Origin of the sequence: Streptomyces sp. NPDC093109, assembly GCF_040701725.1 — a bacterium.
In the GTDB taxonomy this organism is placed as follows: Bacteria; Actinomycetota; Actinomycetes; order Streptomycetales; family Streptomycetaceae; genus Streptomyces.
Genome location: NZ_JBFBEZ010000010.1, coordinates 121,841 through 177,992 on the forward strand (window position 1 = coordinate 121,841; position 56,152 = coordinate 177,992).

Consider the following 56,152-nt stretch of genomic DNA (forward strand, 5'->3'; position numbering starts at 1 on the left):
CCTCCTGGCGGGCGGCCCGGCCGCGTTCGGCCCGGTCGGCGGGAGTGGTCATCCGCACCCCTCTCGCCGGATCGGCCGGCCGGGGCACGGCCGGTCAGGACAGCGTCCCGCCGCGGCGGCGGCGCCGCCCGGTGTGACGTCCGTTCGAGTGATTTCCGCGGACCCGGCGGTTGCGGAAGGAGCACCGGGATCCGTGTGTTCTCGCGATCGCGAGTGCATTCCTGGAACAGGGCGTGTCGGCGGGCCGCGCGTGGCATGCTCGACAGGCGCTCTCACCGGTGCCGGCACCGTGCGTTCACAGGGCGATTCGGGGAGGTCGGATGGAGCATGGCCGAGAGGCGGCGGACGTGTCACCGGTACGGCCGGACGGCCCCGCGACCCGTGCCGCCGACGACCGGGCCGCCGCGGACGGCGACCGGTTCCGTACGGACCCCGACGACGACCCCGCCCCCGCCCGTACCGACGCCGAACAGGCCCGCGCCGCCCAGGACCGCAGGGCGCGGCGCCGGGAACGGCTGCTCGCGACCGCGACCGAGCTGTTCACCACGCGCGGCTACCCGGCCACCTCCATCGAGCGGATCTGCGGGACGGCGCATGTCCCCGTCCACGCGTTCTACGAGGAGTTCGAGGGCCGCGAGGCGCTGCTGATCGCCCTGCACAACGACGTGGCCCGGGCGGGAATGGAAGCCACGCTGACCGTGCTCAGCGATCCCCGGCTGGAGTCCGCCGGCACCCGCGAGCGCATCACCGAGCTGGGCCGCGCCTACGCGGCCGCCGTCACCGGTGAGACCGCGGCCACCAGGATGGCGTTCGTCGAGGTCGTCGGCGCCGGCCGCGCGGTCGAGGAACAGCGGTTGCTCTGGCGCGGTCTGTGGAGCGGCTTCCTGACCGCGGAGGCCGAGCGGGCCGTGGCGCGCGGCGAGGCCCCGCCGCGTGACTACGGGCTCGCGATGGTCGGCCTCATCGGCGCCGTCAACGAGCTGGTGGCGCACTGGACGCGGAACAGCGCCTCGCTCTCGCGGGAACTGCTGGCGGACGAACTCGTCCACCACACGCTCGCCACCCTCGGCATCGCCGCGGACGACACCACCGCGGCCGGCCACCCCTCGGACGAAGGGAACTGACGCGATGGCCGGACTCTGGCACCAGGTCCTGCGCACCATGTCCCAGCCCGGGGCCTCCCCGGACGACGATCTGCTCGCCCGCGCCGCGGCGGACATCGCGCTGCGCGACCACCCCCACCCGCCGGCCGACGCCGAGACGGTCCTGGCGATCGCGCGCGCCGAATTCGCCGCCGTACTCAGCCTCGGCCAGGCCCAGGCGGCCCTCGATCTGGCCCGGGGACGGACGGAACCGGAGGCCGGGGCGCCCGCCTGAGCGGGACGGCGGCAGGAGCCGCCCCTCGGGGCGGTTAGCCTGAGGACACGATGAACCGTTTGACGACGCCCTGGGGCGACTTCGCCCTCACCCGATTTCCCGAGCATCCCCGCGAGACGCTGCGCGCGTGGGACGCCGCCGACGACTACCTGCTGGGACACCTCGGCGGATCCGACACGGAGCCCACGGACCTGTCCGGCTCCGTGGTCGTCGTGGGGGACCGGTGGGGCGCCCTCACCACGGCGCTGGCCGCCCGCCGGCTCGACCTGGTCGACGCGGGCCCGCTCACGCAGATCACCGACTCGTACCTGACCCAGCAGGCCACCCGCGCCAACCTCAGGCGCGCGGGCATCGCCCCGGACACCGTACGGCTGCACTCCGCGCGGGACACCCCGCCGGTCCGCACCGACGTGCTGATCGTCCGGATCCCCAAGAGCCTCGCGCTGCTGGCGGACCAGCTGCACCGGCTGGCCCCGGGCATCCACCCGGGGACCGTGGTCCTGGCCACGGGACGCGTCACCGAGATCCACACCTCCACCCTGAAGCTCTTCGAGCAGATCCTCGGCCCGACCACGACCTCCCTCGCCGTCCGCAAGGCCCGGCTGATCTTCTGCTCGCCCGCGCCCGGCCGGGTACGGACCCCCAGCCCGTGGCCGCACAGCTACGCGCTGCCCGACGGGATCGGCGCCGTCTCGGGCCGTACCGTCGTCAACCACGCGGGCATCTTCTGTGCCGAACGGCTCGACATCGGCACCCGCTTCCTGCTGCGCCATCTGCCGCACCGCCACGGTCCCGAGCACGTCATCGACCTCGGTTGCGGCAACGGTGTGGTCGGCACGGCGGCGGCGCTGGACAATCCGGCCGCCCGGGTGACCTTCATCGACGAGTCGTTCTCGGCGGTCGCCTCGGCCGAGGCGACCTTCCGCAAGAACGTCGACGCGGGCACGGCCGCCGAGTTCCTCCTCGGCGACACCCTCAACGGCATCCCGGCGGGCACGGCCGACCTCATCCTGAACAACCCGCCGTTCCACACCCACCAGTCGACGACGGACGCCACGGCCTGGCGTATGTTCACCGGCTCCCGCGCGGCGCTGCGCACCGGCGGCGAACTGTGGGTCGTCGGCAACCGGCACCTCGGCTACCACGTCAAGCTCCGCCGCCTCTTCGGCAACTGCGAGACCGTCACGAGCGACCCGAAGTTCGTCATCCTGCGGTCCGTCAAGGGCTGACGGCCCCCGCGGGGACGTCAGCCCGGGTCAGTCCGCGTCCGTCGCCAGCGCGACCTCCGTGGACTTGATCAGCGCGTGTACGGCCGTGCCGGGCGCCAGATCGAGCGCCCCGGCGGCCTCCAGGGTGATGGCGGACGTGATCTCCTGGCCGCCGGTCAGCCGCACCTTGACGACGGCCATGACCTCGCCGGGGGTGACGGAGATGACCGTGCCCGGGAGCTGGTTGCGGATGCTCAGTCTCATACGAGTACCCCTCGGAGCCTGGTGCCGGCGGGGCGGGGAAGAGTCGCTTTCGCCCCGGTCTGTACGCGCACTGTAGCCGTACGGGGACGCGGGGGCCCTGGCGAACCGGGCCGTCCGGCCGTGCCGCCGGCCGTGGTCGTACCGGCTCTCAACTGCGCTCAAACATCCCTGTGCGGATTGTAAATGCGAGCGAACGCGGCCTATGTTGTCGCATATGCAGTCCTACACCATCGGTCAGGCGGCCCGGCTCCTCGGCGTGAGTCCCGACACCGCGCGCCGATGGGCCGACGCCGGCCGGGTCGAGACCCATCGCGACGAGAGCGGCCGCCGGCTCATCGACGGCCGCGCGCTCGCGGCCTTCTCCGTCGAGGTCGGACAGAGCGCCGCCGCGGGTGAGGAGGACGCCGCGTTCACCTCGGCCCGCAACGCGTTCCCCGGCATCGTCACCGCCGTCACGCTCGGCGATGTCGCGGCCCAGGTGGAGATCCAGGCGGGAGCGCACCGGCTGGTCTCCCTGCTCACTCGGGAAGCCGTCGAGGAACTGGGGCTGGAGGTCGGCATGCGCGCCACCGCCCGGGTGAAGGCGACCAGCGTGTTCGTCGACCGGAGTTGACCCGCCCCGGCCCGACCGGGCCCCCGGCTCCCGAGCCGCCCGCCGCCCCGCGCCGTCGCAGGCGCGCCGCTCCGTCGTCGTCACCACTCGTCCGTGCGCCCTCCCGCGCCCGTACCGCCAAGGAGTCCTCCGCCATGCCTTCCGTCCTCGTCCCCACCGCCCGCCGCCGGGCCGCCGCCGCGATCGTCACCGCCGCCCTGCTCGTACCGCTGTCCGCCTGCGGCGGCAGCGACAGCAAGGACTCCGGCGCCGAGTCCGGCGCCTCGGCGACCGGTGTGCCCAAGGCGAACCTCACCGTGCTGGCCGCCGCGTCGCTGACCGATGTCTTCAAGACGGCGGGCGCCGCCTACGAGAAGGAGCACCCGGGCACGAAGGTGACGTTCTCCTTCGCCGGCTCCCAGGAACTGGCCGCCCAGGTCAAGCAGGGCGCCCCGGCCGACGCCCTGGTCACCGCCGACACCAAGACCATGGACGGCCTCACGTCCGACACCGGCACCCCCGAGATCATCGCCAAGAACCGGCTCGTGATCGCCACCGGCGAGGGCAACCCCGACAGGATCACCGGCCTCAAGGACCTCGCCGACACCAAGCTGAAGGTCGTCCTGGCGGCGCCCGAGGTGCCGGTCGGCCGCTACAGCCGGCAGGTGCTGGACGCGCAGAAGATCACGGTGAAGCCGGTCTCCGAGGAGCCGAACGTCCGCGCCGTGCTCAGCAAGGTCGAACTGGGCGAGGCCGACGCGGGCATCGTCTACAAGACCGACGCCGCCGGCGCGGCCGACAAGGTCGACGCCGTCGAGATCCCGGACGCGCAGAACGCCATCGCCGACTACCCGGCCGCCACCCTCAAGACGTCCAAGCACGCCGCGGCGGCCGCCGCGTTCGTGGCCTGGCTCAGCGGCCCCGAGGCGCAGAAGATCCTCCTGGCGGCCGGCTTCCAGAAGCCGTAACCCCCGCCGGCGACGGGCACCGGGTACGGGCACCGCGTACGGACGCGACCGCTGTCCGGCGGGCCCCACCGTGCCGCCCGGCGGGCCCGGCCCGGCCCCGTACCGTCCGCCCCGAGCCCAGGAACCCCGATGACACGCCTCCGCACCCGCACCGGCAGGCCCGGTACCCCCGTCGCCCTGGCGCTCCCCGCACTGCTCGCGATCGCGTTTCTGCTGCTGCCGCTGATCGGCATCCTCGTCCGCACCCCGTGGGGCGACCTCGGCACGCATCTCACCAGCCCCGAGGTGCTCCAGGCGCTCAGGCTCTCGCTGCTCGTCTCCTTCTGGGCGCTCGGCCTGTCGCTGCTGCTCGGGGTGCCGCTGGCGTGGCTGCTGGCCCGGGTGCCGTTCCCCGGCAAGACGCTCGTCCGCACCCTGGTGCTGCTGCCGATGGTGCTGCCGCCCACCGTCGGCGGCGTCGCCCTGCTGCTCGGCTTCGGCCGCCGGGGGCTGCTCGGGCCCTGGCTGGAGGGCACCTTCGGCATCACCCTGCCGTTCCACACCTCCGGCGCGGTGATCGCCGCGACATTCGTCGCGATGCCGTTCCTCATCATCAGCCTCGAAGGCGCCCTGGCCGGGCTGCGGCCCGCCTACGAGGAGACGGCCGCCTCCCTGGGCGCCTCCCCGGTACGGGTGTTCCGCACCGTCACCCTCCCCATGGTCGCCCCGGGGCTCGCCGCGGGCGCCGCCCTGACCTGGGCGCGGGCGCTCGGCGAGTTCGGTGCCACGATCACCTTCGCGGGCAACCTCCCTGGCACCACCCAGACGCTGCCGCTCCAGGTCTATCTGCTGCTCCAGGACTCACCGGAGGCGGCGACCTCCGTATCACTGCTGCTCCTCGCCATCGCCATGGGCGTGCTGATCGCGCTGCGCGGGCGCTGGACCGGCGGGAGCGCCGACCGCCGGGCGGACCGCGGCCCGCTGCCGGAGGACTCCGTGACGCCGGACGTGCCTTCCGCGCCGGACGTGCCTTCCGTTTCCGACGTAACGCCCGCGCCACCGGACCCCGACGCGCGCTGGGCGCTGCACGCCGAGGTCACCGGCTTCAACCGGCTCACCCTGGACGCCGAACCCGGCACCACCATCGCCGTCGTCGGCCCCAACGGCGCCGGAAAGACCACCCTGTTGCGCGCCCTCCTCGGGCTGACCCCCCGCGCGCACGCCGCGCTCCGCCTCGGCGACCTCGACGTCACCGCGCTGCCGCCGCACCGCCGCCGCGTCGCCTGGGTCCCGCAGAACGGCGCCCTCTTCCCGCATCTCAGCGCGCTCGCCAACACGGCGTACGGACTGCGCGCGCACGGTGTGCCGCGTGCCGAGGCCCGCCGCGCCGCTCAGGAGTGGCTCGACCGGCTGGGCGTCGGCCATCTCGCCCACCGCAGGCCGCACCAGGTCTCCGGCGGCCAGGCGCAGCGCGTCGCACTGGCCCGCGCGCTCGCCGCCCGGCCCCGGCTGCTGCTCCTGGACGAGCCGCTCGCGGCCCTCGACCAGACCACCCGCGCCCAGGTACGGCACACCCTGCGCGGCCACCTCGACCGCTTCGGCGGGGTCTGCCTGATCGTCACCCACGACCCGGTGGAGGCCGTGTCGCTGGCCGACCGCGTCCTCGTGCTCGACGAGGGACGTGTCCTCCAGGACGCCCCGCCCGCCGAGGTCACCCGCGGGCCGCGCTCGCCGTGGGTGGCCAGGATGCTCGGCCGCAACGCCTGGGCCGGTACCTCGGGGCCCGACGGTTTCGTGCTCACCGGGGGCGGCCGGCTGGTCGTCGCCGAGCCACCGGCCGAGGGCACGGCCGCGCTCGCGATCATCAGGCCCGAGGCCGTCTCCGTACACCGGGAACGGCCCGGCGGCAGTCCCCGCAACGTCTGGCCGGGCACCGTACGGGAGATCACCGCCCTCGGCAGCCGGCTGCGCGTCCTGATCACCTCGGACGAGACCCCCGACCTGGTCGCCGAGATCACCCCCGAGGCCGCCGCCGAACTCCGGCTCGCCGAGGGCGTACCCGTCTGGACCGGGGTCAAGGCCACCGAGATCACCCTCGTCGCCCTCTGACCGTTCGGCGGGCCCCCGGCGGCCGACCGGGTGGGCGGACGGCCGTCCGACGCGCGCTGGCCGGCGCGGGCGCCCACTCCTGCTCGGTGACCATCACCTGACGTACCGTCAACCGGGGTCCGTGCGGCCCGAGCGGGGTCGCCACGCCCCGCCCCGTCCGCGACACTATTGTCGTGTACACACTTCCACACCAGGCACCACAGGGCCTTCCCGGCGGCCACATGATCGTCTGTGGCGACGACACCCTCGCCCACCGGCTGGCGGGCGAGTTGCGGGACGTGTACGGCGAACGGGTCACCCTGGTCGTCCCGCCCGTCCGTGTCTCCCGGCTGCCGCCCGCCCCCGCCGCGGGACTCGGCCGGGCCACCGCCTTCTTCGGCCGGATGTCCGCGGCCATGGCCCGTACGGCGGCGACGCTCCCCGACCCGGCCGGGGGCGGCACCGGGCCGGGGAACGGGGACGGCACCACGAGAGCGGCGGTCCCGCGCCTCCTGGAGACCGCCGAACTCGGCGAGGACATCCTCGTGGAGGCCGGAGTGGCGGAGGCCGAGGCGCTCGCCCTCGTCCATGACGACGACGAACTGAACATCCGGGCCGCGCTCGCGGCCCGCCGTCTCAACCCCCAGCTGCGCCTGGTCATCCGCCTCTACAACCGCAAGCTCGGCCAGCACCTGGAGGCGCTCCTCGACCAGGCCGCGGCCGTCGCCGTACCCGGTCTGGACCCCGCGGCGCTCGACGCCACCACCACCGTCCTGTCGGACGCCGACACCGCCGCCCCCGCGCTGGCCGCCACCGCGGTCGCCGGCACCAGCAAGGTGATCAGGGCCGACGGCCTGCTGCTGCGCGCCGTGGAGCGCAATCCGCCCGGACCCGGCGAGGTGGCGGACCCCGGACTGTGCACCCTCGCCCTGCTCTCGGCCACCACCAACGACCCGGCGGGCAGCGAGGGTTCGGACAGCAGCGGCCGGGAGGGCCCTGAGCTGCTCCCCGACGACGTGAGCGCCGCCACCGCCACCGGCCGGGGGACAGTCGTCCTGGAGGCCGTGTCCCACGCGGGCCCCGACCTGCCGCCCCGCCGCCTCGCGGGCCGCGGCGCGCCCCTGTCGTCCCTGTTCTCCCGGCGGCTGCGCTGGTCCTTCGCGGGGATCGTCGGCGCGGTCGTCGTACTCGCCCTCACCTCCTGGCTGGTGACCGACTCCCGGCTGATCGGCGCCACCTACCTCACCCTGCTCGACCTCTTCGCCATCGGCGACCCCGCCGTCGGCGAACCGGCGGACCGGCAGATCCTCCAACTCCTCTCCATGGTCACCGGACTTCTGCTGCTGCCCGTCGTCCTCGCCGCCGTACTGGAGGCCCTCGGCACCTTCCGCTCGGCCTCCGCGCTGCGCCGGCCGCCGCGCGGGATCTCCGGCCATGTGGTGCTGCTCGGCCTCGGCAAGATCGGCACCCGGGTGCTGGTGCGCCTGCGCGAGCTGGAGATCCCCGTGGTGTGCGTGGAGGAGGACCCCGAGGCCCGGGGCGTCGCCCTCGCCCGGAGCCTGCGCGTACCGACGGTCCTGGGCGATGTCACCCAGGAAGGCGTGCTGGAAGCGGCCAAGATCGAGCGCGCACACGCCCTGCTCGCCCTCACCAGCGTCGACACGACCAATCTGGAGGCCGCCCTCTACGCCCGCTCCGTCGCCCCCGGCCTCCGCGTGGCGCTGCGGCTGTACGACGACGACTTCGCCACCGCCGTCTACCGCACGCTGCGCGCCGCCCACCCCGGGGCGCTCACCCGCAGCCGCAGCGTCTCCACGCTCGCCGCGCCCGCCTTCGCCGTCGCCATGATGGGCCGGCAGATCCTCGGGGCCATCCCGGTGGAGCGCCGGGTGCTGCTGGTCGCCGCCATCGACGTGGCGGGCCATCCCCGGCTGGAGGGCCGTACCGTCGGCGAGGTGTTCCGGCCCGGCGCCTGGCGGATCATCGCGCTGGACACCGCCGACCCGGGGGACCGGCTGCCCGACCTGTCCGACACCCGCCCCGGCATCGAGGGCCGCCGGCCGCCCGGACTCGTCTGGGACCTGCCCCCGGGCTATGTGCTCGGTCCACGCGACCGGGTCGTGGTCGCCGCCACCCGGCGCGGTCTCGCCGAGCTGCTCGGCCGGCGGCCCGGCGGCGGGCGCGCCCGGGGGTACCAGGGGGACCGGGGATAGCGCGGTTACCGGCGTTACCGGGGATGCGGCCGGGGCGCACGGGCACCAGAATTGTCCCCACCGGACGAACGAGGAGGCGGCATGAACGCGGAGTCCGCTGCGGAGCCCGACTACGGGGGCATCACCCCCGACCGACTGCTGCACACCGGCGGTCACGACGGGGTGACGCCCGAGGACCTGGTACTGGCCTCCGGCCGGGACCTCACCCCGGAGAACATCGAATGGGCCAAGCGCCGGCTCGCGGCGAAGGGCCGCGCGGCCATCGAGGAACAGCTGCCGTAACCCCGGGCCGCGGGGCGGTCCTCCCGCCCCGGCGCGCCCGCCCCCGACTCGTACACACCGACTCGCCCCCCCCCGTGTGCCCCGCCGCCGTCGAGCGGCGGGGCACACCGCTGTGCGCCCGTCCGTCGCGGTGGCCGCATCCGTAAGCTCATGTCCTCCCGCTCGTCACCGAACTCGCCTACTCTGCCTCTCGGTTGACATGCCCCACACATGCGCAACGGGAGGAATCCGGGTTATGACAAAGCTGCTTCGCACCACGGTGCTGGCCGGCGCCGCCGCCGTGCTCGCCCTCACGGTCACCTCGGCGAGCGCCGCCGACCCCGGCCGGCTGCCGTTCCCCAACAGCACCGGAGTGGGGGTGCACAACTCGTACGAGAAGGGCGCCTTCACCTACTTCGCGGACGCCCTGGACTCCGGGGCGGGGATGCTCGAAATCGACGTGTGGACCAACGCGTTCGGCGCGGGGTGGCGCGTCTCGCACTCCAACCCCCTTGGCAACGACAACAACTGCGCGAACGCCACCACCGCCGCACAGCTGCGGACCAACTCCCGTAACCGGGACCTCGCCGGCTGCCTCACCGACATCAGAACCTGGCACGACGCCAACCCCGGCCACCGGCCCGTCGTCCTCAAGCTGGAGATGAAGGACGGCTTCCTTGGCAGCTCAGGACGCGGCCCCGCCGCCCTCGACGCGCTGCTCGGCGCCAAGCTCGGCGACGCGCTCTACCGGCCCGCCGAACTGACCGGCGGCCACCCCGATCTCGACACGGCGGTCCGGGCCGGCGCCTGGCCCTCCCGCGCACAGCTCGCCGGCAAGTTCATCGTCGAGCTCATCCCCGGCACGGTCGAGGAGCAGAACCCGTTCGACACACTGTGGACCGACCGGGAGTACGCGATGTACCTGCGCGACCTCAAGGCCGCGGGCCGGCTGGGCGAGGCCGCCGCCTTCCCCGCCGTCCACAACGCCGCGGCCGGCGACCCGCGCACGCGGTACGCGGACGCGGGGATCAGGCCGTGGTTCGTCTTCTTCGACGGGGACGCGTCCGCCTACGCCGCAGCCGGCTTCGACACCGCCTGGTACGCCGAGCGGAACTACTACGTGCTGATGACCGACGCCCACAACGTCGCCCCCGCCATCAGCGCCACGACCCCGACCGAACAGCAGGCCAGGGACCGGCTGACGCTGCTCGCGCAGAAGAACGCGAGCCTGATCTCGTCGGACTGGCGCACGCTGCCGGCGGTGCTATCCGAGGCCGTTCCGCGCGGGTAGCGACCCGACGGACAGCCGTACGGTCCCGGGGCGGCCTCACTCCGTCCCGGGACCACCGTCCCGGCCGTGCGCCGCCAGCACCGTGCCGATCGTGTCCGCCTCCGCCGCCGCTTTGTCCGTCCGGTACCGCAGCACCCGGGCGAAGCGCAGCGTCACCCCCGCCGGATAGCGCGAGGACCGCTGGAGACCGTCGTAGGCGATCTCCACGACCAGCTCGGGCCGTACGGTCACGGTGAAGCCGTCGTCCCGTACCGCCAGCTCCCGCAGTCGCCGCGTCTGCCACTCCAGCGTCGCGTCGGTCAGCCCCTTGAACGTCTTGCCGAGCATCACGAAAGAGCCGTCCTCCCGCCGCGCGCCCAGATGCAGATTGGAGAGTCGGCCGGTGCGCCGGCCGTGTCCCCACTCGGCGGCCAGCACCACGAGATCCAGCGTGTGCACCGGCTTGACCTTCAGCCAGCCCGCACCGCGCCGGCCCGCGCTGTACGGGGCGTCCAGCGCCTTGACCACCACACCCTCGTGGCCACGGGCCAGCGTCTCCCGGAAGAACGCCTCCGCGTCCGAAACGCCCGGTCCCGCGGACGCGTCCGGTCCGTTCGCGTCCCCGCCCGGGACGACGATCCGGCGTACCCGTGACGGCTCGGGCACCAGCCGCGCCAGCGCCGCGTGCCGCGCCGTCAGCGGCAGGTCGAGCAGCTCCTCGCCGTCGGCCGCCAGCACATCGAAGAAGACCGGCGACAGCGGCACCGCCCGCGCGGCGGACGGCACGTCGCCCCGCGACCCGACCCGCCCCGCGACCTCCTGGAAAGGCCGCGGCCTGCCCGCCGCGTCCAGCGCGATCACCTCGCCGTCCAGCACGAAACCGTCGCCCGGCAGCGCCAGCGCCACCGCCGTCACCTCCGGCAGCCGGTCGGTGATCTCGTCGAGCGTGCGCGTGAAGATCCGTACCACCCGGCCCTCCCGGTGCACCTGCACCCGGATCCCGTCGAGTTTCTCCTCCACGGCGCACTCCCCGAGCCGCCCGACCGCCTCCGCCACCCCGGTGGCGCTCTGCGCGAGCATCGGCAGCACGGGCCGGCCCACGGTGAGCAGGAACTCGTCCAGTACGGGCGGGCCCGCGGCCAGCAGCCGCCGCGCCACCGGGGCCAGCGAGCCGGCCAGCATCACCGCCCGCCGTACGGCGTCGGGCCGCGCGCCCGAGGTCTCCGCGAGCGCCTCCACGGCGACGGCGTCCAGAGCGCCCTGCCGGATCTCCCCCGAGATCAGCCCGGTCAGGAAGCGCTGCTCCTCCTCCGTCGCGGCCCCCAGCAGCTCCCGCACCAGGCGTCGGCGCTCCGTCTGCGCGCCGGGCCCGGCGACCGCCGCGAGCGCGGTGAAGGTGTCGTCCACCCGGTGCACGGTCAGGGTGGCGCGGCCGGCCGGCGGGGGCGGGTCCTTGAGCGCGTTCCAGCCGACACCGATCCGCCCCTGGGGCAGCCGTCCGGCCAGATAGGGAATGACCACCGGCACATCGTCCGGCCCCGTCGTCCGGAAGAGCCCGGCCAGCAGGGAGATCTTCCGGGACCGCGCAGAGGCCCCGGCGACCTCCCGGGACACATGGGCGAGCGGTGCCAGCAGCATGTCTCCATCGTCCAACGCCGGACCCGGGACCGCGCGCCGAGGGACGGAGCGCGGTCCCGGGTCCGGCGTCCGGTGTTCCGAGGAGCCCGGGTCAGCCGGTCGGGTTCCAGCCGTCCGTACCGGCCAGATACGCGGCGGCGGTGTACTCGCCCGCCTGCGCGGCCGTGAGCTGCGGACGGTTGGCGTTGACCGTCGCGCCGGGGCCGGTGTTCGCGTACTCGTGGAAGCGCGCCGACCTCCATGGGAAGGTGCCGAAGTCCGTCCAGGGGGCGGCCACCCGGATCGCGGCCGGCAGCGCGGTGTTACGGATCACCAGCTGTCCGACGGCGTCGTCGGTGGGGTGCCAGGGACGGCCGAGGGAGAAGGTGTTGGCCTGGGCCGGGCTGCTGATGGTGGAGCCGGTGATGAGCATGCCGTACTTCTTCGCGGAGCTGGTGTTCGGCGCCGCGAGATAGCCGTTGTTGCCGCCCGCCGCCGCGCCCCGGTCGCGCAGGGTGATGTTGACGCGGTCGAAGACGGCGGTGGCGTTGCCGAAGAGGAAGTCGACGTCACCGCTGATGAAGGAGTTGCGGAAGTACTGGCGGTACTGGCCGGTCGCGTTCGGCGCGTAGGTGAGGAGCGTGTCCTGGTGGCCGATGATGCGGACGTTGCGGAAGAGCTGCCGGTCGCCCTGCGCGGTGACGGCCACCGCCTGGGTGTCGGTGATCTCGGGGTGCTCGGCGCGCAGCCAGGTGTTCTGGAGGGTGACCCCGGTGACCGTGAGGTTGTTGGCCGCGAACGTCGCGGTGGCGCTGCCCCGGGTGCCGTACGTGGTCCCGTCGGGCTTCCTGGTGCCCGACGCGTTGTCGTACGTGATGACGACGTCCTCGGCGTTGCCGGTGGCGCCCGTGATCGTCAGGCCCGTCTTGGCCGTGGGGACGTTGAGCACCTCGCGGTAGGTGCCCTTGGCGATGGACACCGTGTCACCGGCGGCGGAGGCGTCCACCGCCGCCTGCACGGTGCGGTACTGGGCCGAGCCGTCGGCGGCGACGGTACGCGTGGTGGCGGCCAGGGCAGGGGCGGCGGTGGTGAGGGCGGCCGTCGCCGTGGTCGTGGCCGTGGTGCTCGTCGTGCCGGCGGCGGTCAGCACCCCCGCGCCCGTGGTCGAGGCCAGGGAGGACGGCAGGTCCTTGGCCGAGGACTCCAGCCCGGCGGTGAGCGTCGGGGTCCAGTTCACGCTGGTCCTGAGCTGCTTCGACGAGTCGGCCGCGGCGTTGTAGGCGGCGGGCAGGTCCGTCACCGTACCGTCGACCATGTTGCCGGTGCCCGCGATGGCGCCGGTGCCGTCCCCGCTCATCAGCTGGGAGGTCTTGCGGTCGCTGGAGAGCTTCCAGTAGTTCTTCTCGGCCACCACCTGCGCGCCGGCGCGGGAGTTGATCGTGTAACTGTGCGCGTAGCCGTTGGCCTTGGTGGTGTCGTAGTAGTTGTTGTAGATGTGCACCTGGCCGATCCGGGTCAGCGGCGCGCGCTGGGTGATGCCGGTGTAGACGTTGTGATGGATGGAGATGCGCAGCGCGCTCGCGTTGTCCGTGTCGCTGGAGCCGATCAGCGTCGTCTTGTCGTGGTTGGTGAAGCGGTTGCGCTCCACGGTGACCAGGTCGGAGCCCTTGGTGATGTCCAGCAGACCGTCGTGCACCTGGAACTTGCGGTCGAAGTAGGCCGCCGACGCGCTGTCGAGCGTCGGACCGTCGCTGAACGTGTTGTGGTCCACCCAGACATGGGTGGCCCCGCGCAGCGTGACCGCGTCGTACTCGGAGTTCCAGTTGCCCGTGGAGCCGTCGGTCGGGTCCCACTGCGGGAAGCAGTCCTCGGGGCTGTTGAACGTCAGATTGCGCACGATGACGTTGTCGACGTTCTTCAGCACCAGGGCGCCGCCGAGGATCCTGGCGTTCGAGCCGGGGACGCCCACGAGCGTCGTGTTCGACGGGACGTTGAACTGGATGTTCTTCGCCTGCTTGGCCGCCGCCGCGACGCGGGCCGTCTCCTGGGTGCCCGAGGGCACCGTGGTCCGGCCCCAGGTCGCGGGGTCGTACGCCTTCAGATACGCGGAGAGGGAGTATCCCGTCCCCGAGGCGTAGTCGGCGCAGCCGACGGCCGCGCCCGCGTCGTCGGTGTTGGCGTCGATCGTGCCCTTCACCTGGATGATCCGGGCAGTGGTGCCGCTCGCCGAACCGAGCGCCGCCACCAGCTGGGCCCGGGTGGAGACCGTCACGACCTGGGTGGCCGCCGCGCCTCCCGTCGTACCGGTGCCACTGGCAGCCCAGCCGTCCTTGGCGGGCAGCGTCTGGTGCGCCAGATCGGTCGCGGCGCTCGCGCCCGAAGCGAAGGGGATCGTGCCCAGCCCGGCGGCCACCACGGCCGCCGCCGAGAGCAGCGCCGTACGGCGGGCGAGCCGTGACCCGCGGCGCGGCGCGGCGGCGGAGGCCGTGTCCGATGAGGGGGCGTGGGGGGAGCGTGGGGGAGTGGACATCCGTCAACGTCCTTCGTCGAAGGGGAAGTTCATTCACGGGTGGGCACCGCGGGGGGAAAGGTTGCCGCATGATCGACGCTTTTCGCCGGGGCGCCCACCGCCTTCTCGCCGCCCTCCCACCGCGCCGCCGTGCGCGCCCGCCCCACCTCCGCCGTGCCCCCGGCACGCCCCCGGCCCCGCGCAATCCGCCCGACACCCGCCCCACCCCGTACACCTTCCCCGGCCGGGCGGCCATACTGGACGGTCCGGGACGGAGTGGAACGAAGGTGCGGGGGGCGACAGCACGCGATGGCGGAGAGCAGGCTGATCCAGGGCCGCTACCGGCTGCTCGATCTCATCGGGCGCGGGGGCATGGGCGAGGTGTGGCGGGCGCGCGACGAATCACTCGGCAGGCACGTCGCCGTGAAGTGCCTCAAGCCACTGGGACCCCAGCAGGACCACGCCTTCACCCGGATCATGCGGGAGCGGTTCCGGCGCGAGGCCCGGGTCGCCGCCGCCCTTCAGCACCGCGGTGTCACCGTCGTCCACGACTTCGGCGAGTACGAGGGCGTCCTCTACCTCGTCATGGAGCTGCTCGAAGGCCGCAACCTCAGCCAGCTGCTCGACGACCGCGCCCCGGCCGGCGAGGACGAGACACCGGAGGAGCGCCCGCTGCCCTTCGCCGACGTCGTCGACATCGCGGAACAGGTCACCGACGCCCTCGCCTACACCCATGGACAGGGCATCGTCCACCGTGATCTCAAACCGGCCAACATCATGCGGCTCACCGACGGAGCGGTGAAGATCTGCGACTTCGGCATCGCGCGCCTCGGCCACGACATCGGATTCACCTCACGGCTCACCGGCACCCATGTCGCCATGGGCACCCCGCACTACATGTCGCCCGAGCAGATCTCCGGGAGCCAGATCGACCACCGCAGCGATCTGTACTCGCTCGGCTGTGTGCTCTACGAGATCGCCACCGGCACCCCGCCGTTCGACCTCATCGACACCTGGTCGATCCTGGTCGGCCACCGCGACACCGTCCCCGAGCCGCCCAGCGCCCGCCGCCCCGGACTCCCCGCCTTCCTCGACGGGATCGTCCTCGGCCTGCTCGCCAAGACCCCCGAGGAGCGGCCCGCCGACGCGGGCGAACTGCGCGGCGCGCTCGCCGCCGCGCGCTCCGCCGCCGCGCCGCCGCCCGGAGCGCACCAGGACCGGTTGGCGCTGCCCGCCCCGGCCGCCGGTGGCCGCCGGATGCCGTACCTCCTGGGCCCCGCGGGACCCCCGCTCCCCGCGGACATGCCGCTGCCCTCCTGGACGCGGTCCATGACCACCGGGCACAAAGCCATCGGGACGACCGGACTGACCGGGCTCGGCGCGCCGCCGCCGGACCACGCGGCGGGGCTGACCGGCGAGTGGACCGCCCCCGCCGACCCGCGCGCCACCGCCGTGGCGCGCCGCGACACCGGGCGCCCCACCCCGTCCCCCGAGCACCTCGCCGCGCTCGCCGCCCGGCACAGCGCCGGTCTCAGCCTCGGCCGGCTCGGCCGCTGGGAGGAGGCGGGCGAGGTGCACCGCGCGGTCGCCGCCGAGCGCGCGCACGCCCTCGGCCCCGACCACCCGGACACCCTCGGCAGCCGGTACGAGGTCGGGTTCACGCTCAGCAGGACCGGCCGTACGGTGGACGCCCTGCGCGAGTTCTCCGAGGTCGCGGAGGGCCGCGAACGCGCCCTCGGCCCCGACCACCCCGACACGCTCGCCGCCCGCCAGGAGACGGCCTACGTCCTCGGACAGCTCGGCCGGCACTTCGAGGCCCACGAGGTCTTCGCCGCGGTGCTCGCCGCCCGCGAGCGCACCACGGGCCCCGACCACCCCGACACCCTGCGCTGCCGCCACAACCTCGCCTACAACCTGAGCAGGCTCGGCCGCCTGGAGGACGCCCACCGGCTGGCCCACGAGGTCGCCACCGCCCGCGCCCGCGTCCTCGGCCCCGACCACCCCGACACCCTGGTCAGCCAGTACGAGGTGGCCTACGCCCTCGGCCAGCTGGGCCGCTGGCCCGAGGCGCTCGCCGGCTACCGTCAGGTCGCCGCCGGCCGCGCCAGGGCCCTCGGCGCCGACCACCCCGACACGCTCGCCGCCCGCTACGAGGTCGGCATCAGCCTGGGCCGCCTCGACCGCAGCGCGGAGGCGCTGGAGCTGTACGGCGGCCTGGTCGAGGACCGCGCCCGCGCGCACGGCCCGCGCCACCCGGAGACGCTCCGCGCCCGGCACGGCCTCGGCGTCAACCTCGGCCGCCTCGACCGCTGGGACGAGGCGCTCGCCGAGGCCCGCGACGTCTGCGCGCTGCGGGAACGGGTTCTCGGCGCCGACCATCCCGACACGCTCGTCAGCCGCCGCGAGATCGCCGTCGGCCTCGGCTGGCTCGGCCGCTGGGCCGACGCGCTCGCCGTGTACCGCCAGGTCGCCGACGCCCGCGCCCGCGTCCTCGGCCCCACCCACTCCGACGCCCTGGCCAGCCGCGACGACGAGGCACACTGCCTCGAACAGCTCGGCAGGAGCGCGGAGGCGGCGGCGCTCTACCGGCAGGTGGCGGCGCTGCGCCGGCGGCACGGCTCGCGCGGCCACTGACGGCCCACGACGCCGCGCCCCCGTACCCGGCGCCCCTGGCCGCGCGATCGTCCGCATGTTACCAAGAGCCATGCCCGTACCCACCTCGCCCGCCCGCACCTCCTACGACGCCGTCATCGTGGGCGGCGGCCACAACGGACTGGTCGCCGCCGCCTATCTCGCCAGCGCCGGCCGCACCGTGCTGCTGCTTGAGCGCCTGGGACACACCGGCGGCGCCGCCGTCTCCAGCCGCCCGTTCGCCGGGGTGGACGCCCGGCTCTCCCGCTACTCGTACCTCGTCTCCCTGCTGCCCCGGAAGATCGTGCGGGAGCTGGGGCTGCGCTTCACCACCCGCCGCCGGACCGTGTCCTCGTACACCCCGCTGGGCGACGGCGGGCTGCTGGTCGGCGAGGGCCGTACCCGCGCCTCCCTCGCCGCGCTGACCGGCGGCGACGCGGAGTACGCGGCCTGGGAGGAGTTCTACGGGATGACCCGGCGGGTCGCCGGGCGGGTCTTCCCCACGCTCACCGAACCGCTGCCCACCCGGGAGGAACTGCGCGCCCGCGTCGGTGACGACACCGCCTGGCGGACGCTCTTCGAGGAGCCGATCGGCGTCGGGATCGAGGAGCGGTTCCGCCACGACCTCGTCCGCGGTGTGGTGCTGACCGACGCCCTGATCGGCACCTTCGCCGACGCCCACGACCCGTCGCTCGTCCAGAACCGCTGCTTCCTCTACCACGTGATCGGCGGCGGCACCGGCGACTGGGACGTCCCCGTGGGCGGCATGGGCGCGCTCACCGACGCGCTGGCCGCCGCCGCGCGGTCCGCCGGAGCGGAGATCCTCACCGGTCACGAGGCCACCCGCGTCGAGACCGACGGGACGCGTGCCGAGGTGACGTTCCACGCGGGCGGTGCGGACCGTACGGTGACGGCCCGCCAGGTCCTGGTGAACGCCTCGCCCCAGGCGCTCGCCGCCCTCCTCGGCGACGAGCCACCGCCCGCCGCCGAAGGCGCGCAGCTCAAGGTGAACATGGTGCTGCGCCGGCTGCCACGCCTGCGCGACCGGTCCGTCGACCCCCGCGAGGCGTTCGGCGGCACGTTCCATGTCGCCGAGGGATACGGGCAGCTGGCCACCGCCTACCGGGAGGCGGCGGCGGGCGGGCTGCCGGGCGCTCCGCCGTCCGAGATCTACTGCCACTCCCTCACCGACCCGTCCATCCTCGGCCCGGAACTCGCCGCCAGGGGCTATCAGACCCTCACCCTGTTCGGACTGCACACGCCCGCCCGGCTGTTCGCCGACGACCACGACGCCGTACGCGCCGAGCTGCTCGCCGCGACCCTCGCGCAACTGGACGAGCGGCTGGCGGAGCCCCTCGCCGGCTGTCTCGCGGTGGACGACGAGGGGCGGCCGTGTATCGAGGCGAAGACCCCGCTCGACCTCGAACGCGAACTGCGCCTGCCCGGCGGCCATATCTTCCACCGCGACCTCGCCTTCCCCTACGCGGCGGAAGGGGCCGGGCGCTGGGGCGTGGCGACCGCGCACCCGAACGTGCTGCTCTGCGGCGCGGGCGCGGTACGCGGCGGCGGGGTCAGCGGCGTACCGGGACACAACGCGGCGATGGCGGCGCTGGGGCGGTGAGGACCGGGGCGGAGCCCTGTCGCGTACCTTGCCGGGTCAGTCCGCCGAGGCGGTCCAGCCGGCCGCCTCGATCCGTGCCGCGTCCTCGGGCCGCGACTCGTCGAAGACCGTACGCCCGTCGGTGCCGTCACCGTCGCCGGTGGTCTCGATGCCGGTGCTCTCGATCCGCAGACCGGTGACGTACACGCCCCGCCCGGTGTACGGCCCGCGCGTCACGCAGCGCCAGCGCAGCCGCAGCGCGGCGGGGGTGCCGGGCAGCTCCGCCGTCAGCCGGTGCCAGACGCGTCCCGACCAGCCCGAGACCGCGCCGGCCGGGTGGTCCAGCGGCGGCTGTCCCGGCCGTACGGTGCTGAAGGGCACCGGCCGCCAGCTCAGGCCCGCGTCGGCCGACGCCTCCAGCACCAGCGTGTCGGCGCCGGGCACGGTGTCCCACCAGAGGGCGCAGCCCAACCGGCCGCGCCCCGGGCCCTGTTCGAGATCCGGGAGGGTCAGTGTCGCCGTCGTGTCCCGCGCCGTGCCGGCGAACCAGGCGGTGGCACCGTGCTCCGGGCGGACCGCGACGGCGCGGGCCATCCGGTCGGCGCACGCCACGCGCGGCGCGCTGCCCGAGCGCCAACTGCGCACCGGATGGACCGAGTTGCCGAGCACGATCAGAAACGAGTCGGTCGTCGGGTCGAGCACGACACTGGTCCCGGTGAATCCGGTGTGGCCCACCGTGCGCGGTGTGGTCATCGCGCCCATGTACCAGCGCCGGCCCAGCTCGAACCCCAGCCCGTGCGCCTCCCCGGGGAACGCGCCGTTGAAGTCGGTGAACATCAGCTCTACCGACTCGGGGCGCAGAATCCGCGCCGTACCGTACGCCCCGCCGTTGAGCAGCGTGCGGGCGAGGACCGCCAGGTCGTGGGCGGTCGAGAAGACGCCCGCGTGGCCCGCCACCCCGCCGAACGCGTACGCGTTCTCGTCGTGCACCTCGCCCCGCACCATCCCCCGGTCGAGCCCCGACCAGGGCGGTCGCGCGTCCTCGGTGGCGGCGATGTCCGGCCACCAGGAGACGGGCGGCCGGTAGCGCGTACGGCGCATCCCGAGCGGGGCGGTGATCTCGTCGTGGAGCAGCGTCTCCAGCGTCCGGTCGGTGATCCGCTCCAGAAGCAGCTGAAGCGCGATCATATTGAGATCCGAATAGAGCAGGACCGTACCGGGCGTATGCACCGGAGCCTCGTCCCACAGCATCCGCAGCCGCCCCGCCCGGGTCGCCTCCCCGTGGAACGGGAGCCAGGCGCGCAGCCCCGACGTATGCGTCAGCAGCCCGCGCACCGTGATGTCTCCCTTGCCCGCGACCCCGAACTCCGGGAGGTACGACGCGACGGCCGCCTCCAGCGCCAGCTCGCCCCGCTCGATCCGCCGCACCGCGAGCACCGAGGTGAACAGCTTCGAGAGCGACGCCAGATCGAAGACCGTGTCCCGGGCCATCGCCACCCGCCGCCCGGCCGGCAGCTCCACCCCAGCGCCGGTCCGTTCGTCGTACGCCGCGTAGCGCACGGCATGGCCGATCGCCCGGTGCAGCGCGATCGTCCCGCCGCGCCCGGCGAGCAGCACGGCGCCCGCGTACCAGGGGCGGTCGGGGGACGGGCCGAGGAAGGCCGCCGCGTCGTCGACGAGCCGCTCCAGCTGCCCGCCGACGAGCCCCGCCCGCCAGGCCGGGCCGTACCGCAGGGTCGTCGTCCTGACCGGCACCGCCTCCCGCGTCACATCCGTCCCTCCGTCCACCACCGGCAGCCTCCTCGACGCTCCTCACTACCACGACGGTACTGACCCCGCATCAGGGGACGGCGCCAGGACCGGCGCCGGACCGGCGGCCCCGTCCCGCCCGCCGCGCGCGCCCCGGCCACCTCTGGCAGCGTGGGACGCATGGCTACGCGTATCGGCATCAGGTCACTGACCTCCCAGTGGACCGTGGTGGTGCCGCTGCTCGCGGTGGTCGCGCTCGTGCTCAGCTGGGGACGGAGCCTGCCGGGCTTCGCCGTCGGGCTGGTCGCGCTCTGTCTGGCGGGCGCGGTCCTCGCCGCCGTCCACCACGCCGAGGTCGTCGCGCACCGGGTGGGGGAGCCGTTCGGCTCGCTCGTCCTCGCCGTCGCGGTCACCGTCATCGAGGTCGCGCTCATCGTCACCCTGATGATCGACGGCGGTGACAAGACCGCCTCGCTCGCCCGGGACACCGTCTTCGCCGCCGTCATGATCACCTGCAACGGCATCCTCGGGCTCTGTCTGCTGGTCGGAGCCCTGCGCAGCCGGATCGCCGTGTTCAACCCCGAGGGCACGGGCACCGCGCTCGCCACCGTCGCCACGCTCGCCGTCCTCACCCTGGTCCTGCCGACCTTCACCACCAGCAAGCCGGGACCCCAGTTCTCCCCGGCGCAGCTCGGCTTCGCCGCGGTCGCCTCGCTCGGACTGTGGGGGCTGTTCGTCGCCGTACAGACCGTGCGGCACCGCGACTACTTCCTGCCCGTCACCCAGGAGGGCGATCTGCGCGACGAGGACTCGCACGCCACCCCGCCGACCCGGCGCGCCACGGTGCTGAGCCTGGTGATGCTGCTGGTGGCGCTGATCGCCGTCGTCGGGGACGCGAAGGCGGTGTCGCCCACCATCGAGTCCGGTGTGGAGTCCGCCGGGCTGCCGCAGGCCGTGGTCGGCGTCGTCATCGCGCTGCTGGTGCTGCTGCCGGAGACCATCGCCGCCGTACGCTCGGCCCGCCGCGAGCGGGTGCAGACCAGCCTCAACCTCGCGCTCGGCTCCGCCATGGCGAGCATCGGGCTGACCATCCCGGCCATCGCGCTCGCCACCATCTGGCTGGAGGGCCCCCTGGTCCTCGGGCTCGACGCCACCCATATGGTGCTGCTCGCGCTGACCGTGGTGGTCGGCGCGCTGACCGTCGCCCCCGGCCGCGCCACCCTCCTTCAGGGCGGCGTCCATCTGGGGATCTTCGCCGCGTTCGTCTTCCTCGCCATCAGCCCATGACCGGGCCGGTCCGGGCGCCCGGCGACCGGTTCAGCGCGTCCTGAGGTCCACGATCCGCCGGATCTTCCCCACGGAGCGCTCCAGCGTCTCCGGATCGACCACCTCGACCGCCACCGAGACCCCCACGCCGTCCTTGACCGCCGCCGCGATGGCCACCGCCGCGTCCGCGCGCTGCTCCCGCGTGGCCGCCGGGCGTGCCTCGGCCCGTACCGTCAGCGCGTCCAGCCGCCCCTCGCGGGTCAGCCGGAGCTGGAAGTGCGGGGCCACGCCCGGCGTACGCAGCACGATCTCCTCGATCTGGGTGGGAAAGAGGTTCACCCCGCGCAGGATCACCATGTCGTCCGTCCTGCCGGTGACCTTCTCCATCCGCCGGACGGGCCGCGCGGTGCCCGGCAGCAGCCGGGTCAGGTCCCGGGTCCGGTACCGGATCACCGGCATGGCCTCCTTGGTGAGCGAGGTGAGGACCAGCTCACCGCGCTCACCGTCCGGCAGCACCGCGCCGGTGAGCGGATCGATCACTTCCGGATAGAAGTGGTCCTCCCAGATGTGCAGCCCGTCCTTGGTCTCCACGCACTCCTGGGAGACCCCCGGGCCCATCACCTCCGACAGGCCGTAGATGTCCACCGCGTCGATCCCGGACCGCTCCTCGATCTCCCGCCGCATCTCCTCGGTCCACGGTTCCGCCCCGAGGATCCCGACGCGCAGCGAGGTGGTCCGGGGATCGATGCCCCGGCGCTCGAACTCGTCGAGCAGGGTGAGCAGGTACGAGGGCGTCACCATGATGATCTCGGGGCGGAAGTCCTGGATCAGGGTGACCTGCCGGGCGGTCATGCCCCCGGAGGCGGGGATCACCGTACAGCCGAGCCGCTCGGCCCCGTAGTGCGCGCCCAGACCGCCGGTGAACAGTCCATAGCCGTAGGCCACATGGACCTGCTGTCCGGGGCGTCCGCCGGCCGCGCGGATCGAGCGCGCCATCAGGTCCGCCCAGGTGTCCAGATCCCGCTGGGTGTAGCCGACGACGGTGGGCCGGCCCGTGGTGCCGCTCGACGCGTGGATACGCCGTACCTCGGAGCGGTCCACCGCGAACATCCCGAACGGGTAGTTGTCCCGCAGATCGGCCTTGGTGGTGAACGGGAAGCGCGCCAGATCGGCGAGCGAACGGCAGTCCTCCGGCCGGAGCCCGGCCTTGTCGAAGGCGTCCCGGTAGAAGGCGACGTGCTCGTAGACATGGAGCAGGGTGCGGCGGAGCCGCGTCGTCTGGAGTGCGGCCAGCTCTTCGCCGCCGAGCCGTTCCGCCGCGTCCAACAGAGGTCTCATGGCGTTCTCCCGTGCCGGGGCCGATGCGACAGGGTGATCGACCGATCATTCGGTTGATCGCCCCGGAATCAGTAATCCAGCGGCGGAGCCGGGCGTCAAGACGTACGGCACAGGGGCCGACGTGGCCTGTCCCGGACCGGTGACGGTCGATAGTCTGGCGCGGGACGACGCAGTGGGAGGAGCGGGACATGGCCGAAAGCATCACCACCCGGAAGCCGCACGCGGGCTGGGACAAGCCGGAACTCGATCTGAGCGACGCGCAGTGGCGGTCGGGCAGCCGGGGCGCGGGAGACGTGGAGATCGCCTTCGTGGAGGGCTTCATCGCCATGCGCAACAGCGGGCGGCCCGAGAGGCCGTCGCTGATCTTCAGTCCGGCCGAGTGGCGGGCGTTCGTCATCAACGCGCGGGACGGCGAGTTCGACCTGACCTGACCTGACCTGACCTGACCTGACCTGACCTGACCTGACCCGGCGCGCCGGCCCGGCGGCCCGGCGGTGCGAGCCGCCTGCCGGGTCCCGGGCGCCGGCAGGCTCTCAGGGCCACAGCAGCTCGCGCACCCACCCCTGTTCCGTACGGCGGTAGTGGAGCCGGGTGTGGTTGCGGTCCCGGTCGCCCTGCCAGAACTCGACCGAGTCCGCGCACACGGTGTGGAGCAGCCAGCCCGGCGCCACGAGACCGGGCTCCCGCTCGATCCTGGCCACCGCCTCCGCCACGGCGCCGTCCCGCTCGGCGGGATCCGCCAGCGGCTTGCTCTGCATGCCGAGCAGCGCCTCCGCCCTCGCGGCCGTCGAGCGCGCCAGGAAGTCCGCCGCCGAGCGCTCGGCGGACTCCCGCACCACCGGCCCCCGGATCCGCACCTGCCGGCCGAGCGGCTGCCAGTGGAAGGTCAGCGCGGCATACGGGCGTTCCGCCAGATCCCGCCCCTTGTGACCGGCCTCGGCGGAGGCGAACTGCCAGCCGTCCGCCGTGACGTTCTTGAGGATCAGGATCCGCGCGGACGGCATCCCGTCCGCGCCCGCCGTCGAGACCGTCATGGCGTGCGGCTCCTGCACCCCGGCGGACACCGCGCCCAGCAGCCAGTCGTTGAAGAGCGGGACCGGCTCAGCCGGAGCGCCCGCCGGATCGAACTCCGGCAGCGCGACATCGAAGACGGGCAGTCCGCGGAGCACGTCCCGCAGTGATTCGGTCATGGCGTCACGCCCCTCACGGGACCGTGGACCGGGACCCGCGATCCCACCCACGCCACCCGGCTCATGGTTTCCGGTCAAGCTACCGCGCCCGCCCCGTCCGGCGGGCCCCCGCCCGGCCGGACCGCGGGCCCGTTCCGTACGTAATCAGCCACCGAGACACCGCTCACCGGACCCTCGGTCTCCGGGTACACCCGGCTCCTGAGAAGTGGCGCGAACCCGTACCATGGTGGGATGTCCTTTCTCCGCCGCCGCAGCGCCGCCACACCCGCGGGCCCGGACTTCGATGTCCTGGCCATGGACCCGGGTGACTGGCCCGGCAATCTGGGCGCCGGGCTGCTGCCCGCGCCCGACGGCAGCTGCCAGGGGGTCTTCCTCCGGTACGACCTGTTCGGCGGACGCGGCCCGGCGATGATCATCGGCAATCTGCCGGCGGGCTCCCCGGCCCGTGACCTGGCGGAGGGACAGATCCCGTTCGAGGTGGCGCAGCTGCTGGTTGCGCTGGAGAACGAGGAGCCCGTCGAGGTCGTCGGAGGTGAGGACATGCCGGTGATGCAGGGGGACAATCTGCTGATCGTGCGCCGCCTCAAACTCTCCGAGAGCCGTATCTCCTGCGTGCAGTTCGACCGCAGCGACCAGGTCCTCGTCACCATCGCGAGCTGGGACCGGCCCATCACCGACGACCTCTACGCCCTCCTCAAACCGCTGCCCGCCGAGCTGTTCCAGCAGGGCTGAGAAGCCGCTCGGACCGATTCCGCGGGGCCCGTCGGGCGGGGCCCCGCGCTCCGCCCGGCCCTACTTCCGGTGCGCGCCGCCCGCCGGGAGCACCTCGACGTCGGACGCCTTCACGAAGGCGATCCGGTGACCGAACTGGATCTGGTAGTACGTCTGCGCGCCGCGCACCACCCGGTGGTCCGAGCCGCCGAAGGTCTTCGCGTAGTAGTACGCGCCGGGCCCCCGCCCGCCCACCACATAGCGCTGGCCCGGCAGCAGCGTGTACGGCAGCGGCGTGACGGCCTGCACCGGCACCCCCGCCGGATACGCCGCCTCCTCCGGGTAGGCCCGCCCGTACACCGGCACCTCCGCGAGGCCCGCCCGCGGCGTCAGCACGGGCGCCGCGGCGCGCACCGCAGTCCGCGCGCCGGCCGGATCGTGGAACCACGCCTTCTGCCCGAGGTACCAGATCGCCGTCCACCCGCCCGAACGCCCGGCCACCGCGTACCGCTGACCGGTCGTGGCCCGCGCCCCCGTGTCGTTCACATCCGTCGTGGACTCCCCGCCGCCGGGCCGCAGCCCGATGTCCCGCACCAGCGGCGCGTCCTCGGCGGGCGCGGTGTGCAGCCGTACGGCGGCGGAGCCGTGCGGGGCGCACGCCGGGCCCGCGCCCCCGCACCCGGTGTACGGCGGCTGGTTCGCCGCGTACCGCGGCACGATCGTCACGACGGACGCGCCCCCGCCCGCGCCGGCCGTCTCCCGGAACGGCTTGCCGAGCAGCTCGAAGTAGTGCGCCCAGTCCCAGTAAGGACCGGGGTCGGTGTGCATCCCGGGGACCGTCGCGGCGGTCGGGCCCGGCACCGTGTCGTGCCCCAGGATGTGCTGCCGGTCCAGCGGGACGCCGTACTTCTTCGACAGATACGACACCAGCCGCGCGGACGTGCGGTACATCGCCTCCGTGTACCAGGCGTCCGGCGCGGTCAGGAATCCCTCGTGCTCCAGCCCGACCGACGTGGCGTTGACGTACCAGTTGCCGGCGTGCCAGGCGACGTCCTTCGTACGCACATGCTGGGCGATGAGCCCGTCGGACGAGCGCAGCGTGTAGTGCCACGACACGTACCGCGGGTTCTGGATCAGCCGGAGCGTGGTGTCCCAGGAGCCCTCGGTGTCATGGATGACGATGTAGTCGACCGACTGCGACACCGGCCGGTCGGCCAGATCGTGGTTGCCGTACGAGTCGTCGAACTCCTCGTACGGCGCGGGGAGCCACTGGCACGAGACCGTTCTCGGACACTCCGTGCCCGCCGCGTCCCCCGGCGGCAGCCCCAGCCGCGCGGCCGGCGCCGTGTCCGGAACCAGGCCGGGCACCGCGCGGAGCGTCACCCGCTGCCCGCTGTCGGTGGTGCGCCGCTCGCCGGACCTGATCACCTCGTACACATCGCGCGCGTACACCGTGGCGGTGGTCGCGTCCCGCGCGCCGGAGAACCGCGCGACCGCCCCGAACCAGTCGGCAGGATCGGCGCTCGGCGGCCCGCCAAGCTCCCGCTGCGCCGAGGCCAGCAGCGCGGCGCCGCCCCGGACATTGGCGCCGGGGTTCTGCCGCAGCTCCCGCGCGGAGAGCCCGGTCAGCTCGGCGGCACGCTCCAGCGTGCGGAGCCGGGCGGGGAGCTCGGCGCCGGAGGGCGGCGCGGTCGCGGCCACCGCGCGCATCGGCCGCGACGCGTCGCCGCGCGCGTCCTCCGTACCGTCCGAGTGGTGCGGCGCCTCGGCGAGCGCCGTCCCGGCGTCCGTCAGATGCATCGGCCCGTAACCGCCGCTGACGCTCGGCGCGCCGCTGTGCGTGTCCCAGCGCGACTGGAGGTACGAGACACCGAGCAGCACACTCGGCGGCACCCCGTAGCGTGCGGCGGCCGACGCGAACTCGCGTTGCAGAGCGTCGGGTCCGGGACTCTCCGCGGTGGCGGAGGGCCCCGCCGAGACCAGCGGCAGCAGCAGCGTGGCGGACGCGACGACACCCGCCGCCCGGAACGCGCGGCGACGGGCGGAAGCAGGGCGTGGGGGGACGGTGCCTCGCAAAGCAGCCTCCAGTGACGGGTGGTGCGCGATACCTGCCGGGCCGATGCGCCTCCACAACTACGCGGTACCGGACGCCGCGTCAACCAGGCGCCACAGCACCGAGAGTGAAGGAGTATTCGCACGTCAGCACGGGTGGCGGCAGGGCGCCGCCAGGTGTCGGCGGGTGTCATGGAGCGGTGTTTCGCGACGGCGGTGCCCGGGCCTGCGGCGCGTCAGTGGCGTGGACCGGTGAACGGCCCGCCGGCCCGGTGCCGTCAGCGGGTACCGACCGCGGCCCGCACCGCCCGCCGCGCCATCGCGCAGTCGTCGTGCAGCCGGCGCAGCAGCAGCCGCTGCTCCTCTCCCGTCGACAGCGCGTTCTGCCGCTCCGGTGACGCGGCGGTGGCCGGACCGACCGGCGGTGCCTCCCGCATCGCGCGCTGCACGGCCGTCTCGTACATCCGGATCTCCCGGGTCAGCACGAGCATCAGATTGATCAGGAACGCGTCCCGGTCCGCCGGCCCCTTGGCCGCCGCGAGCTGGCTGATCCGCCGCCGCGCCACCGGGGCGTCCGCCAGCACCGCCCAGAGCGTCGCCAGGTCGTATCCGGGCAGATACCAGCCCGCGTGCTCCCAGTCGACGAGCACCGGACCCGCCGGTGACAGCAGGATGTTGGAGAGCAGCGCGTCGCCGTGGCAGAACTGGCCGAGCCCCTGCCGGGCGCCCGCGAGACCGTGCAGCAGCTTCTGCAGGTCACCCAGGTCCCGGTCGGTGAACAGACCCAGCTCGTGGTAGTGCGTGATCCGTGACGCGTAGTCCAGCGGCCGGTCGAACATGCCGGCCGGCGGGCGCCAGGTGTTGAGCCGGGCGATCGCGCCGAGGGCGGTCCGCACATCGGCGCGGGGCGGCGCCTCCGCCGGATGACGGGTCAGCGCCGCCGCCCTGCCGGGCATCCGCTCGATCACCAGCGCGCAGTTCTCGGGGTCCGCGGCGATGAGCCGGGGCACCCGCACCGGCGGGCGGTGCCGGACGAAGGCGCGGTAGGCAGCTATTTCGTGCCGGAACCTCTCGGTCCACACCGGCGAGTGGTCCAGCAGGCACTTGGCGACGGCGGTGGTGCGGCCGGTCGAGCCGACGAGCAGGACGGACCGGCCGCTGCGACGCAGGACCTGCACCGGATTGAACTCCGGGCAGATCCGGTGCACCGCCGTGATCGCCATCCGCAGCTGCGCGCCCTGGGGGCCGGACAGATCGAGTCTTCCGCTGAGCGGTCCCGCGACCGTCCCCGCCCTGAGCCGGGTCCGCCCCGCGTGGGTCGGGTCGAGGTACGGCCCGCTCCCGGGAGTGACCGTACGCTGCGCCCGGGGCGGGGCCGACACGGAGGACGATGCTGTGTACATGGGCGATACAGATCCCTTCGTGTGCCGATGAGTTACGTGCGCCGACCCGCCCCGGCCGCCGTGAGGCACCCTGGGGAGTACGTCCGGCTGCCGGGCCGGGGTGGCGCGTTCCTACCCGACACCCGGGCGCGGGTGGCACACCAGCTGGCGAACCCTGGCGAACCCTGGCGAATAGTCGCCACGCATCTGACAGAGGGTTACTGTCAACTCAGCCGAGAACCTGGGGGCTTGATGTGAACGGCGAATCCAACACCCGCCTTTCGGACCTGTTCGGCCTGGCCGGCTGGTCCAAGGGCGAACTCGCGAGGCTGGTGAACCGGCAGGCGGCGGCCATGGGCCACCCCCAGCTGGCCACCGACACCTCGCGGGTGCGGCGTTGGATCGACATGGGGGAGACCCCGCGCGATCCGGTGCCGAGAGTGCTGGCGGCCCTGTTCACCGAGCGGCTCGGTCGTGTCGTGACCATCGAGGACCTCGGGTTCGTACGGAACGGACGTTCGGGGAGGCGACGGGCAGCCGGAGACCCGGACAACCCCGACGCCGTCCCCTGGGCGCCCGACCGGACAGCCGCGGTCCTCACCGAATTCACGGGAATGGACCTCATGCTCAACCGCCGCGGCTTGGTGGGCGCGGGTGCCGCGCTCACCGCAGGCTCAGTACTCACCGGTGCCATGCACGACTGGCTGCACTCCGACCCCGCACTCCCGTCCGACTCCGCCCGCCCGTCCGACGCCCTCCACGCGGAATCCGCCGGGTACGACCTCTACGAGGCGGCCCCCATCGGGTCGCAGGAGATCGAGGCCCTGGAGCACTCCGTGGAGGTGTTCCGCGCCTGGGACGCCGCCCGCGGCGGCGGACTCCAGCGCAAGGCGGTCGTCGGTCAGCTCAACGAGGTGGGCGGCATGCTCGCCTACCGTCACCCCGACCATCTCCAGCGCCGCCTGTGGGGCGTCGCCGCCAACCTCGCCGTACTCGCCGGCTGGATGTCCCACGACGTCGGCCTCGAACCCACCGCCCAGAAGTACTTCGTCATCGCCACCCACGCGGCGCGCGAGGGCGGCGACCGCCCCCGCGCCGGCGAGGCTCTCTCCCGGGCCGCCCGCCAGATGATCCATCTGGGCCGTCCCGACGAGGCACTCGATCTGATGAAACTCGCCAAGTCGGGTTCCGGCGAGGAGAATCTGCCGCGCACCCGGGCCATGCTCCGCACGATCGAGGCATGGGCGCAGGCGTCCATGGGCCACGGCCAGGCGATGCGCCGCACCCTGGGGGAGGCGGAGGACCTCTTCGTCTCCGACAAGGGGGACGTCCCGCCGCCCTCGTGGATGCAGATGTTCAACGAGGCGGATCTGCACGGGATGCAGGCCCTGGCCTACCGCACCCTGGCGGAGCGCGAACCGGCCGCGGCGGCCATCGCGCAGGGGCACGCCAGAACGGCGCTGGAGCTGCGCGACGGCGGACTCCAGCAGCGGTCCAAGATCTTCGACTATCTCTCGCTCGCCTCCGCCTGCTTCATCGCGGACGACCCCGAACAGGCGGACCGCTACGCGCGGCTGGCGCTGGTGTCGATGGGGGAGACCTCCTCGCACCGCACCTGGGACCGGCTGCGCGAGATGTACCGGCTCACCGGCCGGTACGCGGAGTACGGGAAGATCGCGGACCTGCGCGAGGAGATCAAGCTGGCGATGCCGAAGAGCCCGGGAAAGAAGCTGGGTAAGGCCGACATCTAGCCGACGGCACCGCTCGACCGACGGCACCGGCCGGCCAACGACACCTGCGGTCAGCCTCAGGCCGCCGTCATCCGTCCGTACGCGTCGTCACGCCGCGTACCCCTCACTCGCCGATCCTGGCGACCATCACACAGGCGTCGTCCGCGCGTTCGGCCCGTCCGGACTCCTCGACGACCAGTGCCGCGCACTCCCGCGCGCTACGGGCCCCGGCGAACCGGGGTGCCAGCGCGAGAAGCCGGTCCCGGGGCCCGTCGGTGTGCAGCACCAGCAGATCCCCGGGCAGCAGCCGTATGTCGGCCTGCTCGTACGCGGCCCCCGGGACCGCCCCGAGCAGCACGCCGTCCGGCGGCGTCAGCGCACGCCCCGTCCCGCCGCGGAAGAGCAGCGGGGCGGGGCATCCCGCCTGCGCCCAGGCGAACATCCCCGACACCGGGTCGTACCGGCCGCAGAGCGCGCTGCCCAGCGCGGGCCGCTCCGAGGTCTCCAGCAGCCGGTTGAGATGGGCGAGCAGCGCGCCCGGCTCGATACCGGCCACGGCCATACCGCGTATGGCACCCAGCAGCATCGCCAGCGAGGAGGCGGCCGCCACCCCCTGTCCGGTCAGCTCCCCGACGGTCAGCAGCGCGTCGCCGCCCGGGAGTTCGAGCGCGTCGCACCAGTCGCCGCCCGACAGCGGGCGCGCCGTGGACGGCAGCCGGCGCGCGGCCAGGTCCAGCGCCGCGGGACCGCTGCGGGACAGCTGCAAGGTGCCGCGCCACGACGGGAGTACGGCTTCCTGCAGCTCCGCCGCGAGCCGGTGCTCGGCCCGGGCCATACGCTCCCCCCGCCGGAACGAGTCGCCGGACTCGCGCACCGCCCGCTCCCCCCGCCGCAGGGCGCTGACATCGCGCAGCACCGCCCACATGGAGGCCGTACAGCCGTCGGTGTCGAGGACGGGCTCCGCGGTCACATGGACCGTACGGAGCTGGCCGTCGGGCCGGACGGTCCGGATCTCGCCGTCGATGGGTCGGCCGTCGATCAGACAGTCCGTCACCATCGAGGTGAGCAGCGCCTGATCGTCGGCGAAGACCAGCGACGGCAGCTCGTCCAGGGTCAGCGGACCCGCCTCGGGCGCCCGGCCCAGGATCTCGTACAGCTCGTCGGACCAGGCGACCTCGTCGGTGAGCAGATTCCACTCGGCGGTGCCGATCCGGCCGGCCGTCGCGTGCGGAGAGCGGGCCGCGGCACCGGCGACGGCGCCGAGCGCGGAAGCGCCCGTGGAACCGTCCGCCGAGCAGTCCGGGCGACCGGCCCGCAGCTGGGTCAAGTGGTCGCCGATGTCGTCCAGTTGGTGGGCCGTCAGATCGCAGAGGGCGCGCTGCCAGCGCCACAGCGCGTCGTTGTCATCGGCCGACGCGTCCCGGCGCTCCGCGGCGGCGTCGTCCACGTACCCGCGCAGCCGGCGGGTGAGGTCGATGAGCGCTTCGACCGTCCCCCGCTCGGCGGGCTGCGGGGCGGGGCGGTCCGCGAACAGGGGGGACGGCATCTCGTACTCCGATACGGGCGCGGCACTGCCTGGTCACTGCCTGAGATGAAGGTGGGCCGTTACGACTGTGGCACAGGCGTCCCGAACCCGACAGGCGTTTGGCAACACTCGATCCGGTGGTGCTTCTGGCATATGCCGCAGGCGGACGAGGGCTCTCGGCTACGGTGTCGGGCCCTGTGGCAGGCCCCCGGCCCGCACCGGACCGGTGCGGGCATATGCTCGCGCCCTATGTGACCGGCGTCCTGTGCAGTGTCACCACCAGCCGCCAGACCCGCGTCGCCACGGACTCCGGGGTGTCCTCGATCAGTCCGTGCAGCCAGTCCGCCAGCACCCCGGTGAAGGTGGCGGCCACCGCCGAGGCGATCAGCTCGGGCTCGGGCGCCCCGGCGAGCGCGCGCTCGGTGCGGCTGCGCTCCCGCAGCTCCCGGTGGAGCAACTCGCCCAGCGGGCCGCCGCCGCCCGGCCGCAGCAGCGTCCGGTAGAGCGCGGCGTGCGGGGAGAGTCCGGCGAAGAACTCCGGGAGCGCGGGCGGCGGGACACGCGGATCGGGGGCGCCGCGCCAGGCGTGCAGGGAGTCCACCGCGTTCCGGACGATCTCGGCGCACGCGTCCACGGCCAGCGCCTGGAGATCCGGGTAGTGCAGATAGAACGTGGCCCGGCCCAGGCCGGCCCGGCGCGCCAGCGCCGCCACGCCGACCTCGTCGAACGGCCGGTCGGCGCACTCGGCGAGCAGCGCCGCGCGCAGCCGCTCGCGCGTCCGTGCCGTACGGGGATCACCGGCCGGAGCCGCGGCCGGAGTCGCGGTCGGCCTCTTGCCCGGTGTGCCGCCCGTCATGCCGCCGCCAGTACGGCCGCCAGGGCGAGCGCGCCCGGCAGCGCCTGGGCGAGGAGGATGCGCCGGTTCGCGGTGAGGCCGCCGTACACGCCGGCGACGGTCACACAGCCCAGGAAGAAGATCTGGACGCGGTGTCCGGTGGGGTCGGCGGCGATCAGCCCCCAGATCAGACCGGCGGCCAGAAAGCCGTTGTAGAGGCCCTGGTTGGCGGCGAGGGCGCGGGTTCTGCGCGCCATGTCGGCGTCGAAGCCCGAGAGTCCGCGTCCGGGTCCGCGCTCCCACAGGAACATCTCCAGCACCAGGATGTACGCGTGGAGCGCGGCCACCAGGCCGACCAGGATGTTGGCTGCTGTCTGCACGGTGAGGCTCCCGGGGTTGGCGCGGAACGCGACTGGACATGTGTCCATGAAGTATAGACACATGTCCAGGAAGTGCCGCGCCGGTGCCGCTACCAGATGGCCGAGACCCACTCGGGGTGGTCGATGAACGGGTTCCGGTTGCCCTGGTACTGGTCGTAGATGACGTCGTTGCGGCGCTTTTCGAAGGTGTCCGGCGGGTCCTGCGCGCTCCATGCCTTCAGTACCGACAGCTTCCCCATCGCGGGGCTGGAGCCGTTGTTGACCTTCTCGTTCGGTTCGAGGTCGGGCCAGCCGTCCTCGCCCTCGTACCGGACGGCCATGTAGAGGATCATCCGGGCGACATCGCCCTTCACCGCGTTGCGCGGCTCGAAGGAGTCGGAGTCGGTGTAGTTGCCGGCGGCGCCGGAGACCGCGCTGCCGCCGTTGTCGAAGTCCTTGTTCCCGCGGATCCCGTTGACGGTCACGTCCTCGGGGCGCAGGTGGTGCAGGTCGGTGCCCGGTCCGGTGGCGGTGCCGAAGCCGCCGTGGGACTGGGCCCAGACGTGCTCGCGGTTCCACTGGCCGGTGTTGCCGCCGTTGCTCGACTTGGACTGGGAGCGCCCGGTGTACAGCAGGATCACGTTGGAGCTGTTCGCGGGGTCCTGGTCGGTGACCTTCAGCGCGTCCCAGACCGCCGCGTAGGAGATCTTCGTCTGGTTCTTGATGATCGTGTGCAGGGCGGACTTGAGGGTGGTGCCGGTCTTGCCGATCGCGGTCGTGTAGTACGTGTCGTCAAGTGCCGCTATGGCCGCGGTGGTTGTCGCGGACGCCGTGGAGGCGGTGGAGGCCGCGGGCTGTGACGGTGTGCCGGCCGACGACGCGGTGGCGGTGGTGACGGTCGCGGCGAGCATCGTGGTGGCGGCGCCGAGTGCCAGCAGTGCGCGTCTGAGGGGATGTTGGCGACGAAGCATGGGGGGAGGAGTCCTCTCCGGGAGACCGTGCACGGCCGTGGGGTGGGGCGGTGCTGCGGTGGTCACGAGGAAACGGTTCAGCGGGAGCCTCCCACAGGGGGCCGACCCTGATGTGAACGTGCCGTAATAGTCATGTGCAAGTCAAGTTAACGCGCGTAGACAGTGCATTGGTCCATACCAACTCTTGACGGAGTCTCAAGTCCCGTCTTGAATCGGGTACGCGGCCGGACGCCCGCGATTCGTATGCCGCCCAATGTCATGCTCATGACCCCACCATGAAGCGAAGTGATGCCCCGTGCGTATCTCCCCGTTGCGGCGAATGGCGCTGCACGTGCTGGCACTTGTGTGCTGTACGGGGGTGCTCACCGCCGTCCCCGCCGCGGCGGCGGCACCGCCCGAGCCCCGTCGGGCCGCCACCGCCGCCGCGGCGGCGGTGACCTTCTCCGACGACTTCAACGGCCCGGCCGGCTCCGCCGTCGACGGCTCGAAGTGGCAGATCGAGACCGGCGACAACGTCAGCAACCACGAACGGCAGTACTACACGGCCGGCAACAACAACGCGGCACTCGACGGTCAGGGCAATCTGGTCATCACCGCGCGCAGGGAGAACCCCGCCAACTACGCCTGCTGGTACGGCCGGTGCGAGTACACCTCGTCCCGGCTCAACACCGCGGGCCGGTTCACCTCGACGTACGGACATGTCGAGGCCCGGATGAAGGTCCCGCGCGGCCGGGGCATGTGGCCCGCGTTCTGGATGCTCGGCGCGGACATCGGCAGCGTCGGCTGGCCCAACAGCGGCGAGATCGACGTCATGGAGAACGTCGGACATGAACCCGGCACCGTCCACGGCACCCTGCACGGCCCCGGCTACTCCGGCGGCGGCGGCATCGGCGCCGCCTACACCCTGCCCGGCGGCCAGGCGTTCGCCGACGCCTTCCACACCTTCGCGGTCGACTGGACCCCCGGCGCCATCACCTGGTCGGTCGACGGAACGGTGTACCAGCGACGCACCCCGGCCGATCTCGGGGGCCGCGCCTGGGTGTTCGACAAGCCGTTCTTCCTCATCCTGAACCTCGCGGTCGGCGGCGACTGGCCCGGCGACCCCGACGGCGCCACCACGTTCCCGCAGCAGCTCGTCGTGGACTACGTCCGGGTCACCGCCGGGGACAGCGGATCCGGCGGTCCCACCGGTCCCATCACCGGCATCGGCGGCAAGTGCGTCGACGTGGCGGGCGCCAACGCGGCGAACGGTACGGCCGTACAGCTCTACGACTGCAACGGCACCGTCGCGCAGCAGTGGACCCTCGCCGCCGACGGCTCGATCCGCGCGCTCGGCAAGTGCCTGGACGTCAAGGACAACAGCACGGCCGACGGCGCGCAGCTCCAGCTGTGGGACTGCTCGGGAGCGGGCAACCAGCGCTGGGGCGTCTCCGACGCCAGGGACGTGGTGAATGTGCAGGCCGACAAGTGCATGGACGCGACGGGCAACAGCTCGGCCAACGAGACCAGACTCCAGATCTGGACCTGCGCGGGCACCGCGAACCAGAAATGGAACGTGACCCGCTGACGACCGACGACCGACGACCGACGGCCGACGACTGACGGCCGACGACTGACGACGACGGCCCGGCCCGGTCCCTGACGGCTCCTTCCTGCGGCCGTCAGGGGCCAGGGACCGGCTCCACCTCCAGGAAGCGACGGTTGCGCGGCCCCCGGTAGAGCAGGGCCTCCCAGCCGAGGGGCGCCAGCGCGGCGGCGCACTCGGTGAGCGCGCGCTCCGCCCGCAGGTCGGCCCCGTCGCCGCGCGGGCCGAGCCACTCCACCCGTACGGTCCCGGGCGGCTCCCCGGGTGTCACCCGGTAGCCCGTGGCGATCCGCTCCCCGGCGCCGTCCACCGCGGAGGCCGCCAGCCCGGCGGCCTCCAGCGCGAGCGCGACGGCCCGCACCGGGCTCCGGCGCTCCCACGCGGCGGGGACGGAGACCGGATCGCCGCTCCCGGTGTGCGTCAGCCGGCGGATCTGGAGCAGGCCCTCGAACGCGGTCCCGACCTCGGCTCCCCGCCCGCCCCGGTCCAGCCGCGGACCGTCGCCGGTGGCCGCCTCGAAGCCGCCGGCCGACCCCGCCGTTTCCGGCTGCCGCGTCACGTCCGCCTCCCCTCCGCCCCCGTACACAGGAGAGACCCCGACCGGACGGGGGGACGCCGGTCGGGGTCGATCTGGGAAGGGTGTGGATGGCGGTCGCCTCGCGGCGATGGGCTCCATGGGGCTTCAGCCGAACGATCTTCCCCACGGGCAATTCTTATTCGGGGCCCGGGGACTCAGTTCCATCCACACCCTCACTCAGTCCAACGGAGGGCCGCCGCCGAATGTTCCCGGCAGTTCAGGACGGGAATTCGTCGTCGGGGACATCGCTGGTCGTGGCGTTGCCGCCGAGGGACTTGGCCAGCGAGTACTTCAGCACGGTGTACTGCGTACCGCCCGTCACCGCCACGGTCCGGAAGTGCGCGCGGTCATCGAACTTCTGGAAGCCGCAGTCGCGCGTGAAGGACCGCTCGGCGGAGTCCCAGTCCACGCCCGAGGCGAAGAACACGGTGTAGTAGCCGTCCTCGACCCCGCGGACCGTCGCCTCCCTGCCCTTGCGGATGTAGAGCGTGAAGGCGGTCCGCCCGCTCCGGGTCAGCGCGACCACCGCGTCGGAGTCCGTGCCGTTGTCGATGGTCAGCCGGCCGAGACCGGTCCGGCTGCCGTCCTTCACCAGGGAGCCGTTCTCCAGCCTGCGGCTGCGCGGCTTCTCGGTACGGGGCAGTGTGAGGCGGACGGGGTAGCCCAGCCGGGTGAGCGACCGGTCGGCGTTCCGCACGCTTCGCGGACCGGTGGCCGTGCCCAGTGCGACACGGGGAGAGGCGGCGCACCGGCCGGAGGCGCTCCCCGCCTGGTCGAGGCTCTTGTCGAGATCCTGGAGGGCCAGGATGAGCTGTGTGTTTCCGTCGGCGGCGTCGTCCGGTGTCGGGGCGATCGTCAGCGCGTCGGCGGCGGTGATGGCCGCGGCGGCGGCCTCGCGGAGTGCCCTGGTCAGCGCCTTGCCACCGCTCGCCCGGTCCACCGCGCGCAGCGCCTTGTCGAGGGGGCCGAGCGCGGTGTCCAGCGTCTCGCGGTACGCGGCGGGTTCGACGCTGGGGGTCGGGCTCGGAGTCGGGCTCGGTACGGTCGTGACGGCGGGTTTCCCGTCGCCCGTACCGCTGCTGCCGTTGTCACCGCTGTCGCAGGCCGCCAGGGAGAGCGAGAGGGCCAGCGCCGCGCCCACCACCGCCGTTCTCCTGCCCCGCCCCGGAAAACGCGCGTGTCCAGCGCTCATTCTGTTGCCCCCCGCCCCCGACCGACCGCGTTATCGGCCGGAATGTAACAGGTTTCTCCGCTGTAAGAAGCCTGTCAAGATGCCGGCGAGTGCCGGTGAGCAACCCTTCGGTTCCGCTCTGCTGGCGGTGGCGGGGGAGCCGCCGTACGGTGAAAAAAGGGGGCGGCTGATCAAGGAGACCGATGCGGTCGGACGGGCGGCGGCGTTATGGCGAACGGTGATACGGGGTTCGGCCCCATCTGCGCCCATCTCGCGGACGTCGAGCCGGTCACCCCCGACAGCCCCGACAGCTGTTTGGAGTGCGTCGCCGCCGGGGATACCTGGGTGCATCTGCGCGAGTGCCAGACCTGCGGCCACATCGGCTGCTGCGACTCCTCCAAGAACAAGCACGCGACCGCGCACCACCGGGCCACCGGGCACCCGCTCATCCGTTCGTACGAGCCCGGCGAGGGCTGGTGGTGGTGCTACGAGGACGAGATCGTCTTCGAGGTCGAGGGAATTCCCCCCGAACGAGTGGCGTGAGCGGCACTTCCGGGATCACCGGCGGGGCTCAACTCTCACCCTGGACCTGAGGGTGAGAGTTGAGCCCCGGCGGCCTTCGGTGCGCTCCGCTCAGGCGGTCGTCACGGTGAACAGGGCGCCGTCCGGATCACGCAGCGTCGCCTCGGACGCGCTCGGCGCGTCGGTCGTGTCCGACGGGGGGACCAGCCCGCCCCCGCCCTTCAGCGCGGCGGCGACGGATCCCGCCACCTCCGGCACCCGGAAGTAGACATGCCAACGCGGCCGGAGCCCCGGATCGGCCGTGGCCTGTACGGCGCCGTCGCGGATCCTGGCGACGACCTGCTCGTCCTGGCGCAGCACCGCGTGGCCGTCCTCGCGCGCCAGCGTGAGACCGTCCTCCTCCGGTGTCCCCGCCCCGGTCCCGGCCTCGGTGGACCAGCCCAGGACCTGTCCGTAGAAGCGGGCCGCGTCATCGGTGTCCCGGGTCCGCAGCTCCAGCCAGGCAGGCGCGCTGCCGCGCCCCACGGTCCAGTCGGACCGCACCGCGCCCTCCCAGATACCGAACGCGGCGCCGTCGGGGTCCATGGCCAGGGCCGCCCGGCCGGAGTGGAAGGCCAGCGGCCCCACCGCCACGGTCGCGCCGCGCTCCCTGATCCGCGCCGCGGCCACATCCACATCGGGCACCGCGAAGTACGGCGTCCACGCGACGGCGACCTGGAGGGAGGCGGCCAGCGCGCCGATCCCGGCGACCGGCAGCCCGCCGGAGAGCGCCACACAGAAGTCGTCGCCCAGCCCGGCGGGCCGGTAGGACCAGCCCAGCACATCTCCGTAGAAGCCCTGGGCCGCGGGCAGTTCACGCGAGAGGAGTGTCACCCAGCATGGAGCTCCCGCCACCGACCGCGAATCTCTTTTGTCCCGCTCCACACCGCTCACTCCACCCTCGTCCGACACGTCTTCCCCGGTACGTATTACCGCTGTTCGGGGTACATACTCCGGTGAACCGCGATCTTCTTCGGGCGGTGTGCGGGGTCAGCGCAGCAGGAGTTGGAGCCCGCCGAGGACGGTCGCCCCGATCACGAGCCGCTCGAAGAGCCGCTGGTTGATGCGGTTCACCAGCACCTTGCCGAGGAGCGCTCCGGGTATGACGAAGAGCACCAGCGCCGCGTCCAGCAGCAGCGAAGGGCCGTCGATCAGCCCGAGGCCCACGCTGAACGGCAGCTTGGTGGTGTTGACGATCAGGAAGAACCACGCGGAGGTGCCCAGGAAGCCGAGCTTCCTGAAGCCCGCCGAGAGCAGATAGAGCGACATGACGGGCCCGCCCGCGTTGGCGACCATCGTCGTGAACCCGCCGAGCACCCCGTACGACCGCGCCTTGAGCCGCCCCGTACGCGTCCCGGAGTCCCCGGAGTCCGCGCCCGCCGCCGGACCGGAGTCCGCGTCCGTCGTTCCGGCGGAGTCCGCGTCCGCGGCCTCGGCGGCCCGCTCCGCCAGGCGCGCGGCGCGCCGCCGCCACACCGTGACCCCGGCCATCAGCAGCAGGATCGCGCCGATCGAGGTGCGTACCGCCGCGTCGTCGGCCCAGACCAGGAACACCGTGCCCGCCACGACCCCCGCGGCGACCGCCGGGAACAGCCGCCACAGCGTCGGCCAGTGCGCGTGCCGCCGGTAGGTGAGCACGGCGAACACATCGCCCGCGATCAGGATCGGCAGCAGCACCCCCGTCGACTCGCGCGCGGGCAGCACGGCGGCGAACACGGCCAGACTGACCGTGTTCGCGCCGCTGACCGCGGTCTTCGAGAAACCGACGAGTGTCGCGGCCGCGGCGAGCGCGACGAATCCCCACCATGTGATGTCCATGCGACGGCCGATGCTATGCCGTCCCCCGCGCGCCCCCGGACGAGGGGTCGACCCGCGGAAAACCGGAGGACAGCGGCCGGCGCGATCCGTAGTCTCCTGCCTGCCGCGCGACCATCGCGCCGGGTCAGGCCCGCCGACCGGCCGGATCCATGAGTTCACCGTGGGGAGAGACACATGCGGGCCGTGGGCCGACCGATCGCCGAGACGCTGTCCGGATACGGGGCACGGGACGCGGCCGAGGCCGCCGACGTCGACCGGATCCGCGCGCTCGTGGCGGGCGCCGAAGACCCCTGGCTGCGTTCGATCCCCCTGCATGTGACGGCCTCCGCCCTGGTCGTGCACCCCGGCACCGGACGCGTGCTGATGCGCTACCACCCGGGGCTGCGCTCCTGGATCCAGGTCGGCGGCCACGGCGACCCGGGCGAGACCGCCCCCCTCGGCGTGGCGCTCCGGGAGGCCCGCGAGGAGACCGGACTCGTCGACCTCGTCCCGTATCCGGACCCCTCGGCCGCCACCGTCCTCCAGGCGGTGGTCGTCCCGGTCCCCGCCGGCGGTGGCGAACCCGCGCACGAGCACGCCGATCTCCGCTATGTCCTGGCCACCGCGGAACCCGACCGGGCACGGCCCGAGAAGCCCGAGGCCCCGCTGCGCTGGATGACCCCGGCCGAGGCCCGCCGCGCCACCACGGAAGCCAATGTCCGCGAGGCGCTCCACCGGGTGGAGGCGCTCCTCACGGCGGCGGGCTGACGGCGGACGTCCCCGGGGCCGGTCCGGATAGGAAGCGCCGCGGTGGGCATGGTCACCACGTCCCGACGTGATCACCACGCCCCGATCCGGCCAAGGAGAACCCCGTGACCCACCCGCCCGGGCAGCCCGAGACCTCCGCCGGCGACGCCCCGGCCACACCCCGGGCCGTACGGAACTGGGCGGGCAACGTCACCTTCCGCGCGGCCCGCTTCCACACCCCCGCCTCCGTGGCGGAGCTGCGGAAGACCGTCGCCGGGAGCCGCGCGGTGCGGGTGCTCGGCAGCGGACACTCCTTCAGCACGATCGCCGACACCGACGGCGATCTCGTCTCGGTGGCCGGACTGCCCCCGGTCGTGGAGATCGACGCCGGGGCCGCCACGGTCACGGTCGGTGCGGGCCTGAGATTCGCCGAGTTCACCGGAGCCGTACACCGGGCCGGGCTGGCCCTGCACAACCTCGGCTCGCTGCCGCACATCTCCGTCGCCGGCGCCTGCGCCACCGGAACCCACGGCTCGGGGACCGGCAACGGCACCCTCGCCTCGGCGGTCCGCGCGCTGGAGCTGATCACCGCCGACGGGGAACCGCTCGTCCTCGCCCGCGGCGACGCCGACTTCGGCGGGGCCGTGGTCTCGCTCGGCGCGCTGGGCGTCGTCACCCGGATGACCCTCGATCTCGTCCCCGCCTACGACATCGCCCAGTGGGTGTACGAGGACCTGCCCTACGCACGGCTGCGGGAGCACTTCGACGCCATCCTCTCCGCCGCCTACAGCGTGAGCCTCTTCACCGGCTGGCGCGACGACCGGATGGAGCAGGTCTGGCTCAAGCAGCGCACCGGCGACCCAGGACCGACGCCCGCGCCGCCCGCCGACTGGTTCGGCGCCACGCCCGCGGCCGGCCCCCGCCACCCCGTACCCGGTATGGACCCGGCCCACTGCACCCGGCAGGCGGGGGTGCCGGGACCGTGGCACGCGCGGCTGCCGCACTTCCGGGCCGAGTCCGCCCCCAGCAGCGGCGACGAGCTGCAGAGCGAGTACTTCGTCGCCCGGCGGGACGGTGCCGCGGCCTTCGACGCGCTGGCCCGGATCAGGGACCGGATCGCGCCGGTGCTCCGGATCGGGGAGATACGCACCGTCGCCGCCGACGACCAGTGGCTCAGCCCCGCGTACGGCCGCGACTCGGTGGCGTTCCACTTCACCTGGCTCCCGGTCACCGCGGCGGTGACCCCGGTCCTCGACGCCATCGAGGAGGCACTGGCACCGTTCGCCGTCCGCCCGCACTGGGGAAAACTGTTCACCATGGGGCCCGAGCGCCTCGCCCAACTCTACGAGCGCTACGACGACTTCGGGGCACTCGCGGTGCGGCTCGATCCGCGCGGCGTGTTCCGCAACGACTGGCTGCGGCGCCAGTTCCCGCAATATGGCGGGATCTGAACCCGAAGCTCCCGCCATATGACCTTCGTGGGCCGTCCGGGTGCGGCAAGGTGGGCCGGGTGAGCGTGAATCCTGAAGACGCGGCGGACGAGGTATTCGACGAAGCGGCCGCCCGGCGGCTGCTGGAGCTGGGACAGCGGGAGGAGGCACTGCGCAAGGAGTTCAGCCTCGACGGCCCCGACTGGGACCGGATGTCGGTCTCGCACTACACGGCGTACTCCGCGATGCTCCACGAGGACCGGGGCTGGCGGCAGCTCTTTCCGGCCGTTCCCCTCGTGGCGGAGGCACGGGCGGACCTGCGGGACGTCCTGCTCGTACGGGCGGAGATCGGCGGCGAGCTGGGGCCGCGCTACGCGCGCGCGGCCGAGGCTGTGGTGCGCGGCGCGGACCAGGTGATCATCGCGGACGACGTGTTCCGGGTGGTACGGATCGAGCAGACCGTCATCATGACCGGCCACGGCCCCCAGCCGCCGCAGCCCCGCGACCGGGAGTTCCCCGATCTGCTCGACGAGCGCCCGGAGCCGCGTGGATCGGGCCCGGCGCTGACCGCGGACGACGACTGACGGCCCCGCCCCGCCCCGGGCTGTCCGGCCGGCTCAGCCGGCCCGGCGCGCCACCACCAGTACGCAGCGTGGCGCGCCGCCGGGCAGCAGGCCGAGATCCGCCGCCGGGAGCAGCTCCGTCGTGAACCCGGCAGCCGCCAGCTCGGCCCGTACGTCCGTGAGCCGGAACGTGCGGTAGTACATGACGAATCGGGGGTGCCACAGCGCGTTGCGCACCCGCATCGCCGTGTCGAAGCCCCACAGCGACCAGTAGAGCGCCGAGCCGACCCGGGGCGGGGCCGGCAGCGGGAAGACGAACCGCCCGCCCGGCCGCAGCGCCGCGTGCGCCCGCGCGAAGAGGGCGGGCCGCTCGGCGGGCAGGAAGTGGCCGAACGCCCCGAAGCTCACGGCCAGATCGAAGGCGGACGCGAACGGCAGAGCGCGCGCGTCGGCCCGTACCCAGTCCACCGCCGGGCCGGCCGGGCCGACCGGGCCGTCAGGACCTTCCGGGCCGACGAGGCCGTCCGGACCGCTGGAAGCCGTGCTCCTGGCGGTGGCGAGCATCCCCGCGCTGAAGTCGACCCCCACGACCCGCTCCGTGCACAGCCGGCGCAGCGCGCCCACCCCCGCGCCGGTGCCGCAGCAGATGTCGAGCCCGGTACGGAACGGACCGAGCGGCTCCACGGTCCGCACCACCGCGTCCAGCACCCGGTCCGGCGTCCGGAACGGCGTGTGGTCGAACTTCGGCGCCAGCAGGTCGTAGCCGTCCTCGATGGACGAGAAGGCCTGGACGGCGAGTTCGCGAAGGGTCGGGCCCTGAGGGGTGAACACCGGCGCCACCCTACCCACCCCGCCCGGCCCCTTCCCGCCCGGCTTCGTCACCGGTGCAGACGCCACACCACGAGCGCCAGTTGCAGCCGCAGCCGGCCGTACGGATCGTGGACGGGCCAGCCGAGCCAGGGCTCCGCCTGGGACAGCCGGTCCTGGAGTGTCGAGTGGTGCAGGTTCAGCTGGGTGGCCGCCGCCCGCAGACTCGGCGCGAACGCCACCGTATGGAGGGTGATACCCGCCCAGGGCGCCGCGGCGAAGGCCCGCTCCAGGGCGCGGACATCGGAGATGGGCGCAGTCCCCGGGCCGACCGCGCCGGCCAGCAGGGCCAGCCCGCCCAGCTCCTCCGCGTACACCGTCCGGGGCCCCGGATCCCGCTCGGTGCCCTCACCGGTGAACCGCAGGGCGGTGCGCGCCGCCGCCCAGGACGCGGGCAGTTCGGAGACGGCCACGGCGGGCCCCACCCCCGCGCGAGGGCCACCGTCCGGCAGCGGGTGGGGCCCCGGCCCGTGCGCCGGCACGGCCTCGACCGACGCGGCCGGCCCGCCCGCGCCGCCCGCCCGCGCCACCGCGCGGGCCAGGGACGTGTCCCGCAGCCCGAGCCGCCCGGCCGCCCGGTGCCTGGCCCGCTCCGGGGCCGCCGCGTCCAGCAGGACCTCCACCGCGGCCGGATCGGCGTCCTGACCGCCCGCCGGCGCCCGCCCCCGGGTCCGGTCCAGGGCCACCCGGGCGGCGGCAGCGGTCCGCTCCAGCACCATCGCGCGCACCCCGTCCGGCGGCCCCGCGACCTCCAGCCACACCGCGGCAGGACCGCCGGGCACCAGCGGCGCCGACATCCACCCGGCCTCGGCGGGCCCCGCGCCGTCGGCCCGTACCCCGTCGGGGGTGACCCGGATCCGTACGCCGTGCTCCTCGTCCACCAGCCGGGCGGGCCGGCCCGAGAGCACCGCCGCGCCGCGCACCAGCGCCTCCAGGGTCGCCCGGTCCTCGACCAGCCGGTCGAAGTACGTGATCACCTGGAGCGCCGCACCCGCGTCGGGGTCGAGCGCCGCGAGTCTTCCCGCCAGCTCCTTCACCCGTTCATCCTGCGTCCCCGGGCCGCCGGTGCCAAGCCGTCAGACGCCCAGCAGCCTGCGCAGCCACCGCAGCGGGGCCTCCCGGGCATCCTGCGAGAGCGCCGCCTGCGGCGCCATCATCTCGAAGCCGTGGAAACCGCCCGGCCACACATGCAGCTCCGCCCGGCCGCCCGCCTGCCACAGCCGGCTCGCGTACGCCACGTCCTCGTCCCGGAACGTCTCCGCCGACCCGACATCGATGAACGCCGGGGGCAGCCCCGAGAGATCCGTGGCACGCGCCGGAGCCGCGTACGGCGAGACGTCCGGGCCGCCCCGGGCCTCACCCAGCAGAGCCGTCCACCCGATGTGGTTGGCCGCCCGGTCCCACACCCCCAGGCCCGCCATCTGCACGCTGGAGGGCGTGTCGTTACGGTCGTCGAGCATCGGGCACATCAGCATCTGCCCCAGCAGCTCAGGACCCTTCCGGTCGCGGGCCAGCAGGGCCACCGCCGCGGCAAGACCGCCGCCCGCGCTGCCGCCGGCCACCACGATCCGACCGGGGTCGATCCCCAGCTCACCGGCGTGCTCATGGATCCACACCAGACCCGCGTAGGAATCCTCCACCGGGGCCGGATACGGATGCTCGGGGGCCAGCCGGTACTCCACCGACACCACGACCAGGTTCAGCTCACGTGCCCAGCCGAGCGGCCCCTCGATGCCGGTCCGGTTGTCCCCCATGACCATGCCGCCGCCGTGGATGTTGTAGATCGCCGGCAGCGCCGCCGTGGCCCCCGAAGGACGGCAGATCAGCAGGGAGATGTCCGGCTCGCCGGGCGGGCCCGCCACCGTACGCTCCTGGACGTCGAACGCGCCGTCCTCCCACAGCCCGTCGTCGAACACCAGGGCGGCACCCTCCCGCAGGGCCTGGATGTTGTCGAGGTTCAGAGCCTCCCCGAGCCGCTCCTGGACGACACCGAGCGCGGCGGCCAGTTCCGGATCGAACGGTACGGGCGGGCCTGTCCTGACGTCGGGGGTGCCGGAGGACGCGGTGGTGGACATGGGCTCTCCCTCGGATCGCGGTCACGTCCCTGTGACCGGTGCCGCCATCGTGCCCCGGGGGCCCGCCGCTCCAGTAGCGCCGGGCGGCGGGGATGCCCCGCCGCCCGGCGGGTGCCGCGTACCGGCTCCTGATGCCCGGACGCACCAGGACCGCCCTGCGCGGGCCCGTCCGAATTCATCTGATCGCAACGCCCTGATCTCGACAAATACCCCCGTACGATGCCACTCTCCCGCCATGCGAAACACCGTCCGGAGCCTTCTCCCCGCGCTCTTCGTCCTCACCCTCACCGCCGCCACCGGGTGCGCCCCGCAGGAGAGTTCGCCGCCCTCCGGCGCCGGCTCGGGCACCGGCTCGGGCACCGGCTCCGGAGCGTCCGGCTCCACCGCCGCGGAGTCCTGCGACCCGGGCGCCCTGCCCACCGAGGCGAAGGGGAAGCTCACGGTCGGCACCGACAAGCCCGCCTACGCGCCCTGGTTCCAGGACGACGACCCGGCGAACGGCAAGGGCTTCGAATCGGCCGTCGCGTACGCCGTGGCCGAGGCGCTCGGCTACGCGAAGGACCAAGTCGTCTGGCGGACCGTCCCGTTCAACAACTCCGTCGCCCCCGGCGAGAAGAGTTTCGACTTCGACATCAATCAAGTTTCCATCAGCGACGCACGCAAGAAGGCCGTGGACTTCTCCGCCGGCTACTACGACGTCCGCCCCGCCGTCGTCGCCCTCAAGAAGTCCCCGTACGCCAAGGCGAGGACCATCGCCGACCTCAAGGGCGCCAGACTCGGCGCACAGGTCGGCTCCACCAGCCTCGACCTCATCGACGCGACCATCGAGCCGAAGCAGCGGCCCGCCGTCTTCCAGAAGAACGACTTCGCCAAGTCCGCGCTGCGCAACGGCCAGGTCGACGCGATCGTCGTCGATCTGCCCACGGCCTTCTACATCACCTCGGCCGAGGTGACGGACGCCGAGGTCGTCGGCCAGTTCGTGCAAACCCCGGGCGCCGCCGAGCAGTTCGGACTCGTCCTCGACAAGGACAGCCGGCTCACCCCCTGCGTCACCCGCGCCGTCGAGGGGCTCCGCGCGGACGGCACCCTCGCCGCGCTGGAGAAGACCTGGCTCACGGACGCCGTGGACGTGCCGGTACTCAAGTGACCTCCCTCTCCGTCCCCATGGACCCCCTCAAGGGCGACCCCGACCCGGACGCCTCGTACACCCCCTCCGAACGGCGCCTCGCCCGCGAGCGGTACAAGCGCGCCCGGGCCCGCCGCGCCACCGCCGTCGCCGCGCTCTCCACCCTGGTCACCGGCGCCGTCCTCTTCGCCGTCATCACCGGCTCGCCCGGCTGGCAGCGCACCCGCGAGACCTTCCTCAGCGCCGAGTACGCCCGCATGGCGCTGCCCCTCGTCCTCGACGGACTCCTGCTCAACCTGCGGCTGCTCGCGGTCTGCGGCGCCTGCGTCCTGCTCCTCGGCCTGCTGCTCGCCGTCGCCCGCACCCTGCGCGGCCCGGCCCTCTTCCCGGTCCGCGCGCTGGCCACCGCGTACATCGACTTCTTCCGCGGACTGCCCCTGATCATCTGCCTGCTGATGGTCGTCTTCGGAGTGCCCGCACTGCGTCTCCAGGGCGTCACCACGGACCCCGTCCTGCTCGGCGGCGCCGCGCTGGTGCTGACCTACTCCGCGTACGTCGCCGAGGTCTTCCGGGCCGGCATCGAATCCGTCCACCCCTCCCAGCGGGCGGCGGCACGCTCGCTCGGCCTCTCCCACGCCGGAACCCTGCGGTACGTGGTGCTCCCGCAGGCGGTACGGCGCGTCGTACCGCCGCTCCTCAACGACCTGGTGTCGCTCCAGAAGGACACCGGCCTGGTCTCCATCGCCGGCGCCGTGGACGCCGTGTACGCGGCCCAGATCATCGCCGGGAAGTACTTCAACTACACGCCGTACGTGATCGCCGGCCTCGTCTTCGTCGCCCTGACGATCCCGATGACCCGCTTCACGGACTGGGTCACCGCCCGCACCGACCGGCGCCGCGCCCAGGGAGGAACCGTATGACCGCCGAGGACGCCGCTCCTGTACTGCGGATGGAATCCGTACGGAAGACATTCGGCCGCGACCGGGTCGTCCTGCGCGACGTCACCCTCGACGTGCCCGCGCACACCGTCACCGCGCTGATCGGCGCCTCGGGCTCCGGGAAATCGACCCTGCTGCGCTGCGCCAACCTGCTGGAGGAGATCGACGACGGCGCGGTCTTCCTCGACGGCGAGGAGATCACCGACCCGCGCACCGACCCCGACGCCGTGCGCCGCAGGATCGGCGTCGTCTTCCAGTCGTACAACCTCTTCCCGCACATGACGGTCCTGCGGAACGTCACCCTCGCACCGCGCCGCGTCCTCGGCGTCCCGCGCGCGGAGGCCGAGGAGCGCGCCCGCGAACTGCTGGCGCGGCTCGGCCTCGGCGACAAGGCGGACGAGTACCCGGACCGGCTCAGCGGCGGCCAGCAGCAGCGCGCCGCGATCGTACGGGCCCTCGCGGTACGCCCCCGACTGCTGCTCCTCGACGAGATCACCGCCGCGCTCGACCCCGAACTCGTCGGCGAGGTGCTCTCGGTCGTCCGGGACCTCAAGGACGAGGGCATGACGATGGTGCTGGCCACCCACGAGATGGGCTTCGCCCGCGAGGTCGCCGACCAGGTCTGCTTCCTGGACGCCGGCGTGGTGCTGGAACGCGGCACACCCGAGGAGGTGTTCGGCGCTCCCCGGCGCGAACGCACCCAGCGGTTCCTGCGCCGGATCGTCGAGGCGGGCCGGCTCTGAGAAGCGGCTTCCGGCGCCGGACCGGCGAACGCGGTCAGGGCGCGGTCACGGTGAACAGCCCGCCGTCCGGATCGCGCAGCGTCGCCTCGTACCCGGCACCCGACTCCGAAGGGGCGGCCACCACCGCGCCCCCGGCGTCCGCCGCCGCACCGGCCGCCGCGCCCACGTCGGGCACCCGGAAGTACACATGCCAGCGCGGCCGTACCTGCGGATCGGGCGCGCTCTCCACCGCTCCGCCGCGCAGCGCCGCCACCGTGTGCGTACGGTCGCGCACCAGCACCTGGTCGTCCTCGTACGCCACCTCGCAGCTGCCGGGATCGCCCGAACCCCAGGCGAGCACCTCGCCGTAGAAGATGGCCGCGGAGAACGCGTCCCTGGTCCGCAGTTCGAGCCGGGCCGGCGCGCTGCTCCGCCCCACCGACCAGCCGACGATCGTCCGGCCCTCCCAGAAACCGAACACCGCGCCGTCCGGGTCGGCGGCCAGTGTCGCGCGCCCCACCGTCATCGCCAGCGGCCCCACCGCGACGGTGGCCCCGCGCTCCCGGATCCGCGCCGCCGTCGTGTCCGCGTCGGCGACCGCGAAGTACGGAGTCCACGCCACCGCGGCCTGGAGGCTCGACGCGAGCGCCCCGATGCCCGCGACCGCCGACCGGCCCGAGACCGCGACCGAGAAGTCCTCGCCCAGCTCCGTGGGCCGGTACGTCCAGCCGAGCACGGCCGAGTAGAACGCCTGGGACGCCCGGAGATCACGGGCCATCAGACTCACCCAGCACGGGGCACCATAAATCGCGTGGGATGACGCCGGCATGGCTCTCGTCCACCTCCGTGCTCGCCGGCGCGCGGACAGTCCCGGCCGGCCGGTCCCCCGGGAGCCATGCTTCCCCGCCGGACCGCGCCGCGCACCTCGGCGTACGACGGGGCGCGTGCCGGGGCGCGCGCCGGCCCCCGCGCCCTCAGCCCATCGCGCGGTCCAGATTGATCGCCGAACTGATCAGCGCCAGATGGGTGAACGCCTGCGGGAAGTTCCCCAGATGCTCGCCGGTCAGACCGATCTGCTCGGCGTAAAGGCCCACGTGATTGGCGTAGGTGAACATCTTCTCCAGCGCGAGCCGCGCCTGTTCCACCTCGCCCGTCCGCGCCAGCGCCTCCACCCACCAGAACGAACAGATGGAGAACGTGCCTTCGGTGCCCTCCAGCCCGTCCGGGGACTGCTCCGGGTCGTAGCGGAACACCAGGCTGTCCGCGACCAGCCGTCCGGCGATGGCGTCGACCGTCGAGCGGAACCGCGGATCGACCGGCGACACGAACTTCACCATCGGCATCAGCAGCAGGGACGCGTCGAGGATGTCCGCGGGCGGCCCGTCCGCGTCGGCGTCGGCCAGCTGCTGGACGAACGTCCGCGCGACGGGATTCCAGCCGCGCGCCATGATCTGGTGGTAGATCCGGTCGCGTACGGCCGTCCAGCGCCCCAGATCGCCCGGCAGCCCGCGCTGCCGCGCCATCCGGATCATCCGCTCCACCGCCACCCAGCACATCAGCCGCGAGTACGTGTGGTTCCGCGGCCCCGCCCTGGTCTCCCAGATGGACGCGTCGACGGTGTCCCAGTGCTCCAGCAGCCAGTCCAGGACGGTGCACAGATCCGTCCAGCTCTCGTGCGAGATGCCCACGCCGTACTTGTTGAAGAGATAGATCGAGTCGATCAGCTCGCCGTAGATGTCCAGCTGCCGCTGCCCGCTGGCGCCGTTGCCGATCCGGACCGGGGACGAGCCCCGGTACCCCTCCAGATGCTCCAGCACCTCCTCGGGCAGCTCCGCGTCCCCGTCGATCGAGTACATGACACGGAGCGGGTCCCCCGAGCAGTCCGTCGCCGCCCGCAGCCGCCCGGTCAGCCAGTCCATGAACGCCTGCGCCTCCTGCGTGAACCCCAGCCGCAGCAGCGCGTACAGCGAGAAGGCCGCGTCCCGGATCCACACGTACCGGTAGTCCCAGTTGCGCGAGCCGCCGAGCCGCTCCGGCAGCCCCAGCGTCGGCGCGGCGACGATCGCGCCCGACGGCTCATGGGTCAGCAGCTTCAGCGTCAGCGCCGAGCGGTGGACCGTCTCGCGCCAGCGTCCGGTGTACGTGGACTGCCGCAGCCAGGTACGCCAGAACGTGACGGTGGCCTCGAACAGCCGCTCGGCGGCGCCCGGATCGACCGCGCACGCGCCGGGGAGCGCCGCCCCGGGCCCCGTCCCGCTCCCGGTGTCCGTCTCCAGATCGAAGAGGACCGTGTCCCCGCCGGACAGCTCGAACTCCGCACGGGCGTCGGGACCGTCGGGCTCCAGCGGTACGGAGGAGCGCAGCGACAGGGCGATGCTCGCGCCGGTGAACCGTACGCCGTTCGCGATCCGCTCCAGCCGGTGCGGGTCGCGCCCGTAGTTCAGCCGGGGAGCGACCCGCACCGCCAGCCGCATCCGGCCCCGCACATTGACCACGCGGCGCACCAGCCGCTGCCGGTGCGCCGGATCCCGGTCCCGGACGATCGGCATGAAGTCCTGGATCTCCACGATCCCGTCGTCGGTCAGCATCCGGGTGATCAGGATGTTCGTGTCGGGAAAGTAGAACTGGTTGCGGGTGGCCGCCTGGCCCACCGGCCAGATCTCCCAGCAGCCGCCGCGCCGGGCGTCCAGCAGCGACCCGAAGACGCTGGGGGAGTCGAACCGGGGCACGCAGAACCAGTCGATGCGCCCGTCGGTCCCCACCAGCGCGGCCGTCCGGAGATCACCGATGAGACCGTGCTCGGCGATCGGCAGGTAGTCCTCGCGGGGCTCGTCGCTCTCCATCCCGTCGAGTCTCGCGCACCGCCGCGCCGCCCGCACGCCGGACGGTCACGTCCCGGCGAACACCCGCAGATAGTCGACCTCGTACGACATGGACGTGGTGGCCGGGTCGGGGGCCGGGTGGTAGCGGCCCGCGCAGACCGACAGATTGACGATCAGATACGCGCACCAGTCGCGCCCGACACCGCGCCCGTCGGCGAAGACGCGGACCCCGTTGACCCACCAGACGACGCTCCGCCGGCCGAACTCGACCTTCAGCGTCACCCGGGCACCGGGGGCGATCGACGGATGCGTGTAGTAACGCAGGCCGCCCCGTACATGGTTGGAGAGCTCCAGCAGGTTCGGGTGGTCGGGGTGGTACTCGAAGACGTCGATCTCGTTCCCGCCGTCCCGCCACGTCCAGATCGCCGGCCAGGCGCCGCCCTCGACGGGCAGCCGTACCCGGGTCTCCAGGATGTCCCCGGTGCGGACGGTGAAGCCGCCGGGGCTGCCCTCGGTGGTGAGCAGACCGGTGTCCCAGTTCCCGTCGGGCCGGCGGGTCGCGCGGAAGGTGCCGGTACGGCTGTACTCCGCGTCCGGCGAGAGATGGTCGAGCTTGTTGTCCCCGGGATTGGTCGGCCCGCCGCCCGGATACGCCCACGAGCGGCCCGCGACCCACTGCTCCGCCGAGGCGAAGTCGGCGGTGAACCGGGGCACGGCGGGCGGCGGCGGCCAGGTGCGCGCCCGCGGCACGAACCGGGCGAGCCACTCCCGCACCGTGGATCCCTGCTGGCGCATGGGCAGTACCTCTTCCCGGGTCCCGTGCCGTGTCGGGAGCGGGCCGAGCCCGGCTCCCGTCTGCCCCGACAGGGTAGGAAGGGACCGGCCGGGCCCGCGGGCGCCGCGCCGCGGACCCAGGTCGGCCGTCAGTTCGGGCAGTCCCCTGTACGGGGGACGGGTGCCCGGCCGCTCACGCCGAGTGCTGCGAGGAAGCCTGCGGCGGGGTGGTCTGGACCTGGACCGGGGCCGGTCCGGGCGCCTGCGGGGCGTCCCCGGTGATCTTCTCGATCGCCTGCCGGGCGTGCTCACCGGGCGTGCGGCCGGTGATGGACGACACTGTGGGCGGCGCCGAGACCGGCCAGTCCTGCACGGGCTTCGCATGCCCCGCCGAACGGGTCCGCAACCGGTGGCTCGCGGCCTCGTCGAGGCTGACGGGACGCTTCACCTGAGCGGCCAGCCGGCTCGCCTCCTGCCCCAGCGCGGCCACGTCCTCCCACGCCAGCCGGACCACCAGCCGCAGTTCGGCCTCACCGTCGGGCAGGGCGTGGAGCGGGGCGTTGTTGCGGTCATTCATGGCTGATCCTCTGAGTCTCGGCGGAACTCCGGCGTGCCGTCCCCGCGTCACGGATACGGGGCGCACCGAGTGATACGGACGTCTCCCGCGCCGTGTTCAGCCAGGTCCGCTCCGGACCGGCCGGCGGGCCCCGCGCAGCAGGAGCACGGAGGCCACGGCGGCGAGGGCGCACCAGGTGGAGACGAATTCCAGCCGCCACAGCACGGCACAGAGCGCCGCCCCGGCCGCGACGACCACCCCCAGCAGCCGCACCGCCCGGTCGCCGCCGAGCAGCAGCGAACCGACGGTCGCGACCAGATACCCCACGACGACCAGCGGCGCGTACGGCAGATCGACGGCGTAGCCGACCGTGTGCCCCCGGATCTCGGCCGTCACCGTCCGGTGGGCCAGTACGTACGAGAGCGCCGCCGCCGTGGCGAGACCGGCCGCGACCGGCACCGCGAGCCGCCGCCGGGCCCCCGGCGGAGCGGCGAGCAGGACGGCGACCGGCACCCAGAGGGCCAGCAGCGGCAGCGCGATCACCGCCCACACGGTGGTCGCCGGTCCGGGGCCGCCCCCGGCGCGCCAGACGGCCGACTCGACGATCTGATGGGCCCCGAGCAGCAGCGGCAGCGCGGCGAGCGGCAGCTCCCCGGGCCGGCGCACCCCCGCCACACACGCCACCCCGACGGCGGCGATGCCCGCCCCCGCGACCAGGTCGGCCGTCGCGCTCCAGCACATGACCGACGACGGTACGCGCCGGGCCGCGCGTACCGCCCGGACCACACCGCGAGAGCCCCCGATTCTTCGTCCGGCACGGCGGAGAATCCGTGCCAGGGACGGCGTGCACACGGTATTGACCTCAATGCGCGGTGAATATTTGGTGCCGCCGCGAGCCGGGTGATAAAGACGGCCGCCCACCGCCGTCCGTACCGTGCTACTGTTGATCTCAGTTGCAGTTGTGGTTCCCAAAGACTTCAAGTGCTCTTACTGGCTATCTGTGCCGGTAGGTGCGCTTTTGTATTTCCGGACTTTTTTCCGGACGGGGTAATCATCGCGGCGACGTGAGGTCCGCACAGTGCGGACCTGCGGGCATTGCCCCGAAGGAGATCATCATGGCCAGCGGTACCGTCAAGTGGTTCAACGCGGAAAAGGGCTTCGGCTTCATTGAGCAGGACGGCGGCGGCGCCGACGTCTTCGCCCACTACTCCAACATCGCCACCCAGGGCTTTCGCGAGCTCCAGGAGGGCCAGAAGGTGACTTTCGACGTCACGCAGGGCCAGAAGGGCCCGCAGGCGGAGAACATCGTTCCCGCCTGATCGTCGTAGCACAGTAGGCAGCTGGGGCCCGCACCGTGTGATGCGGGCCCCAGCTCCTTGCATTTTCCACTAAATTCCGGATCCCCGGTATTTTAACGGCTCGTTCTTGCGATTCTTTGTGCGGCTTCCTGCCGGGAATTCTCGATACGTGCCCATCGAGAAAGGTTCTGAATGAACCGCGCAGCACGCACGAACGACCGCTTCTCCCGAACCCGTTCCGGCGGCGGTTCCGGCTCCGCCGGCTCCGGCCGCTCCGGCGCCCGCTTCGGCTCAGGCACCCCCGGCCGCTCCGGCGCCCCGAGCCGCTCCGGCGGCGGCGGCCGTTCCGGCGGCTACGGCGGCGGTGGCCGGCGCCCCGCCTCCCCGAAGACCGAGTTCGCCCTCCCCGTCACCCTCACCCCGGGACTGCCCGCGGTCACCGCCTTCGACGAGCTGGACATGCCCGCCGAACTCGTCGGGATGCTCAGCAGCCTCGGCGTCACCGAGCCGTTCCCCATCCAGGCGGCCACCCTCCCGAACTCGCTCGCGGGCCGCGACGTCCTCGGCCGGGGCCGCACCGGCTCCGGCAAGACCCTCGCGTTCGGCCTGGCCATGCTCGTACGCACCGCCGGACAGCGCGCCCAGCCTCGCCAGCCGCTGGCCCTGGTGCTGGTCCCCACCCGGGAACTGGCCCAGCAGGTCACCGACGCGCTCACCCCGTACGCCCGGTCGCTGAAGCTGCGCCTCGCCACCGTCGTGGGCGGCATGTCCATCGGCCGCCAGGCCGGCGCGCTGCGCGGCGGCGCCGAGATCGTCGTGGCCACCCCCGGCCGCCTCAAGGACCTCATCGAGCGGGGCGACTGCCGGCTCGACCAGGTCGCCATCACCGTTCTCGACGAGGCCGACCAGATGGCCGACATGGGCTTCATGCCCCAGGTCACCGCGCTGCTCGACCAGGTGCGCACCGAAGGCCAGCGGATGCTGTTCTCGGCCACCCTGGACCGCAACGTCGACCTGCTGGTCCGCCGCTACCTGCACGACCCGGTCGTGCACTCCGTCGACCCGTCCGCCGGCGCGGTGACCACGATGGAGCACCACGTGCTGCACGTGCACGGCGCCGACAAGTACGCGACGACCACCGAGATCGCAGCCCGCGACGGCCGGGTGCTGATGTTCCTCGACACCAAGCACGCGGTCGACCGGCTCACCGAGCACCTGCTGAACAGCGGAGTACGGGCCGCCGCGCTGCACGGCGGCAAGTCCCAGCCGCAGCGCACCCGCACCCTCGCCCAGTTCAAGACCGGCCATGTCACCGTGCTGGTCGCCACCAACGTCGCGGCGCGCGGCATCCACATCGACAATCTCGACCTCGTCGTCAACGTCGACCCGCCCAGCGACCACAAGGACTATCTGCACCGCGGCGGACGCACCGCCCGAGCGGGCGAGTCCGGCAGCGTCGTGACGCTCGTCCTGCCGAACCAGCGCCGCGAGATGACCCGGCTGATGGCCGACGCCGGCATCACCCCGCAGACCACCCAGGTCCGCTCCGGCGAGGCCGAGCTCAGCCGTATCACCGGCGCCCAGGCACCCTCCGGCGTCCCCGTCACCATCAGCGCGCCCGTCGTCGAGCGCGCCAGGCGCGGCGGCTCCCCGTCGCGCGGCCGGGGCCGCTCCTCCGGCCAGGGCCGCCGCTCCACCGGCTCCGGCAGCCCCCGTACCGGCGGCGCGCCCCGTCAGCCCTCGCGCGGCGACACCGCGTAACCGGAGGCGGCCACCAGGCCGCACCCGGCAGTACATGACGAAGCTCCGGTACCTCACAGGTACCGGAGCTTCGTCGTTACGTGCCGGGTGCGGGCGCCGGGCCTACTGCGGGGCGTCGGCCGTGGCGGCCGGGCCGAGCAGCGCCGACGCGGTCTCCAGCGGGCTGAGCGCCGCGGGCTCCTCGGGGGCCGGAACGGGATGCACGGTGAACCCGAGCCGGGTCAGCGCCCTCGTGATCTCGAACGCGGTGAAATCACGGCGGTCCTGCCGCGTGATCACTTCGCCCACCTGCTTGACGGGATAGCTGCGACGGCCGATGACCACGGACTCACCGGTGATGGGCTCGGGCTTGATGCCCTTCATCGACTGCTGCACCTCGCTCTTGACCAACTCGAAGGGGAAGCGGGCGATGACGCAGCGCATAATGCCTCAGGGGGAAGAAGGGAAATGCGGATACCTTCAGCATCCCACAGGTGACCCCGCCCGGGAACCAAGGATTTCCCCTCGCTACCGCCGCGACTTCCGTGCCACCGGGAACTCCGGGAAATGACTCAGGCACTTGCCCGTACTCCCTGATCAGGGCAGTTGCCGCACGTAGGTGATCCTTTCCAGACGGTAGTAGTCGGCGACGCACGAGGCCGGCCACGATCTGCGGCCATTCCCGCCGAACGGCTCACCCATTCCCCTGATCGGCAGCGGTCTGTACGGCAGGACCCCCACCCCCTGCGCCGCCCCGTCCCGCAGCCACCGGTCCTGCCGGTCCCACCGGCCGGCCCGCAGCGCCATGTCCGTACCCAGCTCACCGAGCGGCACGGCCAGCCCGACGCAGGCGGCCACGCACACCGCCGCGCCGACCGCCGTGACGATGTCCGTACGCCGCGCCCGCCGGCGCAGGGCGCGGCCCAGCAGGGCTCCGCCGCCCGCGAGCAGCAGCACGTACAGCACCAGGTAGTCGTTCCACGTCCGCGACGCGCTCGACACCGACGCGCCGAACAGCGGGTACGTGATGACGGTGCAGAGGTACCCGGCGGTCAGGAAGGTCACGACGCCGGCGGCCAGCAGATACGCGGGCCGGTCGGTACGCAGCGCGGGCGGGC

At 73.3% G+C, this 56,152-nt stretch carries 51 protein-coding genes and 2 pseudogenes (2 of these 53 cut by a window edge); 25 read left to right on the top strand and 28 right to left on the bottom strand.

The genetic code is table 11. From position 1 onward, the window contains the following. A protein-coding gene (locus tag AB0389_RS12775; protein ID WP_366395382.1) for a DUF2252 domain-containing protein crosses the window boundary here: on the bottom strand, positions 1–52 show its start. It extends 1,277 nt beyond the left edge of the window; 52 of the gene's 1,329 nt are visible here — the first part of the coding sequence; it begins with the start codon at positions 50–52; its stop codon lies beyond the left edge, outside the window. A 268-nt stretch (positions 53–320) separates the two neighbouring features. Here AB0389_RS12775 and AB0389_RS12780 point away from each other — a divergent pair, with 268 nt between their 5' ends. The 3 genes from AB0389_RS12780 to AB0389_RS12790 are packed head-to-tail and all read left to right on the top strand — an operon-like array spanning position 321 to position 2,606. Beyond that, complete coding sequence (locus AB0389_RS12780; protein ID WP_366395383.1) at positions 321–1,124, top strand: TetR/AcrR family transcriptional regulator; 804 nt, start codon at positions 321–323, stop codon at positions 1,122–1,124. Between the two features lie 4 nt (positions 1,125–1,128). Next, positions 1,129–1,377, top strand: a complete 249-nt coding sequence (locus AB0389_RS12785) for a hypothetical protein (RefSeq protein ID WP_366395384.1) — start codon at positions 1,129–1,131, stop codon at positions 1,375–1,377. A gap of 50 nt (positions 1,378–1,427) precedes the next feature. Next, positions 1,428–2,606 (top strand): methyltransferase, encoded by a 1,179-nt coding sequence (locus AB0389_RS12790; RefSeq protein WP_366395385.1) that lies wholly within the window; start codon positions 1,428–1,430, stop codon positions 2,604–2,606. 39 nt (positions 2,607–2,645) lie between these two features. Here AB0389_RS12790 and AB0389_RS12795 read toward each other — a convergent pair. Further along, positions 2,646–2,849: pseudogene (locus tag AB0389_RS12795) on the bottom strand (TOBE domain-containing protein); the annotation flags it as partial. Positions 2,850–3,063: 214 nt separating this feature from the next. Here AB0389_RS12795 and AB0389_RS12800 point away from each other — a divergent pair. The 6 genes from AB0389_RS12800 to AB0389_RS12825 all read left to right on the top strand — a co-directional run bounded on the left by AB0389_RS12800 (position 3,064) and on the right by AB0389_RS12825 (position 10,241). Then, positions 3,064–3,462, top strand: a complete 399-nt coding sequence (locus AB0389_RS12800) for a TOBE domain-containing protein (protein ID WP_366395386.1) — start codon at positions 3,064–3,066, stop codon at positions 3,460–3,462. A 134-nt stretch (positions 3,463–3,596) separates the two neighbouring features. Then, positions 3,597–4,409, top strand: coding sequence for a molybdate ABC transporter substrate-binding protein (gene modA, locus AB0389_RS12805; protein WP_366395387.1), 813 nt, complete (start codon positions 3,597–3,599; stop codon positions 4,407–4,409). 129 nt (positions 4,410–4,538) lie between these two features. Continuing rightward, a complete protein-coding gene (locus AB0389_RS12810; RefSeq protein WP_366395388.1) occupies positions 4,539–6,497 on the top strand; it encodes an ABC transporter permease in 1,959 nt (652 codons plus the stop codon). A gap of 221 nt (positions 6,498–6,718) precedes the next feature. Continuing rightward, positions 6,719–8,689 (top strand): NAD-binding protein, encoded by a 1,971-nt coding sequence (locus AB0389_RS12815; protein ID WP_366395439.1) that lies wholly within the window; start codon positions 6,719–6,721, stop codon positions 8,687–8,689. A gap of 81 nt (positions 8,690–8,770) precedes the next feature. Beyond that, positions 8,771–8,971 carry a hypothetical protein gene (locus AB0389_RS12820; protein WP_366395389.1) on the top strand — a complete coding sequence of 67 codons (201 nt, stop codon included), beginning with the start codon at positions 8,771–8,773 and terminating at the stop codon, positions 8,969–8,971. A gap of 235 nt (positions 8,972–9,206) precedes the next feature. Beyond that, a complete protein-coding gene (locus tag AB0389_RS12825) occupies positions 9,207–10,241 on the top strand; it encodes a phosphatidylinositol-specific phospholipase C domain-containing protein (RefSeq protein ID WP_366395390.1) in 1,035 nt (344 codons plus the stop codon). 36 nt (positions 10,242–10,277) lie between these two features. Here the strand turns inward: AB0389_RS12825 and AB0389_RS12830 are convergent, their stop codons facing one another. From AB0389_RS12830 to AB0389_RS12840, 3 genes and pseudogenes are all read right to left on the bottom strand, one after another. After that, the gene (locus AB0389_RS12830) at positions 10,278–11,858 is read right to left on the bottom strand and encodes an ATP-dependent DNA ligase (protein WP_366395391.1); all 1,581 of its coding nucleotides are present in this window, start codon (positions 11,856–11,858) and stop codon (positions 10,278–10,280) included. 91 nt (positions 11,859–11,949) lie between these two features. Beyond that, positions 11,950–12,987 (bottom strand): pectinesterase family protein, encoded by a 1,038-nt coding sequence (locus AB0389_RS12835; RefSeq protein WP_366395440.1) that lies wholly within the window; start codon positions 12,985–12,987, stop codon positions 11,950–11,952. After that, positions 12,979–14,367, bottom strand: a pseudogene (locus AB0389_RS12840) (polysaccharide lyase family 1 protein); the annotation flags it as partial. The pseudogene AB0389_RS12840 and the gene AB0389_RS12835, both read right to left, overlap by 9 nt. A 288-nt stretch (positions 14,368–14,655) precedes the next feature. Between AB0389_RS12840 and AB0389_RS12845 the strand changes: the two are divergent. Together AB0389_RS12845 and AB0389_RS12850 are read left to right on the top strand one after the other, a co-directional pair. Beyond that, positions 14,656–16,980 carry a serine/threonine-protein kinase gene (locus AB0389_RS12845; RefSeq protein WP_366395392.1) on the top strand — a complete coding sequence of 775 codons (2,325 nt, stop codon included), beginning with the start codon at positions 14,656–14,658 and terminating at the stop codon, positions 16,978–16,980. Positions 16,981–17,050: 70 nt separating this feature from the next. Further along, positions 17,051–18,598 carry an NAD(P)/FAD-dependent oxidoreductase gene (locus AB0389_RS12850; RefSeq protein WP_366395393.1) on the top strand — a complete coding sequence of 516 codons (1,548 nt, stop codon included), beginning with the start codon at positions 17,051–17,053 and terminating at the stop codon, positions 18,596–18,598. 36 nt (positions 18,599–18,634) lie between these two features. On the opposite strand, the gene AB0389_RS12855 is transcribed toward AB0389_RS12850, so the two are convergent. After that, the gene (locus AB0389_RS12855; RefSeq protein ID WP_366395394.1) at positions 18,635–20,365 is read right to left on the bottom strand and encodes a serine hydrolase domain-containing protein; all 1,731 of its coding nucleotides are present in this window, start codon (positions 20,363–20,365) and stop codon (positions 18,635–18,637) included. A 141-nt stretch (positions 20,366–20,506) separates the two neighbouring features. Here AB0389_RS12855 and AB0389_RS12860 point away from each other — a divergent pair, with 141 nt between their 5' ends. After that, a complete protein-coding gene (locus tag AB0389_RS12860; protein ID WP_366395395.1) occupies positions 20,507–21,613 on the top strand; it encodes an ionic transporter y4hA in 1,107 nt (368 codons plus the stop codon). Positions 21,614–21,643: 30 nt separating this feature from the next. Here AB0389_RS12860 and paaK read toward each other — a convergent pair whose 3' ends face one another. After that, positions 21,644–22,930 carry a phenylacetate--CoA ligase PaaK gene (gene paaK / locus AB0389_RS12865; protein WP_366395396.1) on the bottom strand — a complete coding sequence of 429 codons (1,287 nt, stop codon included), beginning with the start codon at positions 22,928–22,930 and terminating at the stop codon, positions 21,644–21,646. Between the two features lie 188 nt (positions 22,931–23,118). Here paaK and AB0389_RS12870 point away from each other — a divergent pair, with 188 nt between their 5' ends. Beyond that, on the top strand, positions 23,119–23,361 hold the full coding sequence (locus AB0389_RS12870) for a DUF397 domain-containing protein (RefSeq protein ID WP_366395397.1): 243 nt from the start codon (positions 23,119–23,121) through the stop codon (positions 23,359–23,361). A gap of 102 nt (positions 23,362–23,463) precedes the next feature. Here the strand turns inward: AB0389_RS12870 and AB0389_RS12875 are convergent, their stop codons facing one another. Next, a complete protein-coding gene (locus AB0389_RS12875) occupies positions 23,464–24,120 on the bottom strand; it encodes a pyridoxal 5'-phosphate synthase (protein ID WP_366395398.1) in 657 nt (218 codons plus the stop codon). Between the two features lie 231 nt (positions 24,121–24,351). Between AB0389_RS12875 and AB0389_RS12880 the strand changes: the two genes are divergently transcribed. After that, on the top strand, positions 24,352–24,852 hold the full coding sequence (locus AB0389_RS12880) for a hypothetical protein (RefSeq protein ID WP_366395399.1): 501 nt from the start codon (positions 24,352–24,354) through the stop codon (positions 24,850–24,852). A gap of 60 nt (positions 24,853–24,912) precedes the next feature. Here the strand turns inward: AB0389_RS12880 and AB0389_RS12885 are convergent, their stop codons facing one another. Beyond that, entirely contained in the window at positions 24,913–26,907 is a 1,995-nt protein-coding gene (locus tag AB0389_RS12885) for an N-acetylmuramoyl-L-alanine amidase (RefSeq protein ID WP_366395400.1), read from the bottom strand. 254 nt (positions 26,908–27,161) lie between these two features. Next, positions 27,162–28,286: an aminoglycoside phosphotransferase family protein gene (locus AB0389_RS12890; RefSeq protein ID WP_366395401.1), complete on the bottom strand. Its 1,125-nt coding sequence runs from the start codon at positions 28,284–28,286 to the stop codon at positions 27,162–27,164. A gap of 233 nt (positions 28,287–28,519) precedes the next feature. On the opposite strand from AB0389_RS12890, the gene AB0389_RS12895 reads away from it, so the two are divergent. Further along, positions 28,520–30,016 carry a hypothetical protein gene (locus AB0389_RS12895; RefSeq protein ID WP_366395402.1) on the top strand — a complete coding sequence of 499 codons (1,497 nt, stop codon included), beginning with the start codon at positions 28,520–28,522 and terminating at the stop codon, positions 30,014–30,016. A gap of 103 nt (positions 30,017–30,119) precedes the next feature. On the opposite strand, the gene AB0389_RS12900 is transcribed toward AB0389_RS12895, so the two are convergent. The 4 genes from AB0389_RS12900 to AB0389_RS12915 form a co-directional block, all read right to left on the bottom strand. Further along, positions 30,120–31,541 (bottom strand): SpoIIE family protein phosphatase, encoded by a 1,422-nt coding sequence (locus AB0389_RS12900; protein ID WP_366395403.1) that lies wholly within the window; start codon positions 31,539–31,541, stop codon positions 30,120–30,122. Positions 31,542–31,767: 226 nt separating this feature from the next. Continuing rightward, on the bottom strand, positions 31,768–32,376 hold the full coding sequence (locus AB0389_RS12905) for a TetR/AcrR family transcriptional regulator (protein WP_366395404.1): 609 nt from the start codon (positions 32,374–32,376) through the stop codon (positions 31,768–31,770). Then, positions 32,373–32,735, bottom strand: a complete 363-nt coding sequence (locus AB0389_RS12910) for a DUF1304 domain-containing protein (protein WP_366395405.1) — start codon at positions 32,733–32,735, stop codon at positions 32,373–32,375. Before AB0389_RS12910 ends, AB0389_RS12905 begins: the two co-directional genes overlap by 4 nt. An 89-nt stretch (positions 32,736–32,824) precedes the next feature. Beyond that, positions 32,825–33,685, bottom strand: a complete 861-nt coding sequence (locus tag AB0389_RS12915; RefSeq protein WP_366395406.1) for an endonuclease — start codon at positions 33,683–33,685, stop codon at positions 32,825–32,827. A 331-nt stretch (positions 33,686–34,016) separates the two neighbouring features. On the opposite strand from AB0389_RS12915, the gene AB0389_RS12920 reads away from it, so the two are divergent. Beyond that, on the top strand, positions 34,017–35,252 hold the full coding sequence (locus tag AB0389_RS12920) for a family 16 glycosylhydrolase (protein ID WP_366395407.1): 1,236 nt from the start codon (positions 34,017–34,019) through the stop codon (positions 35,250–35,252). A 94-nt stretch (positions 35,253–35,346) separates the two neighbouring features. Here AB0389_RS12920 and AB0389_RS12925 read toward each other — a convergent pair whose 3' ends face one another. Next, positions 35,347–35,829, bottom strand: coding sequence for a hypothetical protein (locus AB0389_RS12925; protein WP_366395408.1), 483 nt, complete (start codon positions 35,827–35,829; stop codon positions 35,347–35,349). A gap of 235 nt (positions 35,830–36,064) precedes the next feature. Continuing rightward, positions 36,065–36,988 carry a hypothetical protein gene (locus tag AB0389_RS12930; RefSeq protein ID WP_366395409.1) on the bottom strand — a complete coding sequence of 308 codons (924 nt, stop codon included), beginning with the start codon at positions 36,986–36,988 and terminating at the stop codon, positions 36,065–36,067. A gap of 258 nt (positions 36,989–37,246) precedes the next feature. Here AB0389_RS12930 and AB0389_RS12935 point away from each other — a divergent pair, with 258 nt between their 5' ends. Then, entirely contained in the window at positions 37,247–37,561 is a 315-nt protein-coding gene (locus AB0389_RS12935) for a UBP-type zinc finger domain-containing protein (RefSeq protein ID WP_366395410.1), read from the top strand. Positions 37,562–37,651: 90 nt separating this feature from the next. Here AB0389_RS12935 and AB0389_RS12940 read toward each other — a convergent pair whose 3' ends face one another. Continuing rightward, complete coding sequence (locus tag AB0389_RS12940; protein ID WP_366395411.1) at positions 37,652–38,413, bottom strand: VOC family protein; 762 nt, start codon at positions 38,411–38,413, stop codon at positions 37,652–37,654. A gap of 156 nt (positions 38,414–38,569) precedes the next feature. Continuing rightward, positions 38,570–39,397, bottom strand: a complete 828-nt coding sequence (locus AB0389_RS12945) for a sulfite exporter TauE/SafE family protein (RefSeq protein ID WP_366395412.1) — start codon at positions 39,395–39,397, stop codon at positions 38,570–38,572. Positions 39,398–39,571: 174 nt separating this feature from the next. On the opposite strand from AB0389_RS12945, the gene AB0389_RS12950 reads away from it, so the two are divergent. From AB0389_RS12950 to AB0389_RS12960, 3 genes are all read left to right on the top strand, one after another. After that, positions 39,572–40,144 (top strand): NUDIX domain-containing protein, encoded by a 573-nt coding sequence (locus AB0389_RS12950; RefSeq protein ID WP_366395413.1) that lies wholly within the window; start codon positions 39,572–39,574, stop codon positions 40,142–40,144. Positions 40,145–40,248: 104 nt separating this feature from the next. Continuing rightward, positions 40,249–41,574, top strand: a complete 1,326-nt coding sequence (locus AB0389_RS12955) for a D-arabinono-1,4-lactone oxidase (RefSeq protein ID WP_366395414.1) — start codon at positions 40,249–40,251, stop codon at positions 41,572–41,574. Positions 41,575–41,633: 59 nt separating this feature from the next. Continuing rightward, complete coding sequence (locus AB0389_RS12960) at positions 41,634–42,137, top strand: DUF5954 family protein (protein ID WP_366395415.1); 504 nt, start codon at positions 41,634–41,636, stop codon at positions 42,135–42,137. Between the two features lie 33 nt (positions 42,138–42,170). On the opposite strand, the gene AB0389_RS12965 is transcribed toward AB0389_RS12960, so the two are convergent. The 3 genes from AB0389_RS12965 to AB0389_RS12975 are packed head-to-tail and all read right to left on the bottom strand — an operon-like array spanning position 42,171 to position 45,058. Further along, on the bottom strand, positions 42,171–42,947 hold the full coding sequence (locus AB0389_RS12965; protein WP_366395416.1) for a class I SAM-dependent methyltransferase: 777 nt from the start codon (positions 42,945–42,947) through the stop codon (positions 42,171–42,173). A gap of 47 nt (positions 42,948–42,994) precedes the next feature. Then, positions 42,995–44,020: a helix-turn-helix domain-containing protein gene (locus AB0389_RS12970; protein ID WP_366395417.1), complete on the bottom strand. Its 1,026-nt coding sequence runs from the start codon at positions 44,018–44,020 to the stop codon at positions 42,995–42,997. A gap of 39 nt (positions 44,021–44,059) precedes the next feature. Continuing rightward, a complete protein-coding gene (locus tag AB0389_RS12975) occupies positions 44,060–45,058 on the bottom strand; it encodes an alpha/beta hydrolase (protein ID WP_366395418.1) in 999 nt (332 codons plus the stop codon). Positions 45,059–45,293: 235 nt separating this feature from the next. Here AB0389_RS12975 and AB0389_RS12980 point away from each other — a divergent pair, with 235 nt between their 5' ends. The 3 genes from AB0389_RS12980 to AB0389_RS12990 are packed head-to-tail and all read left to right on the top strand — an operon-like array spanning position 45,294 to position 47,865. Next, positions 45,294–46,205, top strand: coding sequence for an ABC transporter substrate-binding protein (locus tag AB0389_RS12980; RefSeq protein ID WP_366395419.1), 912 nt, complete (start codon positions 45,294–45,296; stop codon positions 46,203–46,205). Between the two features lie 17 nt (positions 46,206–46,222). After that, a complete protein-coding gene (locus tag AB0389_RS12985; RefSeq protein ID WP_366395441.1) occupies positions 46,223–47,104 on the top strand; it encodes an amino acid ABC transporter permease in 882 nt (293 codons plus the stop codon). Further along, positions 47,101–47,865: an amino acid ABC transporter ATP-binding protein gene (locus AB0389_RS12990; protein ID WP_366395420.1), complete on the top strand. Its 765-nt coding sequence runs from the start codon at positions 47,101–47,103 to the stop codon at positions 47,863–47,865. The genes AB0389_RS12985 and AB0389_RS12990 overlap by 4 nt, the downstream gene beginning before the upstream one ends. A 34-nt stretch (positions 47,866–47,899) precedes the next feature. Here AB0389_RS12990 and AB0389_RS12995 read toward each other — a convergent pair whose 3' ends face one another. The 5 genes from AB0389_RS12995 to AB0389_RS13015 all read right to left on the bottom strand — a co-directional run bounded on the left by AB0389_RS12995 (position 47,900) and on the right by AB0389_RS13015 (position 52,737). After that, positions 47,900–48,622: a VOC family protein gene (locus tag AB0389_RS12995; RefSeq protein WP_366395421.1), complete on the bottom strand. Its 723-nt coding sequence runs from the start codon at positions 48,620–48,622 to the stop codon at positions 47,900–47,902. A gap of 196 nt (positions 48,623–48,818) precedes the next feature. Beyond that, complete coding sequence (locus AB0389_RS13000; RefSeq protein ID WP_366395422.1) at positions 48,819–50,687, bottom strand: glycoside hydrolase family 15 protein; 1,869 nt, start codon at positions 50,685–50,687, stop codon at positions 48,819–48,821. Between the two features lie 45 nt (positions 50,688–50,732). Then, complete coding sequence (locus tag AB0389_RS13005) at positions 50,733–51,461, bottom strand: beta-glucanase (RefSeq protein WP_366395423.1); 729 nt, start codon at positions 51,459–51,461, stop codon at positions 50,733–50,735. Positions 51,462–51,633: 172 nt separating this feature from the next. After that, positions 51,634–52,017, bottom strand: a complete 384-nt coding sequence (locus AB0389_RS13010; protein ID WP_366395424.1) for a hypothetical protein — start codon at positions 52,015–52,017, stop codon at positions 51,634–51,636. A gap of 96 nt (positions 52,018–52,113) precedes the next feature. Then, entirely contained in the window at positions 52,114–52,737 is a 624-nt protein-coding gene (locus AB0389_RS13015) for a DUF6629 family protein (RefSeq protein WP_366395425.1), read from the bottom strand. A gap of 374 nt (positions 52,738–53,111) precedes the next feature. Between AB0389_RS13015 and AB0389_RS13020 the strand changes: the two genes are divergently transcribed. Further along, entirely contained in the window at positions 53,112–53,315 is a 204-nt protein-coding gene (locus tag AB0389_RS13020) for a cold-shock protein (protein WP_069779708.1), read from the top strand. 171 nt (positions 53,316–53,486) lie between these two features. After that, complete coding sequence (locus AB0389_RS13025) at positions 53,487–55,055, top strand: DEAD/DEAH box helicase (RefSeq protein ID WP_366395426.1); 1,569 nt, start codon at positions 53,487–53,489, stop codon at positions 55,053–55,055. A 102-nt stretch (positions 55,056–55,157) separates the two neighbouring features. Here the strand turns inward: AB0389_RS13025 and AB0389_RS13030 are convergent, their stop codons facing one another. Both AB0389_RS13030 and AB0389_RS13035 read right to left on the bottom strand, forming a co-directional pair. Beyond that, positions 55,158–55,478 carry an SCO5918 family protein gene (locus AB0389_RS13030; protein WP_366395427.1) on the bottom strand — a complete coding sequence of 107 codons (321 nt, stop codon included), beginning with the start codon at positions 55,476–55,478 and terminating at the stop codon, positions 55,158–55,160. Positions 55,479–55,631: 153 nt separating this feature from the next. After that, positions 55,632–56,152, bottom strand: partial view of a DUF6056 family protein gene (locus tag AB0389_RS13035; RefSeq protein WP_366395442.1) — the end only. The gene runs 991 nt beyond the window's last position; the window shows 521 of its 1,512 coding nt (coding positions 992–1,512); its start codon lies off the right edge, out of view; its stop codon occupies positions 55,632–55,634.

Excerpts from the sequence above, each read along its gene's own strand:
- AB0389_RS12935 (WP_366395410.1), top strand. The coding sequence starts at position 37,247 with ATGGCGAACGGTGATACGGGGTTCGGCCCCATCTGCGCCCATCTCGCG.
- AB0389_RS12975 (WP_366395418.1), bottom strand. The coding sequence starts at position 45,058 with ATGTCCACCACCGCGTCCTCCGGCACCCCCGACGTCAGGACAGGCCCG.
- AB0389_RS12985 (WP_366395441.1), top strand. The coding sequence starts at position 46,223 with ATGGACCCCCTCAAGGGCGACCCCGACCCGGACGCCTCGTACACCCCC.
- AB0389_RS12980 (WP_366395419.1), top strand. The coding sequence starts at position 45,294 with ATGCGAAACACCGTCCGGAGCCTTCTCCCCGCGCTCTTCGTCCTCACC.
- AB0389_RS13020 (WP_069779708.1), top strand. The coding sequence starts at position 53,112 with ATGGCCAGCGGTACCGTCAAGTGGTTCAACGCGGAAAAGGGCTTCGGC.
- AB0389_RS12785 (WP_366395384.1), top strand. The coding sequence starts at position 1,129 with ATGGCCGGACTCTGGCACCAGGTCCTGCGCACCATGTCCCAGCCCGGG.
- AB0389_RS12995 (WP_366395421.1), bottom strand. The coding sequence starts at position 48,622 with ATGGCCCGTGATCTCCGGGCGTCCCAGGCGTTCTACTCGGCCGTGCTC.
- AB0389_RS13010 (WP_366395424.1), bottom strand. The coding sequence starts at position 52,017 with ATGAATGACCGCAACAACGCCCCGCTCCACGCCCTGCCCGACGGTGAG.
- AB0389_RS13030 (WP_366395427.1), bottom strand. The coding sequence starts at position 55,478 with ATGCGCTGCGTCATCGCCCGCTTCCCCTTCGAGTTGGTCAAGAGCGAG.
- AB0389_RS13015 (WP_366395425.1), bottom strand. The coding sequence starts at position 52,737 with ATGTGCTGGAGCGCGACGGCCGACCTGGTCGCGGGGGCGGGCATCGCC.
- AB0389_RS12870 (WP_366395397.1), top strand. The coding sequence starts at position 23,119 with ATGGCCGAAAGCATCACCACCCGGAAGCCGCACGCGGGCTGGGACAAG.
- AB0389_RS12900 (WP_366395403.1), bottom strand. The coding sequence starts at position 31,541 with ATGCCGTCCCCCCTGTTCGCGGACCGCCCCGCCCCGCAGCCCGCCGAG.
- AB0389_RS12950 (WP_366395413.1), top strand. The coding sequence starts at position 39,572 with ATGCGGGCCGTGGGCCGACCGATCGCCGAGACGCTGTCCGGATACGGG.
- AB0389_RS12905 (WP_366395404.1), bottom strand. The coding sequence starts at position 32,376 with ATGACGGGCGGCACACCGGGCAAGAGGCCGACCGCGACTCCGGCCGCG.
- AB0389_RS12945 (WP_366395412.1), bottom strand. The coding sequence starts at position 39,397 with ATGGACATCACATGGTGGGGATTCGTCGCGCTCGCCGCGGCCGCGACA.
- AB0389_RS12915 (WP_366395406.1), bottom strand. The coding sequence starts at position 33,685 with ATGCTTCGTCGCCAACATCCCCTCAGACGCGCACTGCTGGCACTCGGC.
- AB0389_RS13000 (WP_366395422.1), bottom strand. The coding sequence starts at position 50,687 with ATGGAGAGCGACGAGCCCCGCGAGGACTACCTGCCGATCGCCGAGCAC.
- paaK (WP_366395396.1), bottom strand. The coding sequence starts at position 22,930 with ATGAGACCTCTGTTGGACGCGGCGGAACGGCTCGGCGGCGAAGAGCTG.
- AB0389_RS12790 (WP_366395385.1), top strand. The coding sequence starts at position 1,428 with ATGAACCGTTTGACGACGCCCTGGGGCGACTTCGCCCTCACCCGATTT.
- AB0389_RS12780 (WP_366395383.1), top strand. The coding sequence starts at position 321 with ATGGAGCATGGCCGAGAGGCGGCGGACGTGTCACCGGTACGGCCGGAC.
- AB0389_RS12820 (WP_366395389.1), top strand. The coding sequence starts at position 8,771 with ATGAACGCGGAGTCCGCTGCGGAGCCCGACTACGGGGGCATCACCCCC.
- AB0389_RS12800 (WP_366395386.1), top strand. The coding sequence starts at position 3,064 with ATGCAGTCCTACACCATCGGTCAGGCGGCCCGGCTCCTCGGCGTGAGT.
- AB0389_RS12850 (WP_366395393.1), top strand. The coding sequence starts at position 17,051 with ATGCCCGTACCCACCTCGCCCGCCCGCACCTCCTACGACGCCGTCATC.
- AB0389_RS12825 (WP_366395390.1), top strand. The coding sequence starts at position 9,207 with ATGACAAAGCTGCTTCGCACCACGGTGCTGGCCGGCGCCGCCGCCGTG.
- AB0389_RS12845 (WP_366395392.1), top strand. The coding sequence starts at position 14,656 with ATGGCGGAGAGCAGGCTGATCCAGGGCCGCTACCGGCTGCTCGATCTC.
- AB0389_RS12875 (WP_366395398.1), bottom strand. The coding sequence starts at position 24,120 with ATGACCGAATCACTGCGGGACGTGCTCCGCGGACTGCCCGTCTTCGAT.
- AB0389_RS12990 (WP_366395420.1), top strand. The coding sequence starts at position 47,101 with ATGACCGCCGAGGACGCCGCTCCTGTACTGCGGATGGAATCCGTACGG.
- AB0389_RS12830 (WP_366395391.1), bottom strand. The coding sequence starts at position 11,858 with ATGCTGCTGGCACCGCTCGCCCATGTGTCCCGGGAGGTCGCCGGGGCC.
- AB0389_RS12815 (WP_366395439.1), top strand. The coding sequence starts at position 6,719 with ATGATCGTCTGTGGCGACGACACCCTCGCCCACCGGCTGGCGGGCGAG.
- AB0389_RS12860 (WP_366395395.1), top strand. The coding sequence starts at position 20,507 with ATGGCTACGCGTATCGGCATCAGGTCACTGACCTCCCAGTGGACCGTG.
- AB0389_RS12890 (WP_366395401.1), bottom strand. The coding sequence starts at position 28,286 with ATGTACACAGCATCGTCCTCCGTGTCGGCCCCGCCCCGGGCGCAGCGT.
- AB0389_RS12880 (WP_366395399.1), top strand. The coding sequence starts at position 24,352 with ATGTCCTTTCTCCGCCGCCGCAGCGCCGCCACACCCGCGGGCCCGGAC.
- modA (WP_366395387.1), top strand. The coding sequence starts at position 3,597 with ATGCCTTCCGTCCTCGTCCCCACCGCCCGCCGCCGGGCCGCCGCCGCG.
- AB0389_RS12810 (WP_366395388.1), top strand. The coding sequence starts at position 4,539 with ATGACACGCCTCCGCACCCGCACCGGCAGGCCCGGTACCCCCGTCGCC.
- AB0389_RS13025 (WP_366395426.1), top strand. The coding sequence starts at position 53,487 with ATGAACCGCGCAGCACGCACGAACGACCGCTTCTCCCGAACCCGTTCC.
- AB0389_RS13005 (WP_366395423.1), bottom strand. The coding sequence starts at position 51,461 with ATGCGCCAGCAGGGATCCACGGTGCGGGAGTGGCTCGCCCGGTTCGTG.